At 43.9% G+C, this 52,253-nt stretch carries 48 protein-coding genes and 2 tRNA genes (1 of these 50 cut by a window edge); 34 read left to right on the top strand and 16 right to left on the bottom strand.

Going from position 1 to position 52,253, the window contains the following annotated elements; translation table 11 throughout:
* Positions 1-294 precede the first annotated feature (294 nt).
* The 3 genes from OA79_RS11825 (at position 295) to OA79_RS18090 (ending at position 2,691) form a co-directional block, all read left to right on the top strand.
* A complete protein-coding gene (locus OA79_RS11825; protein WP_063333440.1) occupies positions 295-1,578 on the top strand; it encodes a hypothetical protein in 1,284 nt (427 codons plus the stop codon).
* 120 nt (positions 1,579-1,698) lie between these two features.
* Positions 1,699-2,427, top strand: a complete 729-nt coding sequence (locus OA79_RS11820; protein WP_063333439.1) for a pentapeptide repeat-containing protein — start codon at positions 1,699-1,701, stop codon at positions 2,425-2,427.
* Positions 2,428-2,505: 78 nt separating this feature from the next.
* On the top strand, positions 2,506-2,691 hold the full coding sequence (locus OA79_RS18090) for a hypothetical protein (protein WP_231908860.1): 186 nt from the start codon (positions 2,506-2,508) through the stop codon (positions 2,689-2,691).
* Between the two features lie 73 nt (positions 2,692-2,764).
* Here the strand turns inward: OA79_RS18090 and OA79_RS11815 are convergent, their stop codons facing one another.
* The 5 genes from OA79_RS11815 to OA79_RS11795 all read right to left on the bottom strand — a co-directional run bounded on the left by OA79_RS11815 (position 2,765) and on the right by OA79_RS11795 (position 7,679).
* Positions 2,765-2,983, bottom strand: coding sequence for an addiction module protein (locus OA79_RS11815; RefSeq protein WP_063333438.1), 219 nt, complete (start codon positions 2,981-2,983; stop codon positions 2,765-2,767).
* Between the two features lie 173 nt (positions 2,984-3,156).
* Positions 3,157-3,348, bottom strand: coding sequence for a hypothetical protein (locus tag OA79_RS11810; protein WP_063333437.1), 192 nt, complete (start codon positions 3,346-3,348; stop codon positions 3,157-3,159).
* Between the two features lie 685 nt (positions 3,349-4,033).
* Positions 4,034-4,897 (bottom strand): TIR domain-containing protein, encoded by an 864-nt coding sequence (locus tag OA79_RS11805; protein ID WP_063333436.1) that lies wholly within the window; start codon positions 4,895-4,897, stop codon positions 4,034-4,036.
* Between the two features lie 1,143 nt (positions 4,898-6,040).
* Entirely contained in the window at positions 6,041-6,976 is a 936-nt protein-coding gene (locus tag OA79_RS11800) for a lysophospholipid acyltransferase family protein (protein WP_063333435.1), read from the bottom strand.
* The gene (locus OA79_RS11795) at positions 6,969-7,679 is read right to left on the bottom strand and encodes a 3-deoxy-D-manno-octulosonic acid kinase (protein ID WP_082825460.1); all 711 of its coding nucleotides are present in this window, start codon (positions 7,677-7,679) and stop codon (positions 6,969-6,971) included. The genes OA79_RS11800 and OA79_RS11795 overlap by 8 nt, the downstream gene beginning before the upstream one ends.
* A gap of 103 nt (positions 7,680-7,782) precedes the next feature.
* Here OA79_RS11795 and OA79_RS11790 point away from each other — a divergent pair, with 103 nt between their 5' ends.
* Positions 7,783-8,793: a glycosyltransferase family 9 protein gene (locus OA79_RS11790; RefSeq protein ID WP_063333434.1), complete on the top strand. Its 1,011-nt coding sequence runs from the start codon at positions 7,783-7,785 to the stop codon at positions 8,791-8,793.
* 7 nt (positions 8,794-8,800) lie between these two features.
* Here OA79_RS11790 and OA79_RS11785 read toward each other — a convergent pair whose 3' ends face one another.
* On the bottom strand, positions 8,801-9,757 hold the full coding sequence (locus OA79_RS11785) for a methylenetetrahydrofolate reductase (protein WP_063333433.1): 957 nt from the start codon (positions 9,755-9,757) through the stop codon (positions 8,801-8,803).
* Positions 9,758-9,923: 166 nt separating this feature from the next.
* On the opposite strand from OA79_RS11785, the gene OA79_RS11780 reads away from it, so the two are divergent.
* The 4 genes from OA79_RS11780 (at position 9,924) to ppnP (ending at position 13,224) form a co-directional block, all read left to right on the top strand.
* Positions 9,924-10,457 (top strand): DUF1285 domain-containing protein, encoded by a 534-nt coding sequence (locus OA79_RS11780; RefSeq protein ID WP_063333451.1) that lies wholly within the window; start codon positions 9,924-9,926, stop codon positions 10,455-10,457.
* Positions 10,458-10,544: 87 nt separating this feature from the next.
* Complete coding sequence (locus tag OA79_RS11775) at positions 10,545-11,882, top strand: DEAD/DEAH box helicase (RefSeq protein ID WP_063333432.1); 1,338 nt, start codon at positions 10,545-10,547, stop codon at positions 11,880-11,882.
* 102 nt (positions 11,883-11,984) lie between these two features.
* Positions 11,985-12,881 (top strand): transcriptional regulator GcvA, encoded by an 897-nt coding sequence (gene gcvA, locus OA79_RS11770; RefSeq protein WP_063333431.1) that lies wholly within the window; start codon positions 11,985-11,987, stop codon positions 12,879-12,881.
* A 52-nt stretch (positions 12,882-12,933) separates the two neighbouring features.
* Entirely contained in the window at positions 12,934-13,224 is a 291-nt protein-coding gene (gene ppnP, locus OA79_RS11765) for a pyrimidine/purine nucleoside phosphorylase (protein WP_063333430.1), read from the top strand.
* Between the two features lie 105 nt (positions 13,225-13,329).
* Here the strand turns inward: ppnP and OA79_RS11760 are convergent, their stop codons facing one another.
* Together OA79_RS11760 and gloB are read right to left on the bottom strand one after the other, a co-directional pair.
* Positions 13,330-15,018: a lytic transglycosylase gene (locus tag OA79_RS11760; protein ID WP_063333429.1), complete on the bottom strand. Its 1,689-nt coding sequence runs from the start codon at positions 15,016-15,018 to the stop codon at positions 13,330-13,332.
* Positions 15,019-15,073: 55 nt separating this feature from the next.
* The gene (gloB, locus tag OA79_RS11755; protein WP_063333428.1) at positions 15,074-15,847 is read right to left on the bottom strand and encodes a hydroxyacylglutathione hydrolase; all 774 of its coding nucleotides are present in this window, start codon (positions 15,845-15,847) and stop codon (positions 15,074-15,076) included.
* An 88-nt stretch (positions 15,848-15,935) separates the two neighbouring features.
* On the opposite strand from gloB, the gene OA79_RS11750 reads away from it, so the two are divergent.
* Genes OA79_RS11750 through dnaQ form a run of 3 tightly spaced genes read left to right on the top strand, consistent with a single transcriptional unit; the run spans position 15,936 to position 17,826 of the window.
* A complete protein-coding gene (locus OA79_RS11750) occupies positions 15,936-16,676 on the top strand; it encodes a class I SAM-dependent methyltransferase (protein WP_063333427.1) in 741 nt (246 codons plus the stop codon).
* Positions 16,673-17,113 carry a ribonuclease HI gene (gene rnhA / locus OA79_RS11745; RefSeq protein ID WP_063333426.1) on the top strand — a complete coding sequence of 147 codons (441 nt, stop codon included), beginning with the start codon at positions 16,673-16,675 and terminating at the stop codon, positions 17,111-17,113. The genes OA79_RS11750 and rnhA overlap by 4 nt, the downstream gene beginning before the upstream one ends.
* Complete coding sequence (gene dnaQ / locus OA79_RS11740; RefSeq protein WP_063333425.1) at positions 17,113-17,826, top strand: DNA polymerase III subunit epsilon; 714 nt, start codon at positions 17,113-17,115, stop codon at positions 17,824-17,826. The genes rnhA and dnaQ overlap by 1 nt, the downstream gene beginning before the upstream one ends.
* A 105-nt stretch (positions 17,827-17,931) precedes the next feature.
* Here the strand turns inward: dnaQ and nhaB are convergent, their stop codons facing one another.
* The gene (gene nhaB, locus OA79_RS11735) at positions 17,932-19,434 is read right to left on the bottom strand and encodes a sodium/proton antiporter NhaB (RefSeq protein WP_063333424.1); all 1,503 of its coding nucleotides are present in this window, start codon (positions 19,432-19,434) and stop codon (positions 17,932-17,934) included.
* A gap of 169 nt (positions 19,435-19,603) precedes the next feature.
* On the opposite strand from nhaB, the gene sohB reads away from it, so the two are divergent.
* From sohB to OA79_RS11700, 6 genes are all read left to right on the top strand, one after another.
* Entirely contained in the window at positions 19,604-20,647 is a 1,044-nt protein-coding gene (gene sohB, locus OA79_RS11730) for a protease SohB (RefSeq protein ID WP_442919200.1), read from the top strand.
* Between the two features lie 279 nt (positions 20,648-20,926).
* Positions 20,927-22,012, top strand: a complete 1,086-nt coding sequence (locus OA79_RS11720; RefSeq protein WP_156486262.1) for a TRAP transporter substrate-binding protein — start codon at positions 20,927-20,929, stop codon at positions 22,010-22,012.
* A 56-nt stretch (positions 22,013-22,068) separates the two neighbouring features.
* Positions 22,069-22,608, top strand: coding sequence for a TRAP transporter small permease subunit (locus tag OA79_RS11715; protein WP_063333421.1), 540 nt, complete (start codon positions 22,069-22,071; stop codon positions 22,606-22,608).
* A 33-nt stretch (positions 22,609-22,641) separates the two neighbouring features.
* On the top strand, positions 22,642-23,931 hold the full coding sequence (locus tag OA79_RS11710; RefSeq protein WP_063333420.1) for a TRAP transporter large permease: 1,290 nt from the start codon (positions 22,642-22,644) through the stop codon (positions 23,929-23,931).
* A 127-nt stretch (positions 23,932-24,058) separates the two neighbouring features.
* Positions 24,059-25,414, top strand: coding sequence for a cache domain-containing protein (locus tag OA79_RS11705; RefSeq protein WP_063333449.1), 1,356 nt, complete (start codon positions 24,059-24,061; stop codon positions 25,412-25,414).
* A 22-nt stretch (positions 25,415-25,436) separates the two neighbouring features.
* Complete coding sequence (locus OA79_RS11700; protein WP_063333419.1) at positions 25,437-26,069, top strand: response regulator transcription factor; 633 nt, start codon at positions 25,437-25,439, stop codon at positions 26,067-26,069.
* Between the two features lie 85 nt (positions 26,070-26,154).
* Here the strand turns inward: OA79_RS11700 and OA79_RS11695 are convergent, their stop codons facing one another.
* From OA79_RS11695 to folX, 3 genes are read right to left on the bottom strand one after another with little or no spacing between them, the layout of a single operon-like run.
* Positions 26,155-27,045 carry a hypothetical protein gene (locus OA79_RS11695; protein ID WP_063333418.1) on the bottom strand — a complete coding sequence of 297 codons (891 nt, stop codon included), beginning with the start codon at positions 27,043-27,045 and terminating at the stop codon, positions 26,155-26,157.
* Entirely contained in the window at positions 27,042-30,455 is a 3,414-nt protein-coding gene (mfd, locus tag OA79_RS11690) for a transcription-repair coupling factor (RefSeq protein WP_063333417.1), read from the bottom strand. Before mfd ends, OA79_RS11695 begins: the two co-directional genes overlap by 4 nt.
* A 9-nt stretch (positions 30,456-30,464) precedes the next feature.
* Complete coding sequence (gene folX / locus OA79_RS11685) at positions 30,465-30,830, bottom strand: dihydroneopterin triphosphate 2'-epimerase (RefSeq protein WP_063333416.1); 366 nt, start codon at positions 30,828-30,830, stop codon at positions 30,465-30,467.
* A 442-nt stretch (positions 30,831-31,272) separates the two neighbouring features.
* On the opposite strand from folX, the gene OA79_RS11675 reads away from it, so the two are divergent.
* The 9 genes from OA79_RS11675 (at position 31,273) to sthA (ending at position 39,902) form a co-directional block, all read left to right on the top strand.
* The gene (locus OA79_RS11675) at positions 31,273-32,610 is read left to right on the top strand and encodes a Na(+)-translocating NADH-quinone reductase subunit A (RefSeq protein ID WP_063333414.1); all 1,338 of its coding nucleotides are present in this window, start codon (positions 31,273-31,275) and stop codon (positions 32,608-32,610) included.
* Between the two features lie 3 nt (positions 32,611-32,613).
* The gene (locus tag OA79_RS11670) at positions 32,614-33,810 is read left to right on the top strand and encodes an NADH:ubiquinone reductase (Na(+)-transporting) subunit B (RefSeq protein ID WP_063333413.1); all 1,197 of its coding nucleotides are present in this window, start codon (positions 32,614-32,616) and stop codon (positions 33,808-33,810) included.
* Positions 33,803-34,603: a Na(+)-translocating NADH-quinone reductase subunit C gene (locus OA79_RS11665; protein ID WP_063333412.1), complete on the top strand. Its 801-nt coding sequence runs from the start codon at positions 33,803-33,805 to the stop codon at positions 34,601-34,603. Before OA79_RS11670 ends, OA79_RS11665 begins: the two co-directional genes overlap by 8 nt.
* Positions 34,603-35,265: an NADH:ubiquinone reductase (Na(+)-transporting) subunit D gene (locus OA79_RS11660; RefSeq protein WP_063333411.1), complete on the top strand. Its 663-nt coding sequence runs from the start codon at positions 34,603-34,605 to the stop codon at positions 35,263-35,265. The genes OA79_RS11665 and OA79_RS11660 overlap by 1 nt, the downstream gene beginning before the upstream one ends.
* Positions 35,266-35,874 (top strand): NADH:ubiquinone reductase (Na(+)-transporting) subunit E, encoded by a 609-nt coding sequence (nqrE, locus tag OA79_RS11655; RefSeq protein ID WP_063333410.1) that lies wholly within the window; start codon positions 35,266-35,268, stop codon positions 35,872-35,874.
* Positions 35,875-35,916: 42 nt separating this feature from the next.
* Entirely contained in the window at positions 35,917-37,143 is a 1,227-nt protein-coding gene (gene nqrF, locus OA79_RS11650; protein ID WP_063333409.1) for an NADH:ubiquinone reductase (Na(+)-transporting) subunit F, read from the top strand.
* A gap of 63 nt (positions 37,144-37,206) precedes the next feature.
* Positions 37,207-38,220: an FAD:protein FMN transferase gene (locus OA79_RS11645; RefSeq protein WP_063333408.1), complete on the top strand. Its 1,014-nt coding sequence runs from the start codon at positions 37,207-37,209 to the stop codon at positions 38,218-38,220.
* A gap of 33 nt (positions 38,221-38,253) precedes the next feature.
* A complete protein-coding gene (gene nqrM, locus OA79_RS11640; RefSeq protein ID WP_063333407.1) occupies positions 38,254-38,487 on the top strand; it encodes a (Na+)-NQR maturation NqrM in 234 nt (77 codons plus the stop codon).
* Positions 38,488-38,507: 20 nt separating this feature from the next.
* Entirely contained in the window at positions 38,508-39,902 is a 1,395-nt protein-coding gene (gene sthA, locus OA79_RS11635) for a Si-specific NAD(P)(+) transhydrogenase (RefSeq protein ID WP_063333406.1), read from the top strand.
* Positions 39,903-40,004: 102 nt separating this feature from the next.
* Here the strand turns inward: sthA and OA79_RS11630 are convergent, their stop codons facing one another.
* Positions 40,005-40,556 carry a hypoxanthine-guanine phosphoribosyltransferase gene (locus OA79_RS11630; protein WP_063333405.1) on the bottom strand — a complete coding sequence of 184 codons (552 nt, stop codon included), beginning with the start codon at positions 40,554-40,556 and terminating at the stop codon, positions 40,005-40,007.
* 54 nt (positions 40,557-40,610) lie between these two features.
* Positions 40,611-41,435: a YihY family inner membrane protein gene (locus OA79_RS11625; protein ID WP_063333404.1), complete on the bottom strand. Its 825-nt coding sequence runs from the start codon at positions 41,433-41,435 to the stop codon at positions 40,611-40,613.
* A 339-nt stretch (positions 41,436-41,774) separates the two neighbouring features.
* Between OA79_RS11625 and OA79_RS11620 the strand changes: the two genes are divergently transcribed.
* From OA79_RS11620 to OA79_RS11585, 8 genes are all read left to right on the top strand, one after another.
* Positions 41,775-41,851, top strand: a tRNA-Arg gene (locus OA79_RS11620).
* A 111-nt stretch (positions 41,852-41,962) separates the two neighbouring features.
* Entirely contained in the window at positions 41,963-43,288 is a 1,326-nt protein-coding gene (tig, locus tag OA79_RS11615) for a trigger factor (RefSeq protein ID WP_063333403.1), read from the top strand.
* A gap of 77 nt (positions 43,289-43,365) precedes the next feature.
* Positions 43,366-43,998, top strand: a complete 633-nt coding sequence (gene clpP / locus OA79_RS11610) for an ATP-dependent Clp endopeptidase proteolytic subunit ClpP (RefSeq protein WP_063333402.1) — start codon at positions 43,366-43,368, stop codon at positions 43,996-43,998.
* Between the two features lie 21 nt (positions 43,999-44,019).
* A complete protein-coding gene (gene clpX / locus OA79_RS11605; protein WP_063333401.1) occupies positions 44,020-45,300 on the top strand; it encodes an ATP-dependent protease ATP-binding subunit ClpX in 1,281 nt (426 codons plus the stop codon).
* Positions 45,301-45,502: 202 nt separating this feature from the next.
* Positions 45,503-47,896 (top strand): endopeptidase La, encoded by a 2,394-nt coding sequence (gene lon / locus OA79_RS11600; protein WP_063333400.1) that lies wholly within the window; start codon positions 45,503-45,505, stop codon positions 47,894-47,896.
* Between the two features lie 127 nt (positions 47,897-48,023).
* Positions 48,024-48,296 (top strand): HU family DNA-binding protein, encoded by a 273-nt coding sequence (locus OA79_RS11595; protein WP_013796597.1) that lies wholly within the window; start codon positions 48,024-48,026, stop codon positions 48,294-48,296.
* Between the two features lie 7 nt (positions 48,297-48,303).
* A tRNA-Asp gene (locus tag OA79_RS11590) sits at positions 48,304-48,380 on the top strand.
* A 78-nt stretch (positions 48,381-48,458) separates the two neighbouring features.
* The gene (locus OA79_RS11585) at positions 48,459-50,282 is read left to right on the top strand and encodes a SurA N-terminal domain-containing protein (RefSeq protein ID WP_063333399.1); all 1,824 of its coding nucleotides are present in this window, start codon (positions 48,459-48,461) and stop codon (positions 50,280-50,282) included.
* Positions 50,283-50,414: 132 nt separating this feature from the next.
* On the opposite strand, the gene OA79_RS11580 is transcribed toward OA79_RS11585, so the two are convergent.
* Positions 50,415-51,332, bottom strand: coding sequence for a Dyp-type peroxidase (locus OA79_RS11580; protein WP_063333398.1), 918 nt, complete (start codon positions 51,330-51,332; stop codon positions 50,415-50,417).
* 26 nt (positions 51,333-51,358) lie between these two features.
* Positions 51,359-52,253, bottom strand: partial view of a BatD family protein gene (locus OA79_RS11575; RefSeq protein ID WP_063333397.1) — the end only. 923 nt of this gene lie beyond the right edge of the window; the window shows 895 of its 1,818 coding nt (coding positions 924-1,818); its start codon lies off the right edge, out of view; its stop codon occupies positions 51,359-51,361.

Below are 52,253 nucleotides of genomic sequence, written 5' to 3'. Positions count from 1 at the left end.
GCGAATCGCTTCCAACTTAAACTCTTTGGTATAGGTATTATAAGGTTTACGTTTTGTTGTCATAAGAACACTCCTAAAGGACTTATTGTCCCTGATTAAAAATGTCCGTTAAACTGTAGCAGGTTCACTCTGACCCTTTTATTTTTATTAGCTTTAGACTAAATTGTTGTCATATGCCCTCCAAACTTAAAGTGCATCCATTATATAAGAGCTTATTATTACCTCTATATCTGTTGTGTTTACACTGCATATAAAATAAACATTGAATGTTATGATGACTTGAGGAGAATAATAGTGAAACTAAGTACTATACCAATCAAACTTGTTGTATTGTTATTTGTACTATCTCTTGGTGGCTGTGCTAGCAGATCATTAACCATCAATGAAACACAAGGCCTCAAAGAGGAATTTGCTAATTTAGTTGATTACAATAAAATTAAAGTTTTTAACAAAAATGCTCAAGATAACGAAGCCTTCAAAAAAGAATTACAAATACTTCAATTAAATAATCCTTCTTTGATACAAAAATCTTTGATCAATCGTCCTTTTGTTATTAATGACGATATTTACTATCCCGATGGTCAATATTTAAAAGATTTTAAAATAGCAGGTGATTTTGTTGATTGGGGAGATTTTGTTCATGAGGTTTGTCATGTCGTTTCATATCACAAAAAACTTACCTCAAAAAAACATGATAACAAGCCCTATAATTGGAAGCTTGGGTTGTTAGAACAGGTTACTGTTGATCAGACTGAACTATATAGAATTCCTGGCCCTTCTCAATTGCCGAGTAATGCAAAGCTTTCAGACTATTATTTTGAACAACAATGCGAATTTTTAAGATCTTACGCAATGTATAAAAACAACCCAGTCTTCCAGCCTTATAAAAAAATGATTGATGAGGCCTTTGTAAAGGTAGCGATGGCAAAAAATCAAGTTGATCTGGATAGTGAATTAAATATTCAAGCAAATAACACATTACAAAATGGAAATTGGTCAATCGCTCCAGGAGAAGATCGCATTTCGCTTGTAGCAAGAACACGAATCAGCGAACCTGAAACTTCCTATCTTTTTAAAATAAGTTCGACGTCTTTTGATGCATTAGATGCCACTTTTAAGTTTATTGTAGATAAGAAAAGGTATATCCACCCTTATAGAGAAGGGAGTGAGATATTTATTGAAGGGAAAAGTATCGATATTGTGATTGATTCTCCGGGGGAAATACATGAGGGAAAATGGTCTATAGTTGATACGGTGCAATCAAACTCGATTACAACCAAAACTATTATCCTTCCCGCCAAGTATCCAAATGCTAATGTGGCTGTGTTTACTAAGCCACGAGATTTTGTTGTAACAGTTGGTGGGGGAAGTATTAAGCATGACTGTCAAAAAACAGTGAAAGTCGGTTTTAATATTGATGGTGCTGATGTGATTAACGGACAAAATAAAGTTCTTTTTCTGGGGGTAGGCAGTAGTATGCTTGGGAAAGGTAAAAGTATAACAGCTGCTGTTATTTCTAGTGGGTGCCCAGCTAACTTTGAAGTCAGGATTGCAACTAAAATAGCCAAACCAATATAAGGTTTTTATAGCGCAGAATTAAGAGGGTAGAGAGTAAATTATATTTAATTTTACTCTGACCATAATTATTGAAGAAAGCCATTACGGTACAATTAAAACAATTGAATTAAAGGATGAAACATGCGCCAACATACCTCAGAATCTCCTTTTCTTAAAAGACGCCGAAAGCAATTTTATCCTCTAAAAAAGAAAGAAGTCAATAGCCGAGGTTGGCTACACAGATTTGCAGATTGGCTCAATGATTTACATGTGGTTCGGATATTTCAGGCTGCAAGTTCTTTTCTTTTAATATTGACGCTAATCGGGTTCTGGCTTGATTATCAAGGGCGTCAGCAAAGTCGAATAGTCAGTGCTTGGCAATTGATTACTAAAAAATCTCCGGGTAACAGTGGAAAAATTGAAGCGTTAGAATATTTAAATAGTATTGATCAAGTATTGATGGGGATTGATTTATCATCAGATAATGAAGACGATTCATCAGGTACATATTTATCAGAAATAAACTTAAGCAAAGCTATTTTATCAAAGTCAAAATTAATGGGGGCAAACTTATATAAGGCAAATTTTCATAGGGCAAGCTTACTGAGAGCAGACTTAAGAAAAGCATTTTTATATGATGCTGACTTAAGTTTGGCCGATTTAAGTAGAGCCGATTTAAGTAGAGCAATATTAACTAGTTCCAATTTAAGTGGCACTGTGATAAATGATGCTGATTTAAATCAGGCAAATTTAATTGATGTAACTAATCTAACATGCTCGCAGTTAACAAAAGCAAAAAACTGGCAATTTGCCTACAGAGAGAAAAAACTAGCTTGTGGTGCGGACATTCCTATTGAGCCGAAGGGTTAATAAATTAAATAAATACTTGTCTATTACGATTGTTATAATTTGAAAAAACTACCAATAAAATGGGGAAGTGAAAAACACATGGTAGAGCACATGCTGCAATACGCTGTAGTGGGATCAAAAGCCTCCGTGGCCTTTCAGTTAGAGCGCTTCATTGAGTCTACAGGCATAGACGAACTCATTATCTCCATGCCGATTCACGATGCTGATGCGAGATTGAAGTCACTGCGTTTGATGGCGGAAGTGAGAGAAGGGTTGGTGGGGTAGGTCGTTAAGGGGCAGAGTGAAATTACATTTGATTTTACTCTGGCTCTAATTAATTAAAAACAGGCAGCATCTATTAATTAAGATCCTTTTCTATTTCTTCCCAACGAATGCTTTTTACCGCGCCAGACTTTAGTTCTGCACTGCGAGCTTCAGCAACTTTTACCCACTCTGCTTCCACATCACTGTCTATTTTGGTATCCATAGCCGTTAAAAAGCAGTGGGCTGCAAGAGCTTTCTCTTTAATACTGAGTTGCGCTATATTTTCGAGGATGACTTTTAATGCATCAGACATAAAATAACTCCGATTGACTATGACTTGATATTACCACTAAAAAAGATATGTGAAACCTTGTATTAACAGATGGCGGTTAATGAGTTTCATAAAAGGCAATCATGAAAATGAGCTAGATAGCTGATCTAACGGGGGCTTCAGTTTTTGTGGCAGGAGTGATTTAAAGACGCTTGTTAACTATTCGTTTCCACCTGTTTTTTAATAGAATTTATACCATCAACTAGTTGCTTAAAATTAGATATATCTGATATCGGTACAACCAATTTTTGTTTATTTTTAATCTGAGCATAACCCCGTTTTGTTCTTAATTCATGAATATCGTTTTCTGGAGAAAAATAATAAATAATTAAAAACCCATCAATCATGAAATACCAAATTAAGCCATCAGAAGCTGAAGTTCCCTTTTCAATATTAAAGTCGAATAATATTTTTTTAATTGCACCGTCATCAAGTGCGTTGTCTTATCTACGATTCTAATGAATGATATCTTAAAAAATGATCTAATCTAATAGAAGTTTTAATTTTTATCTTGTTTTCTTTTAAAAATGTCTAATTAAATTATTAATTTCTTTACCTAAATCTATGTGTTCATATTTAGGTAAACTTGAAATAGATACTCGCCATAGGATTGAAATAAGGAATAAATAAAACTCTTTAAACCTGAATTGATTAAATATAACCGACTGTTTAGTACGTTTTATTTTATGGTGATCTTTAAATAGTCTTGTCCCATATTGTTCGAATTTTTGACTAATATATTGCTCGCACTCCCAACATAGTAATTTTTCTTTAGGATCCGAGTTTGATAGCTTACAGTTCCATCCACTGTATCTGTACTTACCAAAAATAATTGCCCACTTTTACCCTTTAGACTTCTAAAGTAAGAACGTGGGATTATATGAGAGTCTTGTAATTCACTTTTCGAATTACAGAGGTGACAATTTAACAAATCTGGCAATTGATTCTCCGTGTGAGGTAACTTAACGCAGCCATAAACGGCGCGAGTTTGCGAGCGTCCGGCGACCATCGGGAGCGAATTTAATGGCCTTGTTATACGCGCGCATCAGTTCTGAACCCATCCATATAGTAGATACTGTTGTGGCTCCATTTATCTATTCCGTAAACCTTTACTCCAGAAGCCACAATTAGTGATATAGATCCCGCTCCGTGGAGGGGCGGAACTATCACTTCACGATCCACATAGTACACACCATGATTCCCTATTTTTATTTCTTTGAGGTAACTGGCTTTTGCGCCATCTTCCCAAGCCTTTATTTCTGCCGGGGTCGCTGGCTTTGCGATTGAAAAGAAATGATGTTTTATTGACTCCAAAAGAGACTGTGACTGTTCATTCGCACGCTGTATATCATGGTTCATACTCCATATTTGCGACTGTGTACTGTGAAGTTGCTGTCTTAAAGTTTCAGTTTCACTAGTCGTTTCAGTTTTGGTTTTAGCAGCTTCTAGCTTTTTAACAGACTGTTTTATCTTTGCACAACTTCCTGTTACAGCGTCTGTTAAATCAGGTTCTTGATCATCGTAAAAACTGGCAGTTACCCCCGCAAGATCTGTGGGTAACCGAAATGTTGTTTCGGCAGATTTCGGAACCAATATGAAACATTTCTCTAACCCCAATGCGCCAATAAACATCCCAAGCTCTAGCACAACATTATCCCTTACGGAGCTATATTCCTTTTCTCTAATGAGAGTTTTGTCGTCGGGATGAAATACAAAAACGGCGTAATCAGCTTCTTTTGTCTTTCCTATTAGAGTAGTAATAGTAATAGACGACAAATCAAATGCATTTTCCCAAAGCTTAACCCTCATTTCTTGCTCAAGCTTTATATGGACAGCTTCGGCAACTGAAATGGCTTCTGATGATGAAGCAATGAATACTGTAGGTTTATCACTCATGCTTATTTCCTTGCACTTTCTTAAACGTATAACATCTATGGACACCCCGATTTTTGCAAGCAAAATCAAGATCTAACAAGAAGCGTTTTGCAGCCATCTATTCGGATTTTTTATAAAGCAATCGATGCTTTTATCCCTGATGAACTCCGCTGACTTGGTTCTAATCATTTTGACGTTTTCAACGAAACGATGTTAGTCCCAGAATTTCCAAGTCACGGTCTTACCTATCTTGTCATCTATTTTTTTACTAAGCAAAAATAGGAATGTTCTAATTGCAAATTAGGATATGAAAGTAAATTAGGTAGGAAGATTCCTTATCAATTTATCTGTACATCCCTTACTTTCAGTTCATCATAGAACAGTGTTTTGAAGTTTTCCAATAAGAAAACGAGGTTTTTGATGTTGTTCAAAAATTGATGATGCTCAGCTTATTAGCTATATAGATTGTTGTTGATGACGAGTGCGTTTAAGGCTGCCTGACTAACCCCATCCTAGCCTTCCCCTTGAAAAGGGGAAGGAACAAGAGATTTGGTTTGGCTGAAATGCTTTTAAACGTAAAAATAGGTAATGAGCAACTCAACCCTTGTCAGTTCGACGCGATCCTGATTGCGCGACCTTACGGTCTTCCCAAGTCAGTAACCGAAGACCTTTCTCCAACCATAATAACAGCTCAACACCTTACAATAGTGAACCCTGTGCAAACATTGGCAACATCCGGAAGCAATGAGCCCTTATGATTCTGAAAAAGATTTTTTGGTAACTTTTGCATCGTTTGGCAAAAGTTACCCGCTCAGCAGAGCGGAAAAATGCTCCCTAAACAAAGCCAACAAGAGGAATTCTGAATAGCCTAAGGAACAGTGAATTTGAGGTTGCTGGATTAATAACCCCATCCTAGCCTTCCTCTTGAAAACATAAGGGGAAGGGACACGAGATTTGGTTTGGTTGTAAACGGTTTTGTCTGATGGCGCTGCGCTTATCAGGCCTGCATACTGTTGTTAGTGATGAGTTCGTTTGAGGTTGCTGGATTAACCCCATCCTAGCCTTCCCCTTGAAAAGGGGAAGGAACAAGAGATTTGGTTTGGCTGCCCTTGAAAAGGGGAAGGGACGCGAGATTTTATCAGGTGTAAATAGTGATAAAACAATTTACCGTTTTTTGATCTTATAAGGCGAAGGGTCCTGTCGGTTCTTCTGCGTCTTAAATCGTCGGTGTGACCAGAAGTATTGCTCTGGTTTGGTTTCGATTTGTTTCTCTATTAACGAGTTGAGTAGGGTGGCGTCCGCCACTTCGTCGCCACTTGGGTAGTTTTCCACTTCTTGTAATGACAGGAAGTAGCCATCTGGGGTGCGTCCGTAATCGTATATGAGTATGGTGGCACCGGTAGACTTAGCTAAGCGGCTGATGTGGGAGATGGTGGCGCATTCGCGGCCATAGAAGGGCGCAAAGACGGAGTTTTTGCGTCCGTAATCTTGGTCAACGGCGAACCAGACCATTTTGTTGTTTTTCAATGAGCGAAAAATTTCTTTGGTGTTTTTGCGTTCAATGGTTTTGCTGAACACGGCTTTGCGTTGGCGTTCCATCACCCAGTTTACGACTGGGTTTCTTTGTAGCTTGTAAATGGGGTGGACATCAATAAAGCGAGCCATCTGAGTGCCACACAAGTCAATAGAGGAAAAGTGTGCGCCCACTATGATGCTGCCTTTGCCTTTTGCCTCCGCTTTTTTAACAACGTCTTGGTCGTTAAAGGTGATTTTTTGTGCGGTTTTTTCTGGATTGCGAAACCAAGCGGTGAACATTTCAAACACGCCAATGGCCATGCTTTCAAAATGGGCTCGGGCGAGTTTTTCTCGGTCGTCTGCAGGCAGCTCAGGGAAGCAGATTTGCAAGTTTGTGTGGCAAATTTTCTTTCGTCGGCTGCTCAACGCGTAGTGTAGTTTGCCAAGGCCAGTGCCCAAGGCTTTTTGGATTGTCCAAGGTAGGTAGCTGAGTAAATAGGCGATGCCCATGCCTAGCCAAGTTGGCCAATATTGTGGGGCAATGAAGTGTTTGATGCTTTGGTTTAATGTGGTTTTCTTAGCCATGGTATCCTGCCAACAGCGCCGTCCATTGTGCGTCTGTTACTGTAAATTCGGGGTATTTGGTCGCTTCTTTGTCGAATGAGCGCTTTAGTCGGTCGAGGTTGCTTTGCATCCAACTTGCGTCGGGCTTTCTCTGACGGCATTTATCAAAGTCAATCAGCCAGACTTTGCTGGCGTTGTCTATCATGATGTTGTGACAGTTTAAGTCTGAATGAAAGATGCCTGCTTTATGGAATTGGGCAATAACCCGACCTATTTCTTTCCAGTCTAGTTGATCATTTTGTTGCTGCTTGATTAGGTCAAATAAATCCGTCGCGCCTTTTATCGTCGCGGTGAGTAGTTCGGCTTGGTAAAAGCCTTTGTTTAGATGACAAATGGCCGCAATGGGTTGTGGTACCGGTAAGCCTTGATTGTACATGGTTTCGAGCAGACTAAGCTCTTGCCATGGGCGTGTACGGTGCAGTCCTGAAAATACAAAATGACGTTTGCTGAGTTTGGCAATCAAGCCACCACGGCGATAGCGACGTAAAACAAATTGGCCATATTGGCTATCGATAAACCACACATCGCCTCGGCCTGTTCCGGTTCCTTTGACAGCGTTTTGTTGTTGCCAGAAATCGGTATTAAACCAGTCTTGTGTGATGGGTAGTTGGGCGGCGCTCTGCATTAAATAGCGATGAGCGTTCGTCTTAATCAGTTGTGGCATCTTGCTCGCTTAGGGTCATTCGTACCGTGTTCAGAAATTTGGACACTTTCCAGACTGGCTATTCTATAATACTTGCCGACGTTAAGCAGCCCTAGAGGAAGAGATGCAGCAAGATAAAATTCAACACCTAGCCGTGGTTCGTTTGTCAGCGCTAGGTGACGTTTGTCATGCCATGGCCGTGGTGCAGGCGATTATGAAGCAACACCCTGAGATGCAGGTGACTTGGATAACCTCACCGCTGGAAGCCAATTTAGTGCGCTTATTGCCTGGGGTAGACGTCAAGGTATACGACAAAAAGACCGGATTTAAAGGCATTTTGGCCTTGCGTAACGCATTGGCTGGGCAGCAATTTGATGCGTTATTGCATTTACAATGGTCGTTGCGCGCCAGCTTATTGACACTGGCGGTGAAAGCCAAACGTCGCATTGGTTTTGCTTTGTCTCATTCTCGTGAAAAACAACATTGGTTTGTCAATGAATTGGCCCCTGAGCCACAGGGTGAGCATGTACTGGATTCGTTTCTTTCCATTGCCAGTGTGTTGGGAGTCACTACACCCAGTTTGCCCTGTGAGTTGACCTTGCCGGCTCATGAATTTGATTTGCCTGAACACTATGTGGTGATCAATCCTGCGGCGTCTACCGCTGTGCGTAATTGGACTTTTGAGGGCTATAAAGCGCTGCTGTTGCATCTGTTAGCCAAGGGCAAGGTTCCGGTGCTGACGGGAGGGCCTGCTGACAGTGAGCGAGAATTGGCTGGAAAATTGGTCTCGCAAACGTCTTCTGAGGTGATCAACTTGGTGGGCAAAACGCCTTTAAATGCCATGTTTTCTGTGCTTAAAGGCGCGCAATTGGTGATCAGTCCAGATACGGGGCCTGCGCACATGGCGACGTTGGTCGGTACGCCAGTATTAGGTTTGTATGCTCATTCTAACCCACAGCGCACCGGGCCTTACCGAGACTTGGACAAGGTGATCAGTGTGTATGAAGAGGGCATTGCGAAAGAATACGATAAACCTTTGGCAGAATTGCCTTGGTCGACTCGAGTGCATGACCCTGAGGCCATGCAGTCAATTGGTATCGAACGAGTATTGAAGCAAGTCGATTTGCTGATTTAGCGGCTTATTAATTAAGCCCTTGTTCGGCCAGTTTCAGATCCAAAGTGGCTTTTAGTAGGCGATACAGTTGGATAGAGGCGTCGATCTCTTCCTTACGGTTGGTCAAACTTTCAATGTTGAGTCCCAGAGGTACGCCAAGCGGTAACGCCACTTCAATAATTTGCTCTAAGGCATTACGGCAAATTTTAATGGATTCATCTAACGGTGTTTCCGAGTCCAAAATGCGATGCTTGGTGGCTTCTGGTACAGAGATGCCAAGCCATTCCATGAACTCTAGGGTCTTAGCACTACCACAAGGCGTAAAGGTTAAGATAATGCGCTTCGGCGTGTTGCCTTCTTCTCTGCAAGTACGGGCATAGCGACTGATGAGGTCGGCTGTTGCTTGTGGGTTGTAGACGGCTTGCGAAATGAAAAAATCACAACCTGCGTTGGCTTTCTTACTTAAGCGAAGGTGTTCGTCGCCTTTTTTCGCATGGCGCTCGGCGATGGTGACACCACCTAGGTTAAAGTCATGCTCGGAGGCAGCTAAGGTTTTGTAGGCTTCTGGTAAGGGCAGTTTGATGTCGCCCTCAGAAGAGGGGGAGCCTACCAAGACGAGGTCACGAATACCGTAATCTTCCCACGCTTCGGTTAACCAGCCAGAAAAGGCTTCGGCGCTGCGTGAAGAAACGGACTTGTAAGTGACAACCGGTTTGTCTGAGGCCAGATGCAGACGTTTTGACCAAGCTCTTGGGTCGTGAGTTTCCATGAAAGGGAATGGGCGTGGCTTATCGATGCGGCTGGTTTCGTCTTGGATGTCATAGACAATCAAGCCGTCCACATCGATGTCGGCTAATCGATTTAGTAACTTAGCGCTGATTTCTTGTAGTTGCTCTTCTTGCACAGAGGATTTCGGTGGTGTTGTACCGATAAAATAGACGCCTCTGCTTGCGTCCTGAAACTTTCTTGCCAATTCCGATTTCATAATGTCACACTCTTATTCTGTGAGGCGGGGTTTAGGCCTCTACCTTGATTCAATAAGGTTATTCTATCAGTGAATGATTTTCACGGCTTCCATATGAAATTGAATAATATTGAAGTTAAAGTGAGGTGGGCTAATTTGTTGGCCCCATTATGAGGGGATTGTGGTCATGATTGACTTAAAACAGTTGCCGGATAACAAGGATTTACCACCTGTACACCAATGGCAGCCGGATTTTTGTGGCGATATGGACATGTTGATTAAGGCTAACGGTGATTGGATTCATGAGGGTGGGAAAATTCATCGTCCAGCGATGGTGAAAATGTTCAGTCGGATTTTATGGCAAGAAGCGGGGGAGCATTTTTTGGTGACCCCCGTGGAGAAGGTACGTATTCAAGTTGAGGACGCGCCATTTCTGGTCACTCAGTGGCGTCATATTGAAACGGCTGCGGGGTTAGCCTATGAGTTCACCACTTTGACAGAGGATGTGTTGGTGTTAGGTGAAAACACAGACCTTTGGTTGGCGGAATTTCATGGTGAGCAGCGGCCTTACCTTGGTATGCGATATGGTATGAAGGCCTTAATGGGGCGTTCCGTATTTTATCATCTGATGGAATGCTTGGAGCCTGTCACCGTCGGAGAAGAAAGTGGCCTAGGCTTGATCAGTGCCGGGAAATCTTATCTATTAATGCAAGATGAATAAGGTATTTTTCTTTGTCTGAGTTATAATCACGACAATTAAGAAATTGACCCATTAGGGGTTATCTAGCAGACGTATTGAGGTGTTTTTTTGTTATTCGAAGATTTTGGTTTTGATAATCGTATTTTAAAGTCCATTGGTCACCTTGGTTTTGATGAGGCGACGGAAATTCAAGCACGTGCGATTCCTGAAGCCATGGCTGGTCGTGATTTATTGGCCTCTTCGAAAACCGGTTCTGGTAAGACGTTAGCTTATATTTTGCCTGCCTTGCACCGAGTATACAAAAAGAAAGCCTTGTCGCGTCGTGATCCTCGTGTGGTCATTTTGGTACCTACTCGAGAATTGGCCAAGCAAGTTTTTGGGCAGTTACGTTTGCTACTGGCGGGCAGCCGTTTAACGTCTGTGCTGATTTTGGGGGGTGAAAACTTCAATGATCAGCATAAGTCATTACAGAAAGATCCGCATTTCATTGTGGCGACACCGGGGCGATTGGTTGACCATTTAACACAGCGCCATGTGTATTTGGAAGGCTTGGAATTATTGATCCTTGATGAAGCGGATCGCATGCTGGATTTAGGGTTTGCGGACGCGATGAGAGCCATTAACAATGCCGCTAGTCACCGCCAGCGACAAACCTTGTTCTTCTCGGCGACGCTGGATAATACCGATGTCAATGAGATGGCTTCCGAGTTGCTAAAAGAGCCATCGCGGGTAGCGATTGGACAAGGTTACGATGAGCACAAAGACATCGAGCAGCACGTGCTCTTGTGTGATCATTTGGATCATAAGCAAGCCTTGCTGAAACACCTATTGTCAGAACAAAGCATTAAACAAGCCATTATTTTTACGGCCACAAAAGCCGATACCGTGCGCTTAGCTGAGTTGGTTGCTGAGTGGGGAATGACCACTCAGGCATTGAATGGTGATTTGTCGCAAAGCGCGCGTAATAAGACCATGGAGAGTTTTGCTAAAGGTCAATTTAACGTCTTGGTCAGTACGGATTTGGCTTCTCGTGGTTTAGACATTGCCAGTGTGTCGCATGTCTTTAACTTTGATTTGCCAAAACAAGCGGAAGAGTTTGTTCACCGTACGGGGCGTACGGGTCGAGCTGGCTTTAAGGGCGATGCGTATTCTTTGGTTGGACCAAAAGATTGGTTGAATTTTAAAGCGATTGAAGCCTTCCTACAAAAAACCTTCTCGCTTGAAAGCGTGGAAGGTCTGGAAGCGAAGTTTAAAGGCTTAGTGCCACCCAAACCCAAGAAGACTAATGCGGCGGTTAAAAAGGACTCTAAAGCGCCTCGTAAAGCGTCTCAAAAGAAAAAGTCATCGCCCGCGAAGAAGCGTTTTCATGAAGACCGTCAAGATGGCTTTGAGGCCTTTAAGTTGCCGGTGAAACGAACCAAATCGTCGTTGTCTGATGAAGAGTAAATGATCGCGAACGTTATTTATAATGAGTCAAAAAAATCGCATGATATTGATCTAACTGTGATCTATATTCACATTACGAATTGATTCTATGGAGAAGAGCTTATTAATCGTTTACCCCCATTAAATTCATTAAGGTGTTTTGAATCGGCTGCCCGTCATGGCAGCTTTAATAAAGCGGCCAAGGAGTTGTCCGTTACACCTTCTGCGATTAGTCACCAAATTAAAGGCCTTGAAGGCTTTTTAGGAATTGAGTTATTCCGTCGGACTAAGCGCAAAGTTATTTTAACGGAAGCTGGGGAGTCTTATCTAAAACCCATCAAGAGCATTTTTGAACAACTTGAAAGTGCCACATCCGAATTAAAGAGCCAACAGAAATCCGGCTCGTTAAGATTGGCCGTGGCTCCCGCTTTCTTGACGCGCTGGTTAATGCCGCGGATGGAAAGCTTTCAAGAAAGCTATCCAGACATTGAAATTGAAATCAGTTCTTCAACGGGATTGGTGGATTTTTCAGCGAATGACATTGATATGGCGGTGTATTTTGGTAGCGGTGAATGGGAAGGCATTGAAGCTCATTATTTACGCCCTTCAAGATTGGCGCCGGTTTGTAATCCGCGCTTGATTAAGCCTGATCGTCCGATTAACAAACCAGACGATATGCGTTTTTATCCTTTGTTACACGTGACTAAGCGAAAAGATGAGTGGAATGATTGGCTTAAGCAGCATGATCTAGACCCTAATCAATTTCGCCGAGGCTTGATGTTTTCCAGTGGTTCTTTAACGGCAGGCGCGGCGGCACAAGGGCTAGGCATTTCCTTATCTGATCCTGAATTGGTTATGCCAGAGATTGTTGATGGGACGCTTAGAGTCTTGTTTGATCAGCACTTAATAACCGATAAAGCATTCTATTTAGTGTATGAAAAGCGACGTTCCGTGACACCAGCCATGCTGGCGTTTAAGGAATGGATTATCGAGAGAATGGTGGTTTACGATGAAGAGTAAAGTGTAAGCGTACGTTCACCGTTGTTTTAGTATGTTGAGATGAGAAGAAGATATGAGTAAGGCGTTGACAGTAAACAGTTATTTTGAAAATCAAGTAAAATCGATTGCTTTGGACAACTCGGAAGGCGTGTCTACGGTTGGTGTGATGCAAATCGGTGAGTACGAGTTTGGCACTAGCCAGCGTGAGTACATGACGGTTGTGTCGGGGAGTCTGACGGTAAAATTACCTAATGAGTCGGATTGGCAAACCTTTACTAAAAACCAAACTTTCATCGTCGAAGCCAATCAAAGCTTTGGTGTTAAAGTGACGGAAGTCACCGCTTATCTTTGTCGTTACGAATAACGCTAAGTTTAACAAAGACAACAAAAAGGCGGATTCCAAATGGAATCCGCCTTTTTTCATGGCGCGCAATCGCTAGGATGTGTCTAGTTCATGGTCGCTCTTGGACTAGTTACCTGCAACGACATTGATCATTAGCGTGACACGATCACCCGGTTGGACGTATTTTTTACTGCCTACTTTGGGGTTCCAGCCGCGAATGTCATTCACAGAGACTTTAAACTTATTCGCTACTTTCGCTAAAGAATCCCCTGAACGAATGGTGTAAACCACTTTTTTCATCACACTGCGTTGTGCTGTTTGAGATTTTTTGGGTTCTAGCCAAACCACCAGTTTTTTACCTGGCATCAGAGGGTCGCCTAAGCCCATACCATTCCAGCGTGCTAAGGTTTTGCTGGTGGTGCCATACTTGTTGGCAATCAGCCACAGGCTATCGCCAGAGTTCACTGTGTAGTTGATTTTGATTTTGTTGCGATTCGGCGCTCTTGATTGCTTTGCAAGCAAACGTTGGTGAGAGCTTAAGGTGTAACTTTCAATGTCATTACCTGCCACTGGAATCATTAACTCTTGGCCGACTCGAATCAAAGACGATGAAATCTTGTTAACACTCTGTAGGACATTCACTGTCGTATTGTGTTGTTTTGCCACAAGCAATAAATTGTCACCGGCTTTTACCGTATAGCGAACCCAAGTGACACGCTCTTTATTCGGGATTTCAGCAAGCTTGGTGCGGAAGTCTTTGGCTTTGCTCACAGGAATTAGGAGACGATGCGGGCCTTCTGGTGATGTTGCCCACTGGTTGAACCCTGGATTAAGCAAGTACACTTCGTCAATGCTGATGTCTGCCATTTGAGCCGCTTGCGCAAGGTCAAGCTGACCACCTATGTTGACGACATCAAAGTAAGGCTTATTAGGGATAAAGTACGTTTCGTAATTGTACTTTTCCGGATGCTTGATGATTTTTGCTAGGGCAATCAGCTTTGGCACGTAAGCACGCGTTTCTCGTGGTAGATCCAAAGACCAGAAATCAATAGGCTTGCCTGCGCGTTTGTTCTTACGAATGGCTCGCATTACCGTGCCTTCGCCCGAATTGTAAGAGGCTAGGGCGTGTAACCAATTGCCATCAAACATTTTGTGCAGACGAGTTAAGTAGGCAATGGCCGCTTGGGTGGAACCAATGATGTCACGACGTCCGTCATACCACCAAGTTTGGTCCAAACCATACATTTGGCCTGTAGAGGGAATAAATTGCCACGGTCCAGAAGCACGTCCATGACTGTAGCCAAATGGATCAAAGCCACTTTCAACAATCGGCAGTAGGGCGATTTCGGTTGGAATGCCGGCTTTTTCTAGTTCGTCGACAATGTAGTACAGATAGCGCTCACCGCGTTTAGACACTCGATCTAAATAGCGTGGGTGTGAACTGTACCAACGCAGCTGTGAAGAAAGACGAGGACGGTCGATGTCTAAATTCAGCTGATACCCAGCACGAACGCGATCCCAAATGTCTTCTGGTTCTTTGGGCTCATTCGCCACAATGACAACGTCATCCACCGCTTCTACTTCAACGACGTCTTCGTCAGTCGCGGCGGCAAGTTCTTCTGCGGTTGCTTCATCGACATCTACTGTTGGAACGGTATCAATGATGCCAATGTGTTCAGGATTGGCTTCCACCACTTGCGCCTCTTCAGTGGCATCAAGGGTGTCGGATGCGTTGCTTGTATCGACCTTAGAGACCGTTTGGCACGCCGTTAGGAGTAGGCTTGTTAAACAAACCCATAATAATTTATATGTCATGAAGGGTCACAAAATTGAGTAAAGTTTGGCCATTTTATCGAGCTGAATATTCAGGTCAACTAAAACTGTCTTTTGCTCGCCTTACTTGGCTGAAAGCAGCGCTCGGTTGATCGGCCACTTCTTCGCTAAGTTGCTGTGCCGCTTGAACTTTTACGGACTCTATATGAGAACGTAAAAATGGATTGGTTTTTTTCTCTAAGTCCAGCTTACTGGGTAAGGTCGCTTGCTTTTGTTGGCGTAAAGTTTGGCAAGTTAGAGTCGCATCTAATAGACTTTGATTTTGTGGTTCAAGAGACACAGCAAAGCGATAATTTGCAAGAGTATATTCGTGTGTACAATAGACTAGAGTGTCATCCGGCAGCGCAGAGATTTTTTGCATCGCAGCCAGCATTTGTTCCGCTGTGCCTTCCATGATGCGCCCACAACCACCTCGGAAAAGAGTATCACCGCTGAACAGAATCGGGGTTGGCTGGTCGCTAAAATAACACAGGTGATCCAGTGTGTGCCCAGGGGTTTCTAAGACACGAAACGATCGCTCAAAAATGTTAACGTGATCGTCTTCAGCCAGTGGGTGTGTCACCAAATCCGTTAAATGAGCGGGACCAAAAACCGGACATTGGAACGTCTCTTTTAACTCAGCTACGCCGCCTGTGTGGTCTTTATGGTGATGAGTAATAATGATACCGGCTAATTGTTTATCGTCTTGTTGGCAGTAATTCAGAACGACATTGGCATCCCCAGGATCAATCGCCCAGATGAGGGAGGTATCATTGTGGCGGATTATCCAGATATAATTGTCTTGAAAGGCCGGAAGCGGAAAAATAATCATAAACTTTCTACTTTAATAAGAAGTCGATGTAAATCATGGCGTATCAAAGTTGGACTGGCGTCATGACGCGATAAAGAGATTTCATTGTATGTTGGATGATCAATCAAGACAATTGTTTCAAAACTGGTATGAAACACCGCTTGGGGTGGATTTATTACAGTGTGAGTTACAGCAGATTGAAGCGGAATTGGACCTTGCCATTGGCTATTATTTGGTGTGCCAATCGCCCTTAAAACAATTTTCCATAAAGCATGATCGATTGCGTGAAAACTTGTTAATTGCGCCAACGCTAGAGCTGGGGGCGTCGGTTAACACTGTGGTGGCAAAAGCCTCTGAATTGCCGTTTGAATCTGATGGCGTGGACGTTCATGTGTTTCATCATACGCTCGATGTGTCTTCCAGTCCCCACGATGATTTACGTGAAGCCGCACGGACCTTACTGCCAAGCGGCAAGATAGTGATTGTTGGTTTTAACCCATGGAGTTGGTGGGGGATGAGAAGAGTGTTCTCAAAGCGTGTGAAAGCGCCTTGGTGTGGACGTTTTATCCGTTATCAAAGATTGGAAGACTGGCTGAAAGTCGCGGGCTTGACCCTAGAAAGTAAGCATTTTATTTATTATGAGCCGCCACTTCAAAGTGCGAAATGGCGTAGTCGTTTTAACTGGTTAAATCGTTTGTTTAAAGCATTGAAATTGCCCTTTGGCGGGGTCTATGTGATGACCGCAACCAAGCATGTGAAACGCAATATTCCGTTAAGGCCACGTTGGTCAAGAGCGCGAGTGCGTGTTCCGCCATTAACCAAACCAACCGCAAAAGAGATGAAAGAGTGAAAGAAGTTGTAATTTATACTGATGGTGCATGTAAAGGTAACCCTGGCATAGGCGGCTGGGGCGCTTGGTTAACGTTCGCAGGCCATGAGAAACGTTTGTGTGGTGGCGAGCGCGACACGACCAATAATCGAATGGAATTAATGGGTGCCATTGAAGGCCTGAAAGCGTTAAAAGAAGCTTGTGACGTCACGCTGTATACAGACTCTTCTTATGTTCAAAAAGGCATCACGCAATGGCTAGCAGGTTGGAAAAAGAAAGGCTGGATGACGGCGTCAAAACAACCTGTCAAAAACAAAGATTTGTGGCAAGCATTAGATGAGGCTTGTCAGAAGCATCAGGTGACGTGGAAATGGGTCAAAGGTCATGCTGGCATTGAAGGAAACGAGATTGCTGATCAATTGGCGAATCAAGGCATTGATGAGTTGAGGGCGCAATAATGAGACAGGTCATACTGGATACTGAAACAACGGGTATTGATCCGAAACAGGGTCATCGAATCATCGAAATCGGTTGTGTGGAAATGGTGGGGCGCAAGCTGACCAAAAACCACTTTCACGTTTACATTAATCCAGATCGTGAAGTGGAAGAGGAAGCGTTTCGAGTTCACGGTATCAGTGATGAATTTTTGGCGGATAAGCCAAGGTTCCATCAGGTTGCACAAGAGTTTTTCGAGTTTATTAAAGGCGCTGAATTGATCATTCACAATGCGCCGTTTGACATAGGGTTCATCGACCATGAATTTGCTTTACTTGGCGCGGGTTACCCGAAAGTAGCAGAGGTGTGTGGTGTCTTCGATAGCTTGGTTTACGCTCGTAAAAAGCATCCAGGTCAAAAAAATAACCTAGATGCCCTATGTAAACGTTACGGCATTGATAATTCCCATCGTGATTTGCACGGCGCCTTGTTGGATTCGGAAATCCTAGCCGATGTGTATTTATTGATGACGGGGGGCCAAACCAGCCTTGGGTTGGCCAATAATTCAGATTCAGATTCAAGTGAAGAAGGTGATGTAGGGGAAATTCGCCGTTTATCCCCTGAACGACCTGCGTTAAAAGTGATTCGTGCCAGTGACGATGAATTACAGGCGCATGAAGAACGCTTGGACTTGATTGAAAAGAAAGCTGGTCAAGTATTGTGGCGGAATCAATAAGCTCAACGAAGAGTGAGATGACGTCATAAAAAATGCCCGCTTACTCAGGCCTAAATTCAGGTCAGGGTAAGCGGGCATTTTTGTATCAAGCGGTTGCTGATTCGATTACAGCAAGTAGCTAACGCATAGGCCACCAACGAGGCTCAATACGATGGTGTATGGCAAGGCCATCCAAACCATTTTGCCATAAGAAAGGCGCAATAATGGGGCGATTGCCGAGGTTAGCAAGAATAGAAAAGCCGCTTGTCCGTTTGGTGTTGCGACGCTAGGTAAGTTCGTACCTGTGTTAATGGCTACCGCGAGCGTATTGAAGTGCTCGCGACTGATTAAACCACTGTCTAACGCTTCTTTCACTTCACCAATGTACACGGTTGCGACGAATACGTTGTCACTGATGGCTGACAATAAACCGTTGGCGATAAAGAACATGAGAGGTTGGCTTTCCGTTGGCATGTTTAGAACCACATCGATAATCGGCTGGAACAAGTGCTGTTCATGAATTACCGACACAATGGTAAAGAAAACCACTAACAACGCGGTGAAAGGCAAGGCTTCTTCGAAAGCGTGACCGATTTGGTGCTCTTCTGTGATGCCATTAAACGCGGTGAGCAGCACGATGACCATCAGGCCGACCAAACCAACTTCAGCAACGTGAAATGCCAGAGACAGAATCAGAATTAATGCCACAATGCCTTGGATAATTAATTGTGCTTTATGTCGCGGCGTACTCTTAAGTGACTCTTCTTTTTCAAAGTTCTTTAAGATGTTTCGCACGTTTTCAGGCAAATGAGCGCCGTAGTCAAACCATTTGGTTTTTTCTAGAACAATCACGGTCAACAGACCGCATGCTAGTACTGGCATGGAAATCGGCGCTACGCGCGTGAAGAACTCTAAAAAGTCCCAGCCAGCTGTTTTAGCGATTAATAAGTTTTGCGGCTCGCCCACCAAAGTAGAAACGCCACCTAGCGCCGTACCGATGGCACCGTGCATCAACAGACTGCGTAAAAAAGAGCGGAATTCCGCTAAGTCATTTTGGTTTACCGGTAGCACCTTATCGTCGCTGTTTGGGTTGTGTTTGCCACTGCTGGTTTGATCAGACGCGACCTTGTGGTAAACGGAGTAAAAACCAACACTGACACTAATAAGGACCGCGGTTACCGTTAAAGCATCTAGAAAAGCTGACATCACGGCAGCGGCGAAGCTGAAGACTAAGGAAATAATGATCTTGGAGCGGATTTTGACCAAGAGCTTATTGAAAATAAACAACAGCATGCCTTGCATGAAGTAGATGCCCGCCACCATGAACATCAGCAGCAATATCACATCGAAGTTTTTAATGACTTCGTGATACACACCATCGCTATTGGTTAAGCCTAATAATACCGCTTCTAATGCGATTAAACCGCCTGGCTGTAATGGGTAGCATTTTAATGCCATGGCAAGGGTGAAAATAAACTCGATGATGAGTAACCAGCCGGTGATGAAAGGCCCTAATGTCACTACCGCAATAGGGTTCAGAATTAAAAAGGCAATCACTACTTGTTTGTACCAGAGAGGCGAACTGCCTAGAAAATTATTACCCAGAGCATGGGATATAGAGGTTTTCATTAAGAGCTCCTTAAACGTAACTTGCGTGCAAGTTTTTTGCTTATTTTTAGATGCGCTGAATAATAAGGGATAAACAAGCTTGTATCTACGGTGAAAATGCATAAAAACCATTGTTATTTGCGTTTTGTGCCCCATTATTACAAAGACTTATAGAATTTAGAGGAAGATGATGTTGGAATTTCTAACGGACTATGCCGGTTTTTTGTTGAAGCTGGTCAGTGTCGCTATCGTGATTGGTGTTTTGCTGGCGATGATCGCAAATGGTAAACGTAAATCTCAGCCAGGCAGTTTGTCTGTGACTAAGCTAAATGAAAACTACGATGCCATGAAGGACGATTTGGATCGTCAATTGCTTGATAAGAAAACGCTGAAAAGCCAGTTGAAAGAAAAAAAGAAGCAAGAAAAGCTGGATAAGAAAGCCAATAAGAAGGCACCGAAAGAGATAGAAGAAACGCCTAAAAAACGCCTTTATGTGTTGGACTTTGATGGCGATATTAAAGCCTCGGCAGTGACCTCGATGCGAGAAGAAATTACCGCTATATTAAGTGTCGCGACAGCAAAAGACGAAGTGGTTGTGCGTCTTGAAAGTGGTGGTGGCATGGTCCACAGTTATGGTTTAGCGGCGTCTCAATTGCAACGTATTCGTGAAGCGAATATTCCCTTGACCATTTGCGTCGACAAGGTGGCTGCCAGTGGTGGTTATATGATGGCGTGTGTTGCCAATAAAATCATTGCGGCACCTTTTGCCATTTTGGGATCGATTGGGGTGGTGGCTCAAGTACCTAACGTGCATCGTTTGTTGGATAAGAGTCTGATTGACGTGGAGCTGCATACGGCAGGCAAATACAAACGTACTTTGACTATGCTGGGTAAAAACACCGATGAAGGACGCGAGAAATTTAAACAAGATCTAGAAGATACCCATGGATTGTTTAAGCGCTTTGTATCAGAGCAGCGCCCTCAGCTTGATATTGAAGACATCGCAACGGGTGATACTTGGTATGGTCGTGAAGCGCTGGAAAATAAATTGGTTGATGACGTTATGACCAGTGATGCTTATTTGGTGGCGCAATACAAAGATTCAGAGGTCGTGCAGGTGTCTTATAAGCAACCAAAAGGCATGGCCGAACGTTTTGGGTTGTCTGTGTTCTCTGCGTTTGAGCAAAAAGCCGTTACTTGGCTTGGTAAATTGACTCAATCACGAGGCTTCTAAACGCCCTAAAAATCAAAAGCCGTCCCGTTTGTGTGGCGGCTTTTTATCCACGCTTGGTATGTATTCCTCTTCTTCTCCCTTGCCTTTTGTCCTGACTGAGTTTGATGTTGTTCAGGTCTTGTTGTGATCGTCTTTTCTAAGTAGAAATACTGAGTTTCACTACGTAGTTTTTCCTTGCGTGTCGGTATTCGTACGAATTGTTTACACTTTTTATACGAGCGATGATCCATCCTGCTTGATCCAAACAATAAAAAACAAGACAACAGGATGATAAAAACAATGAGATCCTTAAAACTAACCACCCTTGTTGCTGCGACCGCAGTCACACTAAGTGCCATTTCTCTGCCTGCTTTCGCAGCTGACAGAGTCTATAAACTGAAAATGGCTGAAACTTGGTCTTCTAACTTTCCGATTTTCGGTGATGCGCCACGTAACATGGCTCGTATTGCTGATGAAATGTCGAATGGCCGTTTGAAAATCACCATCGATTCTGCCAACAAACACAAAGCGCCTTTAGGTGTGTTTGATATGGTTCGTTCTGGTCAATATGACATGGGTCACTCTGCGTCTTATTACTGGAAAGGCAAAGTGCCTAACACCTTATATTTCACAACCATGCCATTTGGTATGATCACCCCAGAACAATACGGCTGGTTCTACTACGGCGGTGGTATGGACTTGATGCAAAAAGTCTATAAACCATTCGGTTTGTTGTCTTTCCCTGGTGGTAATACGGGCAACCAAATGGGCGGCTGGTTTCAAAAAGAAATCAATTCTTTGGATGACCTGAAAGGTCTGAAGATGCGTATTCCTGGTTTTGCTGGTGAAGTTCTAGCGAAGTTAGGCGCTAAGCCAACCAATATTGCCTCTGGCGAGCTGTACACCGCTTTAGAGCGTCGTACTATCGATGCACTTGAGTGGGTGGGGCCTTCTCTTGATTTGCGCATGGGCTTCCACAAAATTGCACCTTACTACTACACAGGTTGGCATGAGCCAGCAACAGAGCTTCAATTCCTAGTGAATGAACGTACTTGGAAGAAACTACCAGACGATCTGCGTGAAATCCTTCGTACCTCAATGAAGTTAGCCTCTTATGATATGTACATTCAGTCTTATCATGAAAGTGCTGAAAACTGGGCGACGATGAAAACGGAATACCCGAATGTTCAGGTAAAAACCTTCCCGAAAGACGTGTTGGTGGCAATGAGAAAAGCCAACCAAGAGCTGCTTGATGAAAAAGCCGCGGAAGATCCTTTGGCGAAAGAAATTCTGGATTCTCAAGCAGACTACCTGAAAAAGGTACGTGTTTGGACCAACATTTCTGATCGCGCCTACCTTGATAGTGTTGATAGCCTAGCAGAATAAAACCTCTAAGCAGGGCGGATGGTCACCATTCGCCTTGTTTTGTATAGGAGTTCGTAATGTTTTTAACCCACTTAGAACGTGGCATTACTCGTTTTTCAAATGTGCTTGGTATGGTCTCAACCATATTGTTCATTGCTTTGCTGTTCAATGTTTTTTACGACGTACTAATGCGCTATGCCTTCAATGATGTGTCCATTGCAATGCAAGAGTTAGAGTGGCATTTATACGCTGCTATTTTCTTGTTAGGCATCCCTTATGGGATACAGCATGGTGGTCATGTCCGCGTTGATTTGATCTATGAAAATTTAACCATTCGCGGTAAAGCTTGGATCGATTTGTTTGGCTGTGTGTTCTTTCTAATGCCATTCACCTTGTTGGTTGGCTATTACGGCATAAGCTTTTCTCATGAAGCTTTTTTGCTCGGTGAAACCAGTGGCGATCCTGGTGGTTTGCCTTATCGGTGGATTATTAAAGCGGTTATCCCTTTTGCCTTTTTCTCCATGGCCATTAGTGGTTTAGGCATGATTATTCGCTGCATCAATGTGCTACGGGGCGTGAGCGAAGAAGGCTTCTCACATCCGCCAATTCAGCATTAATTTTGGTCACCATTTTAAACTTGTAGGTTGTTTATGATTGGTATAATCATGTTTTTTGTTGCTCTAGTAATGCTATTACTGGGCTTTCCTGTTGCTTTTACCTTTGGTGGTATTGCTTTGATCTTTGGTGTCTTTGCCGAAGGTTTTGATATGTTTGCCTTTATGCCGTTCCGTATCCAAAGTTATATGGAAAATACGGTCATGATGGCGGTGCCTTTATTTGTTTTCATGGGCATCGTGCTGCAAAAGACACGATTGGCTGAGCAGTTATTAGAAGCCATGGGCAAACTGTTTGGTGGTGTTCGTGGCGGTTTGGCCATTTCGACTATTTTGGTTGGTGCTTTGTTAGCGGCGTCAACTGGAGTAGTCGGGGCGAGTGTGGTGGCCATGGGATTGATCTCTTTGCCGGTCATGCTCAAGTACAATTACAACAAGTCCTTAGCCTGTGGCACGATTTGCGCGTCAGGTACCTTAGGGCAAATTATTCCACCATCGATTATTTTGATCATACTCGGTGATGTATTGGGTATTCCAGTAGGCGACTTGTTTCAAGCCGCTCTCATGCCGGGTATGGTGTTGATTGGCTGTTACATCGCGTATATTTTGATTTTGACTTTTTTAAACCCTGATATGGCGCCAGCCATGCCTCAGGATTTGGATAAGGAAACTCGCGCGCAACAAATTCGCAGTGCTTTGAAAGCCATTATTCCGCCTTTGGCGTTGGTGTTAATTGTATTGGGTTCCATTTTTACGGGCATTGCGACGCCAACAGAGTCCTCTGCGTTGGGTGGTGTTGGTGCCATTGTTTTGGCGTTGATTTATCGTCAATTCAGTTGGAAAATGCTCTACGACAGTGGTCTAGAAACGGTCAAAGTCACCGCGATGGTGTTTGCTATCTTGATGGGGGCGACCGCTTTTTCCATGGCCTTCAGCTACACTGGTGGCGATTACATAGTGGAAGAGGCTTTGTTGAGCTTGCCGGGTGAGAAGTGGGGCTTCATTATCTTGGCCATGATTGCTATTTTGATATTGGGCTTCTTCATTGATTTTGTGGAAATCGCCTTTATCATCGTGCCAATTTTGGCGCCAGTCGCAGAAGCTTTGGGCATTAATATGGTGTGGTTCGCGATCTTGATCGCAATGAATTTGCAGACATCTTTCTTAACGCCACCCTTTGGATTCAGTTTATTCTATCTAAAAGGGGTCGCGCCCAGTTCGGTCAGAACAACGGACATCTATAAAGGGGTGACACCGTTTATTTTGATTCAAATTCTTGTCTTGGCCAGCATTATGGTATTCCCTGGCTGGTATGGAATGAACTAGACTTAATCTATTCGTAAAGCACGATGTGTAAGCGGGTTTTGGCCCGCTTTTTCGCATTTTTACTTAACCGATTAAATGCGTTGTGGCGGTTTGTGCAGCGCATAAAAATAACAAAAAAGGTGGTTTCGTGGGTCTAAAAAGTAAAATCATCTTACTTGCCATCGCCCCTCTGATTGTTGCGACGACGATCATTACTTATTTGGGCCTGCAATCGGCCCGTGATTTGGCTTCTCAAGAGCTGTCTATCTATGAATTCAATTTGGTCAATGCTAAAAAGCAGGCGTTAAAAAATCACGTCAATATTGCCATGTCTGCGATTCGTCCTATCTTGGAAAATGACGAATTAGACGACGCTGAAGCTCAGTATCAAGTGAAAAAAATTCTGGCGGAATTAAGTTATGAAGACGACGGCTATTTTTTTGCTTATGAAATGACGGGGGTGAATTTAGTGCATCCTACCCAGCCGGATTTTGTCGGTAAAAACTTATGGGATTTTCAGGATCGCTCAGGAAACTTCTTGATACAGGGCTTAATTCGCGCAGCACAAGCTGGTGGTGGCTATCATAGATATATTTGGGAAAAGCCACCGTTGATGATTCAGGAAGATAAAATTGGCTATGTGGTGGCGATCGATCGCTGGGATTGGATGATGGGCACTGGCTTATACTTAGACGATGTCTATGCTGAGTTGGCCAAAACCCAAGCGATTATGAATGATAACATTCAGCGCAGTTTCATTAGTGTCATTATCGTGGTCGTTATTACCGTGATTTTGGTGATTTTACTGGGATTGGCGATTAACCTTCATGAGCATAAATTAGCGGACTCACGTTTAAAGGAAGTGGCGCAGCGTTTTATGCGTTTGCAGGTCAATGAGCGCCGTGGCTTTTCTCGAGAACTGCATGATGGCATTAATCAGTTGTTGGTGAGCTGTAAATTTCGCATTGAATTGGCGGGCAATAAGCTCAAACGAGAGCATGATAAAGACATAGTGCAGCAAGAGCTCGTCAAAGCGAGTGATGTCATCGGTCAGACAATCAATGAGGTACGGCAAATTTCGCATAATTTGCGTCCGACTTTGTTGGACGATCTGGGGTTGGATACGGCATTAAAGGCGCTAATTGATCAATTTACCGAGCGAACAGGGATTGAGGTGGAATATCATTTTCAGGTGCCGACTAAGTTACCTGACGAAATTGAGATTACCCTGTATCGACTGACTCAAGAGTCGTTAACCAATATTGAAAAACACGCTCATGCGACTCTGATTGAATTGCAAGTCTGGCAATCTGATCGATATATTGTCTTTGAGTGTTTGGATAATGGTAGGGGCTTCTCCCATAAAGGGGAATTGTCTTCTGGTATCGGACTGATCAATATGCGAGAGCGGTTAGAGTTGATTGGTGGTGATTTTATATTGGAATCTCAGCGTGGCAAGGGTACTAAGGTACATGCTTCATTGCCGCTGGAGAAACCATTTTAGCAGAGCAAAAAGAGCGATAAAAATGACAAAAAAAATCCGCGTTCTCTTAGTTGATGATCATATGTTGGTGCTGGATGGGCTGCAAGCGCGTTTGGAGCTGGAAGATAATATCGACATCATAGCGACAGCTTCAAATGGTTTGGAAGCCTTAGAAAAAGCCCATGAATCAAAACCGGATTTGATCTTGATGGATGTTTCTATGCCGGTGTTAAATGGCTTAGAAGCGACGAAACGCTTTAAGGCTGAGTTGCCAAGCGTTAAAATTTTGATGCTCAGCATGCATCATGATAAAGAGTATATTTTGTCTCTGATCCAATCTGGCGCTAACGGCTACATACTCAAAGACGTGTCTTCTGAGGAGTTGGTGCAAGCGATTAACACGGTTTATCAGGGCGGAACGTATTTCAGTTCTGGTGCGTCTGATTCCTTGTTTTCACCGGCTACTGAGTCGAAGCGTTATGAAGAGTTAACGAAACGTGAAGTGGCGGTGCTAAAGGAAGTAGCCATTGGTTTGTCCAATAAAGAAATTGCCCAGTCTTTATCTATTAGCGTGAGAACAGTCGAAACTCACCGTCAGAATCTAAAGAATAAATTGGACATTCATACTTCTGCTGGGTTAATCAAATACGCTCTAGAGCACGAATTAATTGATTGAGACTTTGTGACCTTATTTGTCTTGTTGTTCTGTTACAACAAGACAAATAAGGTCTTTTTCGCTAGAGGATAAGGCGGCTGAAGCGCTATTCGCTTGGAGCAATTTGCAGTGGTGCGGTAATCGCCTGAGGTCGAGTGAGCTCATTGGTACTGTTTAACGTATCAAATGTGAGGCTTTGGCCTGTTTCAGGAGACATGGTTTGTAGCGCAATTTTTTCAACGGCTTCTTCTAATGTTAACGGTTGAAAATACAGCAGCGTCCCAATGGTCGGGTGGTCTAAGTAGTTGAGCTTTTTGCTGGCGGTCTTGTTGTGCATGTCGAGTGTTAAAACAAGAGCGGGTTCAAAGGCTTTCAAATCTTTGGTGCTCGCTTGCTCAGATTCTTGGTTAAACTCCTGATTGGAAAAGAATAGGCTGTTTTGGTTCTCTTCAATGGGGTGGGATGCATCTGGTTGGGTGAAACTATCAAATAAAAAGTGCTTGTATTGAATGTCTGATTCTAAGTAACGACCCAGTTTGATGCGAATGTCGCCAGTCAATTCTGGGTAACCGTCTTTTATTTCGTCGCTGTGAAACGATTTCTCGATGGTGTCACCGGGGCGTTTAAAGATGAGCGTCCATTGTTGATTCGATAAAATTCGAACATGCTGCCCTAATTTCGCTGCAATTTTGACCAATGGCTCAGGTAAGCCTGGTTGGCTTGTCGGTTCGGCCTCGTCATTTGCTGTGATGTTTGTGGGCGTTTCTTGTGTTATGAGCGGTGCATCAGGCGTTGTTTCCGCAAGACGAAATAGACCTTCCGTCGTGAGGATGTTCTTGTAGTCAATTTGCTCACTGGTTTGATCATCTGGCCAAATGAAGGTGACGATGTAACCTTCATAGGCTCTGGCCGTATCCGGGTCGATGGGCTCATCAATCGCTTGACTTGGACTACTGATAAAAAGCAGCGTAAAGAATGTAAGGGCTAATTTTTTCAATGTAATAATTCCAACGTTTTGGTGGTCTGTTGGAAGCGGTCTTCAGAACTGTTCATATTGGCTAGGAACTTAAGCGTATCCGAGCCAGCCAGTTTGTATGTCTCCGGCTTTTTCTGAATCAGGCTGATTAACTTCATTGGGTCAACAGGCGTTTTACTATTAAAGAAGATTTTACCTTCTTTTGCGTTTGCTTCAATTTTATTAATGCCAAGTTGTTCGGCTTTTAGCTTTATTTCCGTTTGGCGGAACAAATTTTTGGTGGCATCGGGTAATAATCCAAAGCGATCGATCATTTCGACTTGTAAGTCTTTCAGTTCTTCGCTGGTGCTGGCGTTAGCAATGCGCTTATACAAAATTAAGCGGGAATGCACGTCGCCTAGATAATCTTCTGGGATCAGTGCTGGGACGCGCAGATTAATGTCGGTTTGTGCTGGCGTTGAGATATCGACATCGGGCGATTCGCCATTTTTCAGGGACTTCACCGCGCGATCCAGCATTTCCATAAAGAGTGAGAAGCCAACATGTTCAATGTGACCGCTTTGTCCATCGCCCAATAACTCTCCTGTCCCACGAATTTCTAAATCATGGGTTGCCAAGGTAAAGCCGGCGCCCAGTGTATCGGCCAAACTAATGGCTTCGAGACGTTTTTCGGCATCTGAGGTGACTTTACGATCATTTGGCGTCAGTAGATAGGCGTAAGCCTGATGATGGGAGCGTCCCACACGACCACGTAATTGGTGTAATTGCGCTAAACCAAACTTATCGGCTCGCTCAATGATGATGGTGTTGGCATTGGGGATGTCGATGCCGGTTTCGATAATGGTTGAACAGACCAGCACATTGGCGCGTTTGTGATAGAAGTCAGACATGACCTGCTCCAGTTCTCGTTCGCGCATTTGACCATGGCCAACCATTACTCGAGCTTCTGGAATAAGAGCCTCTAATTCTTCTGCGGCTTTTTGAATGGTTTGTACTTCATTGTGTAAGTAGTAAACCTGACCTCCACGATGCAGTTCTCGTAAAATCGCTTCTTTAATTTGGTGTTCGTCTTTTTGTTTGACGAAGGTTTTAACGGACAGGCGTTTTGCGGGTGGTGTGGCAATAATAGACAGATCACGAATGCCTGACAGGGACATATTAAGGGTCCGCGGGATCGGGGTGGCGGTCAGTGTGAGGATATCGACTTCGGATCTGAGAGTCTTAAATTGCTCTTTCTGTTTGACCCCAAAGCGATGTTCTTCATCAATGATGACCAAACCTAAGTTGGCAAATTGAATGTCGCCTTGAATCAGTTTGTGTGTGCCAACCACAATGTCGGCTTTGCCATTTTCTAAGCGATCAATGGCGGCCGTGGTTTGTTTACCGGAACGAAAGCGAGACAAGAGTTCAATTTCAACTGGCCAGTCGGCAAAGCGGTCACAAAAATTCTCGTAATGTTGCTGTGCCAGTAGGGTAGTGGGGACTAACACTGCGACTTGCTTACCATCTTGGACAGCGAGAAAAGCCGCACGCATGGCGACTTCGGTTTTGCCAAAGCCCACATCACCACAGACCAATCTGTCCATGGCTTTTTTGGTTGACATGTCTTGTATGACCGCATCGATGGCCATTTGTTGATCTGGCGTTTCTTCAAACGGGAAGCCTGCTGAGAAGAGTTCATATTGGTCATCGGGTTTGGCAAAATTATGCCCTAACTTGGATTCACGCTTAGCATAAATTTCCAATAGTTCGGCCGCGGTGTCGCGGGCTTTTTCAGCGGCTTTCTGTTTGGCGACACTCCACTTATCTGTGCCCAATTTATGCAGTGGTGCGGTGTCTTCGTCGGCACCGGTATAGCGCGAAATAAGCTGCAATGAGGAAACAGGAACATAAAGCTTGGCGTCGTTTGCGTAGCCGAGTGTCAACAGTTCGGTTTCTTGGCCGTCTATTTCTAAATTGGTTAGGCCAAGGTAGCGCCCCACTCCATGGTCAATGTGAACCACGGGCGCGTTCATGCGCAGCTCCGTAAGGTTACGAATGATGGCGTCTTCACTGATGTTCTGTTGTTTGTTGCGACGTCGGTGTTGCGAAACGCGTTCGCCAAGTATGTCGCTTTCAGGAATCAGTGAGACGTCATTTAAAATGGCGAAACCTCTTCCTATTTGACCGGCCGTAATCGCGAGCGGATGATCTGTCTGTATGAAATCAGCCCAATCATTGACTTGTTTTGGCGCGATTTGGTGTTTTTTGAGCAGGTCTAGCAGAGCCTCTCGTCGCCCTGCGGATTCCGCCACGATCAACACTCGGTTCGGGGTGGTGTTTAAATAGTGTTTTAATGCCGCTAATGGGGCGTCGGCTTTTGAGTCAATTTTAACATTGTCGAGGGCTTGGTATTGAGGGTGATCCCCTTGTGCGGAAAAGATGACATTGCTGTATTGATTGAGCAGGCTGAAGACTTCGTCTTCTTTCAAGGTGACTTCATCCGGCGTCAAAATAGGGCGTTCTATGTTGTAGCTTAAAGATTCATAGCGACTGCGAAAGTCTAATTGCACACTGGCCAGTTGTTCATGGAAGACGTCAGAGCGGACGATTAAGGTGTCGGTATTCAGGTAGTCGAACAGGCTTGATGTTTGTTCGAAAAATAAGGGTAGATAATATTCGATGCCTGCTGGCATTAGACCGCTGGAGATGTCCTGGTAAATTGGGCAAGACAGAGGGTCTACGTCGAATCGTTCTCGGAACGCTTGACGAAAGAGTTGAATGCTTTGGCTGGTGGTTGGGAATTCTTTTGCCGGTAGCATGTTGATTTCAGCGACTTTATTGATACTGCGCTGGGTGTCTGGATCAAACCAACGAATAGAGTCAATGTCATTATCGAACCAGTCAATTCGGATCGGGTTCTCTGCGCCAGTCGGAAAGATGTCCATGAGCGCACCGCGAATCGCGAATTCACCATGTTCATGGACAGTGTCTACGTTTAAATAACCTGCTTTGGTTAATTTATCGGCCAGTGTTTCCACTGGCAGTTGTTGTCCTTCTTTCAGGTGAAAGCGTTCTCTATCAAGGTGTTGCTTCGGACATAGGCGAGTCATACAGGAGGCCACAGTGGCCAGTATGATCGGATTGTTGCTCTCGCTTATGTTGGCGAGCGTCTCTAGTCGTTGCGAAATGATGTCTTGGTGAGGAGAGAAGGCATCGTACGGCAAGGTTTCCCAGTCACTGAATCTAAGTACTTGTTGCTCTGATGTTTTTAGAAAATGAATTTCATCTTCTAACTCATTGAGCTCAGCAACCGTATTCACCATATATAGGATTGGAGCGTTGTATTGTGCCGATATAGCGAGAAGTTGCAGCGCTTTACGGCTGCCTTCTAGACCTTGAATGTGGTTTTTGAATCCCGGTTTTAGAGTAATGGACATGTTGTGTGTCATTGGGGCTTATTATTCTCGAGTGGCGGAGAGGGTTAAAGAAACAGAGTCGGCAAATCTTAACGCGTGTGGCTTAGCCACTTCTACCTTGGCAAACGTGACATGACTGGGTGACATGCAAATCTCCAACAAGTCAGCGGTGAGCTTTTCCAGTAATAAAAAGCGATTGTTTTCAGTGTGGGCTATCATTTGTTTACAGAGGGTTCGGTAGTTAACTGCGTTTTCAACATCGTCAGTATTATAAGCTTGATCGGCAGGGTAGTGAATCCACGCGTTGATGACGACATCTTGTTTGTTGGTTTTTTCGGATTCATTGAATCCAATAAAGGTTCGTAGGCGTAAATTACTAATATGAATCTGAGCGTCAGGTTTGATCATAAAATTTGCTTCCGTGTTTATGGGCCCACTGTTTATAAGTGAGCAATATTGTGGCGGTTTCGTTCTGCTATATCAACTTAGCAATCAGAATGCTTTTTTCTATACTGAAAAAAGTCGTCTTTGGATTGCTTTGTTTATGGATAACAGTCGGTGGCCAGATTTTTTGTTGTGATAAACCAACAAAAAAGGCCTATTTTTTGTACGGAAAATAGACGAATGAGAAAAAACTCGTAGTTTTCGATCAAACTTGCTGCTCAAAGGCGGTGCGATACGCTGGTCAATGTCGACAATGATCATTATAATACGTCGGTTTTTAGGTGAAGTGAGTTTGTGTTTTTAGCTATCTTTACGTTAGCTAAACGCTTGTACATGCTTTCCCGGAGGGGGGTGCAAGCAATGACACATTACGCTTTTGTGTTCAATTTATTGTTGGGCAGAACATATGTATAAAATTACAAAAGGCCTTGATCTTCCGATCTCTGGTGCTCCCAAGCAAGTGATTGAGAGTACGCTAGCAGCAAAAACAGTTGCTTTAGTCGGTCCTGACTATCATGGAATGAAACCGACCATGCTGGTTCAGGAAGGGGATAAGGTAAAGAAAGGGCAAGTTATCTTTACGGATAAAAAAACGGAAGGTGTAAAGTATACTGCCCCAGCCTCTGGTACCATCGCTGCGATTAATCGTGGTGAGCGTCGTGTATTTCAATCTGTCGTGATTAATGTAGAAGGTGACGAGTCCGAAACCTTTGCCGCTTATTCTGGATCAGAATTAAAATCGTTAGAGCGTCGTAAAGTTGTTGATAATCTTGTTGATTCCGGATTATGGACGGCATTCCGTACACGTCCTTTCTCAAAAGTGCCTGGTATCGAAACGACACCAAGTTCTATCTTCGTTACGGCAATGGACACCAACCCATTGGCGGCGAACCCGGAAGTTGTCTTAGCTGAGCAGGCAGAAGCGTTTGCCGACGGTTTGACAGTGCTGACGCGTTTGACTGAAGGTAAGGTGTTTGTTTGTAAAGCACCAGGTGCAAAGGTTCCAACAACGTCCGATGTGACGGTTGAAGAGTTTGCAGGCGTGCATCCTGCGGGTCTAGCAGGAACACACATTCACTTCCTTGATCCTGTTAATGACAAGAAAACGGTTTGGTCTGTTAATTACCAAGACGTGATTGCCATCGGTAAATTGTTTGTTACTGGTGAGCTCAGTGTTGAGCGCGTGGTGGCATTAGCTGGACCACAGGTGAAAAACCCTCGTTTAATCCGTACTCAACTCGGTGCAAGTCTAGAGCAACTCATCACTGGCGAATTATCTGATGATGATAATCGCGTAGTTTCTGGCTCTGTATTGTCTGGACGTAATGCATTTGGTCCTTTCGCTTTCTTAGGTCGTTACCACCAACAAGTATCTGTATTGCGTGAAGGTCGTGAGCGTCAAATGATGCACTATCTTCGTGCTGGTGTAGAAAAACACTCTCTAATGAACGTGTTTATTTCTAAACTAACAGGTAAGAAGTCGTTTGAAATGTCAACGACGACAAATGGTAGTGACCGTACTATGTTGCCACTTGGTAACTTTGAGCGCTTGATTCCGATGGATATTTTACCGACTCAATTGCTGCGTGCATTAGTGGTAAATGACACAGAGCAAGCTCAAAAGCTGGGTGCGCTTGAGTTAGATGATGAAGATTTGGCACTTTGTACTTACAGCTGTTCAGGTAAGTTTGAGTACGGTCCTATTCTTCGCAGTTGCCTAACTCTAATTGAGAAAGAGGGTTAATTCATGGGACTTAGAAAAGTACTTGATAAAATGGAGCCTGAATTCCATTCAGGTGGTAAATACGAAAAGTGGTACGCGCTTTACGAAGCCGTTGATACCATTTTCTACCGTCCAAGCTCTGTAACGAAAAATGGTTCCCATGTTCGTGATGCGGTTGATATGAAACGTATCATGATTCTAGTTTGGATGTGTACTTTCCCAGCGATGTTCTTTGGCATGTACAACATTGGCTTGCAAGCCAATACAGCCATGGAAGCGATGGGTGTAACTGCTGCAGATTCATGGCGTCACGCCGTGATTGGTGGTTTAACAAATTATGACCCGAGTAGCATTTGGGACAACATGATTTACGGTGCGATGCATTTCTTACCGGTTTATCTTGTGACCTTTATTGTCGGTGGTTTCTGGGAAGTTTTGTTTGCAGCGGTGCGTAAGCATGAAGTAAACGAAGGTTTCTTCGTTACGTCTATCCTATTCTCTCTTTCTCTTCCTGCGACTGTGCCGCTATGGCAAGTTGCCTTGGGTATCACCTTTGGTGTGGTGCTGGCGAAAGAAGTATTTGGTGGTACTGGTAAAAACTTCTTGAACCCAGCGCTTGCTGGTCGTGCTTTCTTGTTCTTTGCTTACCCAGCGTCTATGTCAGGTGATGCGGTTTGGACCGCAGTTGATGGTTTCTCAGGCGCAACGGCGCTAAGTCAATTGGCGGCAAGTGGTGTACCTGGTGTAACGGTTGCTTGGTCCGATGCTTTCTTTGGCTTCATTCAAGGTTCAATGGGTGAAACATCAACATTGGCTATCCTGATTGGTGGCGGTGCTTTATTGATCATGCGAATTGCGGCATGGCGTATCGTGGCTGGTGTCATGCTGGGTATGGTTGGCATGTCATTGCTGTTTAACGTGATTGGTTCTGACACCAACCCTATGTTTGCTACCCCATGGTACTGGCATTTGGTATTGGGTGGTTTCGCGTTTGGTATGATGTACATGGCAACTGACCCAGTGTCTGCTTCTATGACGAACCGAGGAAAGTGGTTCTATGGTGCGCTGATTGGTCTAATGGTTGTCTTGATTCGTGTTGTTAACCCGGCTTACCCAGAGGGTATGATGTTGGCAATCTTATTTGCGAATTTGTTCTCGCCATTTATTGACCACTTTGTTGTTCAGGCGAACATTAAACGGAGGATTGCACGCAATGGCTAGTAGTAACGATAGCATTAAAAAGACCATTATTGTCGCGTTATCTTTGTGTCTTGTGTGTTCTATTTTTGTCGCAGCAGCGGCAGTTGGCCTAAAGCCGATTCAGAACGCTAACAAAGATGAAGACCGTAAACGTAATATTTTGTCTGCAGCGGGTATGCTTCAAGATGGTAAGTCGGTAGATGAGATCTTTGCTTCCGTAGAGACTCGCATCGTCGATTTGCAAACAGGTGAATTCGCGTCGGCTGAGGCGTTGAAAGCTGAGGGCATTAACCCTGAGACGTTTGATCAAAAAGCCGCAGCGAAAAATCCTAGCTTGTCGATTACTTTGTCAGGTGAAGACGATCCTGCCGGTATCAAACGCCGTTCAAACTATGCCTCTGTTTACTTGGTAATGTCGGGCGACGATATTGAACGTATTATTTTGCCAGTTCATGGTTACGGCCTGTGGTCGACTATGTACGGTTTTATGGCGTTAGAGAGCGACTACAATACAGTGATCGGTTTTGGTTTTTATGACCAAGCAGAAACACCTGGATTGGGTGGTGAAGTTGATAATCCTAACTGGAAAGCGCTTTGGAAAGGTAAAGAAGTTTACAACGATCAAGGTCAAGCGGTTATTGCGCTGGCTAAAGGTGGTGTAGACAGTTCTGATCCAAATGCTTCTCATAAGGTGGATGGCCTGTCTGGTGCAACATTGACTAGCCGTGGTGTGACTCACCTTGTTCAATACTGGTTGGGTAAAGAAGGTTTTGGTCCTTTCTTGTCTCATCTTCGTAGCGAAGGAGTTCAATAATGTCTGATGTCAAAAACGTCCTTTTTGGACCAATTCTGTCTAATAACCCGATTGCTTTGCAGATCTTGGGTATTTGTTCTGCATTGGCAGTAACAAGTAGTTTGAGTGTGTCTTTGGTTATGGCGATTGCCTTAACCTTGGTAACGGCATTCTCTAACTTTTTTATTGCAATTATTCGAAACCATATCCCAAACAGCATTCGTATCATTGTACAGATGATCATTATTGCTTCTTTGGTAATTGTGGTAGATCAGATTTTGAAAGCGTTTGCTTTTGAGATCAGTAAGCAATTGTCTGTATTTGTCGGTTTGATCATTACTAACTGTATCGTAATGGGTCGTGCTGAAGCCTTCGCTATGAAGAATGGCCCAGGCATGAGTTTCCTAGACGGTATTGGTAACGGTCTTGGCTACAGTGTGATGTTGATCATTGTTGCCTTCTTCCGTGAATTGTTGGGTGCTGGTAAATTGTTCGGTGTTGAAATTTTCGCCACTGTACAAAATGGCGGCTGGTATCAGCCAAACGGCTTAATGCTGCTGCCACCTAGTGCATTCTTCGTAATCGGTTTGGTTATCTGGGCGCTACGTGCTTATAAGAAAGAGCAGGTGGAAGAGCCAGAATTCAAGATTGCTGCTAATTCACGTGCGCAGGAGGCCCTATAAATGGAACACTTAATCAGTCTTTTTGTTAAGGCGGTATTTGTTGAGAACATGGCGCTAGCCTTCTTCCTTGGTATGTGTACTTTCTTGGCGTTGTCCAAAAAAGTAGAAACAGCCATTGGTTTGGGTATTGCGGTTATTGTGGTCTTGGCGATTACGGTTCCCTTGAACAATGTATTGTATAAAAACCTATTGGCTGACGGCGCACTTGAATGGGCGGGTTATGGCAATGTGGATCTGAGCTTCTTGGGTCTATTGAGTTACATTGGCGTTATTGCCGCGGTGGTTCAAATCCTTGAGATGACTCTCGATAAATACATGCCGGCGTTGTACAACGCTCTAGGGGTGTTCTTACCGCTGATCACTGTAAACTGTGCCATCATGGGTGCGTCCCTGTTCATGGTAGAGCGTGACTACAACTTCAGTGAAAGTTTGGTTTACGGTGTGGGCGCTGGTGTTGGTTGGGCGCTTGCAATTGCTGCCCTTGCTGGTATTCGCGAGAAACTTAAGTATTCAGATGTGCCTGCTGGTCTACGTGGCTTGGGTATTACCTTCATTACTGTCGGTCTGATGAGCTTAGGTTTTATGTCATTCTCTGGTGTACAGCTTTAATTAGCGGTGCATTTGGACAACGAAGAATAGGGTTTAACTAACATGGTCAACTTAGAAATTATTCTAGGTGTGGTAATGTTCACCGCCATCGTGTTGGCGCTGGTAGCAATCATTCTTGCTGCTCGTGCCCGCTTGGTGAGTACGGGTGACGTTACAATCCGCATCAATGGTGAAAAAGAAGTGACGGCACCGGCAGGTGGCAAATTACTTCAAACATTAGCAAACAGTGGTATTTTCTTGTCTTCTGCCTGTGGTGGCGGTGGTACTTGTGCCCAGTGTAAATGTAAAGTGACGAATGGCGGTGGTTCAATGCTGTCTACTGAGCAATCACATTTTACACGTCGTGAAGAAAAAGAAGGTTTTCGTCTTTCTTGTCAGGTATCTGTTAAGCAAGATATGGATGTTGAAGTACCTGAAGAGGTGTTTGGTGTTAAGGCTTGGGAATGTACTGTTGAGTCCAATCCAAACGTAGCCACTTTCATCAAAGAGCTTACTTTGAAATTGCCTGAAGGTGAAAACGTTGACTTCCGTGCCGGTGGTTATGTTCAGCTTGAAGCGCCAGCTCATACTGTTCACTACAAAGACTTCGATATCGAAGAAGAGTACCGTGGTGACTGGGATAAATTTAACTTGTGGAAATTCACCTCTAAAGTGGATGAAACCGTTATCCGTGCTTACTCTATGGCGAACTACCCAGAAGAGAAAGGCTTGGTTAAATTTAATATCCGTATCGCTTCTCCACCTCCGGGTAAAGATGATTTGCCGCCAGGTCAAATGTCATCTTATGTGTTTAGCTTGAAGCCAGGTGACAAGATCAAAGTATACGGTCCTTTCGGTGAATTCTTCGCGAAAGATACTGATGCAGAAATGGTCTTTGTTGGTGGTGGTGCTGGTATGGCGCCAATGCGTTCGCATATCTTTGATCAGCTTAAGCGTTTAGAGTCTAAGCGTAAGATCTCTTTCTGGTATGGTGCACGTAGTATGCGTGAAGCTTTCTACATGGATGAATACGACAAGTTGCAAGAAGAAAACGATAACTTCGAGTGGCACTTGGCGCTGTCTGATCCTCAGCCAGAAGATAACTGGGAAGGGAAAACAGGGTTTATTCATAACGTCTTGTATGAAAACTACCTGAAAGATCACCCAGCTCCTGAAGATTGTGAGTTCTACATGTGTGGGCCTCCAATGATGAACGCATCTGTCATTAAGATGCTGGAAGATTTAGGTGTCGAGAAAGAAAACATCTTGTTGGATGATTTCGGTGGCTAATGCCTAAATAAAGACCCACCACTTGGTGGGTCTTTATTTTGTTGCTAACTAAAAAGATGTGTTATGCGTAAAAAAATATTATTGTCGGCGTTTGTCGTTATTCTGTTAGCGGTGGTTTATCGCTGCTCTTCTTTTACTCCCGAGCTTGTTAGCTTCTCTGGCCCGACCATGGGTACTACCTATACGGTAAAATTTTATACCACGAGTGATATTTCAAATCCTTGGTCATTAAAAGAGAATGTAGACGCTGCTTTGGTTCGAGTTAATGAGCTGATGTCGACCTATGATCCGAGCTCTGAATTGTCTGGCTTTAATAAAATGCCTGCGGGCTCGTCTCTGGTGATCAGTGATCAAATGGCTTATGTCATCGATAAGGCTTTGTTGATTAGCCAGATGACAAAGGGTGAATATGATGTCACCGTGGGGCCACTTGTTAATTTGTGGGGATTTGGTCCAGGAAATCGAGAGGACAGAGTACCAAGTGATTCTGAAATCGAAACCGCCAAATCTAAAGTGGATTATCAAAGCCTGATATTAGAGGGGAATAAGCTCTCTAAACAAAAAGACTTGTATGTCGATTTGTCTTCGATTGCAAAAGGTTATGGTGTCGATGCGGTTGCCCAGGTCTTAGAAGACAATGGTATTGAAAGTTTCTTAGTGGAAGTGGGCGGTGAAATTGCGTCCAAAGGTGAAAAGCCTGATGGCGCAATGTGGCGAATTGCGATTGAAAGTCCAGCCGGTGGCCATGAAATAGCAGAGCGAGTGATTGAGTTAGATAACATGGCTGTGGCGACGTCAGGGGATTATCGAAATTATTTTGAGAAAAATGGCGTGCGCTATTCTCATACGATTAATCCTTTAACGGGCAAGCCCATTACTCATCGCTTGGTTTCTGTTACTGTTATAGACAAAACGACCACCATGGCAGACGGTTTGGCTACGGCCATTACTGTATTAGGTCCTGAAAAAGGGCTCGAGTTTGCAGAGCAAAATGGTATTGCGGCTTACTTATTGGTGAAAACAGATTTCGGTTTTGAAGAGCGTCCATCGGATGCGTTTAAGCCTTACTTGAACTAGGCTTAGTAGAATTATTTTGCTTTAGGAGGCGTTATGTTAACGGCTATTATCGTGTTTGCTGCGATGTTGTTGGTAGTAACTGCAATGTCGGTTGGTGTGTTAATGGGGCGTAAGCCTATTTCTGGATCCTGTGGCGGCATGAGTGCGCTTGGAATGGAAGTGGCTTGTGATATTTGTGGTGGCGATAAAGGTAAATGTGAAAAAGAAACGAAAAAAGCCGCGGCCGCGAAAGTCTCAGATGGTGCATTTTACGACGCATCTAAATAATTGAACGAATAGAGGGTGTTATGACAACGAGACATTATGATGTTGTGGTTCTAGGTACAGGACCTGCAGGTGAAGGTGCTGCCATGAGTGCGGCGAAAGCAGGTAAGAGAGTCGCTGTCATTGAAGCCAGTTCACAAGTGGGTGGTAGTTGTACGCATTTGGGAACCATCCCTTCTAAAGCCTTGCGTCATGCGGTAAAAGAAATTATTGCCTTTAATACGAATACCATGTTTCGTGATATTGGTGAGCCGCGTTGGTTCTCTTTCCCTAAAGTATTGGACAGAGCAAATAAGGTTATTGATAAACAGGTTGTTGGTCGTACTGAATACTACGCACGTAACCGTATCGATATTTACTTTGGGCGTGGCAAATTCAAAGATGCTAACACCATAGAAGTAAACACTTATGAGCGTGGTCCCGAGTTGTTGGTTGCCAAGCAGGTGGTCATTGCGACAGGCTCACGTCCGTATCGTCCGGCTAATATCGATTTTTCTCATCCTCGTATTTATTGTTCTGACACGATTTTAAGTCTGAATCATACGCCTCGTTCATTGATCATTTATGGCGCAGGGGTAATTGGTTGTGAGTACGCTTCTATCTTCTGTGGCCTAGGGGTGCGTGTTGAATTAATCAATCCTGGTAAGAAGCTGTTAAGTTTCTTGGATGATGAAATTACCGATGCCTTGAGCTACCACCTGCGTGATGGTGGTGTGTTGATTCGCCACAATGAAACGTATGAGTCGGTTGAGACAACGGAGCGTGGCGTTGTGATGCATATGGCATCTGGTAAGAAACTGCGTGCGGATGCTTTGTTGTTCTGTAATGGTCGTTCGGGTAATACGGATAGCTTGGGCCTAGATGCGATTGGTTTGGAAGCAAATGGTCGCGGTCAGTTGGCTGTTAACGACACTTATCAGACGCAGGTAGAAAATGTTTATGCGGCTGGTGATGTGATTGGTTGGCCAAGTTTGGCAAGTGCTGCCTACGATCAAGGTCGTGCGGCCGCAGCCAATATGTTTAACATGCCCGGTGGAGAGTTTATCAGTGAGGTGCCGACAGGTATCTATACCATTCCAGAAATCAGTTCTGTCGGTAAAACAGAAGCGGAATTGACGGCTGAGAAAGTGCCATATGAAGTGGGTCGTGCTTTCTTTAAAAATACCGCACGAGCTCAGATTACTGGTGAAGCGGTCGGTATGCTGAAGATTTTGTTCCATCGTGAATCGTTAGAGTTGTTGGGGATTCACTGTTTTGGTGACCAAGCATCTGAGATCGTTCACATAGGTCAGGCCATCATGAAGCAGCCTGGTGAGCAAAACACCTTGAAGTATTTCTTAAATACCACCTTCAACTATCCTACGATGGCGGAAGCGTATCGTGTGGCAGCCTTGAATGGTTTTAACCGAGTTTTTTAAGTGGCATGCTTAAATAACGGTATTTAAAAAGGCGCCTTGCAATGCAAGGCGCCTTTTTTGTCGCTGTCAGCCCATGCTGACATAGATGGGAGAAGGCTTTATTTAGCTGTCTTTAACCGCGTAAATGCCTTTTAAGTTTCGGAAGTAGCCTTTGTAATCCATGCCGTAGCCAAACAAGAATCGATCGACAACATCCGTACCTATGTAATCAGGCGTCATGTCGGTTTTACGGTCATGTAGTTTATTGATTACCGTGGCAGTATACACAGCGCTGCTTTCTTGTTCTTCAAGCCATTTACTAATGGCTTGCAGGGTATGGCCTTGGTCGAATATATCGTCAACCACTAAGATATGGCGACCCTTTAAGCTTGTTTGTGGGTAGCTTAACCAGTTTAGGGAAGCGCCTTCTGTTTCCATGCCATAGCGTGTGGCATGAATGTAATCTAACTCAAGTGGAAAGTTTAAACGCTCAATAAGTGCTGCTGTCGGGATTAAGCCACCATTCATAACGCACAAAACAAGAGGGAGTTTGTCACCTAGGTCTGCGGTTATTTGCTGTGCCATTTTATCCAGCGCGGCATCAATTTGATGTTCGTCTACAAGGCAGTCAGCTTCGTCTAAAATTTGGTTGAGTTGCTCGATCGTGTTAGTCATTTTAGGCTCTGTTTTTAAAAATAGGCGCGATTCTACATCAAACTTGACCAGATGCTAAGTCTTAATCTTATGTAGTGTGGCGCACAAACAAATTGAAGTAAGAATGATGAGCCACGACAGCTGTAGCCAGATTAAAAAAATCGGCAAAGCGGCAAAGGCGCCATACACGATTTGGTAGTTGGTGAAAAATTGCGCAAAGGAACTAAAGATGTAATTAAGGGTGACCAAGCCTATGCTGCCAAATAGAGCCGCGATACTGGCTAGCTTAATGGAGACTTCGGCATTGGGTGTGAGGTAATTTAGTGTCAGTAGCATTAAGAAATAAAGCAACATACTTCCCAACTCTAGTAGATTGTTCAGCCATGAGCTTGTGTCATCCTGTTGAAACTCAAGTGAGATTAAGGTGCCATAAAGACTAAGCGTTGTCGCGAATAGGATTGGGCCAAGGGTTAAAATAGCCCAATAGGTAAGTAGGCGCTCTCTGATTTTTCGGCGTTGCTGGATTTGCCAGATAGACTGAACACTGGATTCAAAGCTGTTTAATAATAATAGTGCGGTTAGAAAGAGCGCGATGATCCCTGCAATGGGTAATTTCTTAGACTGCTCAGAGAATTGGATTAAATACGGCAAAACTTGTTCGCTTGATCCTGGAGCCAAATGCAACTCTATGAAGTTGAGTAATTGCGCTTGCATGGTTTGCAGGGTGGGAGTGAAGCTCAAAATACCAAGAATAATGGTAATGATAGGAACGGCCGCTAATAAGCTGGACAATGTCAGCTGAGCGGCTTTTTGTGATAAAGCGCTTGTCTTAAAGTGGTTTAGCGTCAGTAATCCATATCGTTTAAAAACAGTGATTAAGTACAAAATGCGTTCGGCCATTATATTCGCTTGTTTTGCTCGCTAAGAAACAGGGTTATTACCATAGCATAGGCCGACGGACTAGGTAATAGAGTGTGGATTTATGCACAATGCACAAGAAGAGTGCAACGTGCTTTTTAATGGCGCATTCAGGTTGTTTTTGTGGGGCGTCGGTAGTATTATTTGTCTTGTTCCTTTTGTGATATTTGTGCTGTGGAGTAGTAGAGTTTAACTATTCTCGGTTCCTTAGTAACAAATAGTCATTTTTAGCCCAGTTTAACTGGGCTTTTTTATGTCTATTGGTTGACGATTGCTATTCCATCCCTATAATAGCCCACCACAAGAAATGTAATGAGTATTGCGCCTGTAGCTCAGTCGGATAGAGCATCCGCCTTCTAAGCGGACGGTCAGGGGTTCGAATCCCTTCAGGCGCGCCATTTCAGCCCATTACTTTAATAAGTTTAGGTTTTGTTGGCTGTATTACATGAGTGACCTTTCAGGTCAGATTGAAACCAACAAATTAAAGCAAGTTCCCGAGAGGAAATTTTATGCAAGTTTCTGTAGAGACAACGTCTCCAATTGAGCGCGTACTGAATATCACTGTTCCAGCAGCTCGTGTAGACGAGAAAGTAAATACTGAAGTGGCGAAAACAGCCAAAACTATCCGTATGGATGGTTTCCGTAAAGGTAAAGTGCCAGTTAGTGTTGTTAAAAAACGTTATGGCCAAGGTATTCGTATTGATGCTGTAGAGCAAATCATGCGTGATGCGTATGTTGAAGCGATTCAAAAAGAAGACATTCAACCTGCCGGTATGCCAGCAATCGAACCTAAGAACTTTGCTGAAGGCGCTGATCTTGAGTTTGTTGTTAAAGTTGAAGTATACCCAGAAGTTGAGTTGGCTGATAATGCTGCAATCAAAGTTGATCGCGTTCTTTCTGAAGTGACCGATGCAGACGTTGACACTATGCTAGAAACATTGCGCAAGCAAAATGCAGAGTGGAATGCAGTTGAGCGTGAAGCGGCTGACGGCGATCAAGTGACCATCGATTTTGTTGGCTACCTAGGCGATGAAGCCTTTGAAGGTGGTGCAGCGGAAGGACATAAATTGGTCCTAGGTTCTAACACTATGATTCCTGGTTTCGAGACTGGCATTCTTGGTGCGAAAGCGGGCGAAGAGCGTTCTATCGAAGTTACCTTCCCTGAAGATTACCAAGCTGAAAACCTAAAAGGTAAAGAAGCGACGTTCAAGATCACTGTTTCTGAAGTGGCTGAGCAAGTATTGCCTGAGCTTGACGATGCTTTCGTTGAGAAGTTTGGTCTAGAAGAAGCCACACTTGATGCTTTACGTGCTGAAGTACGTAAAAACATGGAGCGTGAGCTGAACCAAGCGGTTAAAGCTAAGCTGAAAACGGCTTTGTTTGACGGTCTTTCTTCTATCAATGAAGTGGAAGTGCCTTCTGCATTGGTTGATCAAGAAGTGGATGCGCTTCGTAAACAAGCTGCTCAACAATTTGGTGGTGAAGGCTTTGATGCTTCTCAGCTTCCTGCAGAATTGTTCCAAGATGAAGCGAAAAAACGCGCTAAGCTTGGTTTGTTGATTTCTGAAGTAATCAAGAAAGATGACATCAAAGTAGACGATGATCGTGTACGTGCTTTCTTGGAAGACATGGCTCAAGCATACCAAGAGCCACAGCAAGTTATTGATTTCTACTTGAAGAACAAAGAGCAGTTAGCTCAAGTTCAATCTGCTGTACTTGAAGAGCAGGTTGTTGATAAACTGTTGGAATCCGCTCAAGTAACTGAAGTAACTTTGGGCTATGAAGACGCTATCAAGCCAAACGCTCAAGCTGAAGAAGCTGGAGAAGAAGCATAAGACTTCCGTCTTATCTTTTTTGAATAAGGTCGACATAGCTTAGGTTATGTCGACTTTTTTGTTTTAAGGAATGCGATATGAATTTGACGAACCCAACAACTGGTCCCGTAGCAATTACAAGTAATGGCCTTGTTCCTATGGTCATTGAGCAAACCGCTCGTGGCGAAAGGTCTTTCGATATTTATTCTCGCTTGCTGAAGGAGCGAGTTATCTTTTTGGTTGGTCAGGTCGAAGATCACATGGCGAATCTGGTGGTGGCTCAGCTGTTGTTTTTAGAATCTGAGAACCCAGATAAAGACATTCATTTGTATATCAACTCGCCTGGTGGCTCTGTCACAGCGGGCATGTCTATTTATGATACAATGCAGTTCATTAAGCCAGATGTGAGCACTATGTGTATTGGTCAGGCGGCGAGTATGGGGGCACTTCTGTTGACGGCAGGTGCTGCTGGTAAGCGTTATTGTCTACCTAATTCTCGTGTCATGATTCACCAGCCGCTTGGTGGTTATCAGGGGCAGGCATCAGATATTGAGATCCATACACGTGAAATCTTGAGTATTAAGCATAAGCTTAATGAAATTATCTCATTCCATACTGGTAAGCCAATAGATCAGGTTGCTGTTGATACGGATCGGGATAATTTTATGAATCCTGAAACGGCAAAAGAGTACGGGTTGATTGATGATATTTTACAAAAACGTACAGTTTAATTTTTTTTAAGGGTGGAATAAATGTCGGATGATAATTTTAGCCGTGGCGACCACTCCGATCGGTTATTGTATTGCTCTTTCTGTGGCAAAAGCCAAGATGAAGTTAAGAAGCTTATAGCCGGTCCATCGGTTTATATTTGCAATGAGTGTGTCGATTTATGTAATAACATCATCACGCAAGAGTTGTCGCAAGTGGATGGTGAGTCTGCTTCAGAAGATGAGTTGCCAACGCCAATGAAATTGAGCACGGCGCTTGACGATTACGTTATTGGTCAAGATCGTGCGAAACGTGTGTTAGCGGTGGCGGTTTATAATCACTACAAGCGTCTGCGTCATCAAGGTAAATCGGATACTGGTGTTGAGTTGGGTAAGAGTAACATCTTGCTAATCGGCCCCACAGGTAGTGGTAAAACCTTGTTAGCACAAACCTTAGCGCGTGTGTTGGATGTGCCGTTTACGATTGCGGATGCGACGACCTTAACGGAAGCGGGTTATGTTGGTGAAGATGTTGAAAACATCATTCAAAAGCTTCTGCAGAACTGTGACTACGATGTTGAGAAAGCGCAGCGTGGTATTGTTTACATTGATGAGATTGATAAGATTTCTAGAAAATCAGACAATCCATCGATCACTCGTGATGTATCCGGTGAAGGTGTTCAGCAAGCGTTATTGAAATTGATTGAAGGCACGGTCGCATCGGTGCCACCGCAAGGTGGTCGTAAGCATCCGCAACAAGAGTTTTTGCAAGTTGATACCTCTAATATCTTGTTTATATGTGGTGGTGCATTTGCAGGTCTTGAGCGTGTGATTGGTGAGCGTACAGAGAAAAGTAGTATTGGCTTCTCTGCTAAAGTAAAAAGTAAAGACGAAGGTCGCTCTTTCTCTGAAACCGTTCATAATGTAGAAACGGAAGATTTAGTGAAATTCGGTCTGATTCCAGAGTTTGTGGGTCGATTGCCTGTCGTGGCAACCTTGTCTGAATTGGATAAAGAAGCACTTGTTACTATTCTGAGTGAGCCAAAAAATGCTTTGGTCAAACAATATCAGCATTTGTTTGAGTTAGAGGGTGTGGCCTTAGAATTTACACCTGAATCTTTGTTGGAAGCTGCCTCGTTAGCGCTAGAGCGTAAAACGGGAGCGCGTGGCTTGCGTAGTATCTTGGAATCCGCTTTGTTGGATTGCATGTATGATCTGCCAACACGACAAGATGTGGTTAAAGTGGTGATGGATGCGCCATCTATTCGTGGTGAATCTGCGCCATTAATGGTAATAGAGAAAGAAGACGTGGCGAAAAACGCCTAGTCTCTTAGCCTGTTTTAAAAAGCCGAGTTTAAGTTCTTCTTAATCTCGGCTTTTTTGTTTTTCGCTTTTCATGTCGATCTAAGCTAAATTGAATGTATATAGGTGCTTGTATTTTTCTGCTTTGCCCTTATCTCTTTCTTAATCCTCAATTTAATAGATAGTAAGTGCGCCTTTTGTTATTGCGCCCAAGTTGGAAATTTATATGTCAGATTCTTTGCTTCTTCCAATGTTGCCGTTACGTGATGTAGTGGTTTATCCCCATATGGTATTGCCGTTATTTGTTGGTCGCGCTAAATCCATTGCCGCGCTTGAGTCTGCCATGGAAGGGGATAAGCATGTTTTTCTAGTGGCTCAGCAAGATGCCTCAAAAGATGACCCTACAACAGAAGACTTATATTCAATTGGTACGACTGCGAAAATAATGCAGTTACTGCGTCTTCCTGATGGTACGGTCAAAGTGTTGGTTGAAGGGGTTAAGCGGGCGCGTCTTGAGTCCATGAAAGATGAGCCTGAGTTTGTTCTTGGTGAAGTCACCGAGTTAGAGCAGATAGAGGAAGATCAAGCTGAGTTCGATGTGATTCGAAGTGCTTTATTGAAGCAATTGGATGAATACGTGGCGGGGAGTAAGCGTATCCCGTCCGAAGTGGTGGCATCCCTCAAGTCCATTGATGACTTATCTAAATTGATTGATAACATCACCGGCCATATGAGCTTGAAGTTAGAAGACAAGCAGAAAGTGCTTGAAGTGGATTCTTTAGTAGGCCGTGGTGAGTATCTGATCGGTTTAATGGATGGAGAGCTGGACATTGCTCATCTCGAAAAAAACATCCGCAGTCGTGTTAAGAAACAAATGGAGAAAAGTCAGCGAGAATACTATTTGAATGAGCAAATGAAGGCCATTCAAAAAGAACTTGGTGATATGGAAGACGGTAGCAACGAGTTGGATTTGCTGCAGGAGAAAATTGCCGAAGTCGGTATGACGGAAGAGGCGAAAGACAAAGCCGAGGCGGAGCTGAAAAAGTTGCGTATGATGTCGCCTATGTCTGCCGAAGCAACCGTAGTACGTGGCTACATTGATTGGTTGGTATCACTGCCTTGGAAACAGCGTAGTAAGGTTCGTAATGATTTGGCTTATGCGGAAAAAGTATTGAATCAAGATCATTACGGCTTGCAGGATGTAAAAGAGCGCATCTTGGAATTTTTAGCGGTTCAGCAGCGAGTGAAGAAAGTAAAAGGTCCTGTGCTGTGTTTGGTTGGGCCACCGGGTGTGGGTAAAACGTCATTGGGTCAATCAATTGCGAAAGCCGTCAATCGAAAATACGTTCGTATGGCATTGGGTGGGGTGCGAGATGAGGCTGAGATTCGCGGCCACCGTCGTACTTACATTGGTTCTATGCCAGGTAAGTTGTTGCAGAAGTTAACCAAGGTGAAGGTGAAAAACCCACTTTTCCTATTGGATGAAATCGATAAAATGGGCATGGATCAGCGTGGTGATCCGGCCTCTGCTTTGCTAGAGGTGCTTGATCCAGAGCAGAATCACACTTTCAATGATCACTATCTTGAAGTGGATTATGATTTGTCTGATGTGATGTTTATTTGTACCTCTAACAGTATGAACATTCCGGGACCTTTGCTGGATCGTATGGAAGTGATTCGTATACCAGGCTATACCGAAGACGAAAAACTCAACATTGCTAAGCGTTATTTGTTGCCAAAACAAGTCAAATTAGCGGGTTTGAAAGCCAATGAAATTGACATTACGGATGACGCTTTGATGGATGTGATCCGTTATTACACCAAAGAAGCTGGCGTGCGTGGTTTAGAGCGTGAAATTAGTAAAATTTGTCGCCGTGTGGTGAAAAAGCAAGCTTTAGCGAAAGCGAAAAAGCCAGCCGCAGTTGCGGTGACCAGTGAGAATTTGGAAGATTTTTCTGGTGTTCACAAGTTTAGTTACGGCAAAGCGGAAGAAAAAAATCAAATCGGTCAGGTGACTGGTTTGGCTTGGACATCGGTTGGTGGTGAATTATTGACCATTGAAGCGGCTGGCGTGGCAGGTAAAGGTCGCCATGTGAAAACCGGTTCTCTTGGTGATGTGATGCAAGAATCCATTCAGGCGGCTTTAACTGTGGTGCGAAGTCGAGCGTCTGGGCTGGGAATTGATGAAGATTTTCATGAAAAAATTGACTTGCATTTGCATGTGCCAGAAGGCGCTACGCCGAAGGATGGGCCGAGTGCAGGTGTTGCTATGTGTACAGCAATTGTGTCGGTGCTTGCAAAGGTGCCTGTTAAAGCCTCTGTGGCAATGACAGGGGAGATTACGCTGCGTGGAGAGGTGCTACCTATAGGTGGTTTGAAAGAGAAGCTTCTGGCCGCTCACAGAGGTGGTATTAAAACCGTTATTATTCCGCAAGAGAACAGTCGCGATTTGAAAGAGATTCCAGACAACATCAAAGCTGATATTGAGGTTATCCCAGTAAAATGGATTGATGAAGTGCTGGATATTGCTTTAGAGTATATTCCTTCACCAAAAAAGGTAGAAACATTACCTTCGAGTGAAAAAACTGTTGATGAACAAGAGTCTGTAAGTCATCATTAGATCCATCCTGTGTTGACAGGGAGTAGGTTTGGCTTGTATAACTGCTCGCTCGGCCTTGTCGGTTGGCATATATATATTGCGCCGAAATTAAAACTAAGGAACCACGAAAATACTGAAGGGGTACAACGTGAACAAATCTGAATTGATTGATGCTATTGCAGCGTCTGCTGATTTATCTAAAGCTTCTGCGAGCAATGCTCTTGACGCTACTTTAAAAGCAATTGAAACGGCTTTGGCAAAAGGTGACCAGGTAACACTTGTAGGTTTTGGTACTTTTGCTGTTAAAGAACGTGCCGCACGTACTGGCCGCAACCCTCAAACTGGTGCGGAAATCCAAATTAAAGCCGCTAAGGTTCCTGGCTTTAAAGCCGGCAAAGGTCTAAAAGACGCTGTAAACTAATGCATTTGGAGCAGTAGTTCAGTTGGTTAGAATACCTGCCTGTCACGCAGGGGGTCGCGGGTTCGAGTCCCGTCTGTTCCGCCATTAGATACAAAAAGGTGTATTCCAAGCGGAATACACCTTTTTTATTAGGTAATTTATTAATTTCATGTGGAGGCAGTAATGCTCCAAGATATCAGAGATAAGTCACAAGGCATTGTTGTCAAGATCATTGTTGGTTTTATCGTCGTGACTTTTGCTCTATTTGGCGTTGACGCCTTGGTGACGAGTTTTAACTCTTCAGATAAAGTGGCCGAAGTAGACGGCGTTGAAATTACTCGTACGCAAATGTTGCAAGGTGCGGAAACTCAACGTCGTCAGCTGATTTCCATGATGGGAAGTCAGATTAATCCAGCTTTATTGGAAGACAATTTATTACAACGTCGCGCCTTGGACGAACTCATTCAGCGTGCCGTGTTAGCCAATCAGGCGGATGTGCTTGGGTTGGGTGTGTCAGATGAGCAGGTGAACGCGTATCTGTTGCAGGCTGAACAATTTCAGACTAATGGTCAGTTTGATCAAACTAAGTATCTAAACTTTTTGCGTTCTTTAGGGTTTACGCCTTTGGCATTTAAAGAGCGCATTAAACAGGATGTTTTAATTCAGCAGCCGCGTAATGCCATTGCGGGTTCTGAGTTTGTATTACCTTATCAAACGGATGTGGTAACCAGCTTACAGTCCCAAGTTCGTAGCTATGACTATGTGTCTTTTTCTTTGGCGGATGAGTCTGAGCAAACCAGCGCCACAGATGCAGAACTAAAAGCATACTATGATGAGCATAAAGACGGCTTTAAAACACCTGAACAGGTGAAAGTGGATTATGTTGTGGTATCCAGTAATGATTTTGCTGGTAAAGTGCAAGTGACAGACGCTGAGTTGCAAAATGCCTATCAGGCGTTGGTTGCTGAAACTGCGCCAGAAGAGCGTTCGGCTTCCCATATACTGATTGAAACTTCTGATCGCTCGCAAGAAGAGGCGCAAGCCATTGCGACCGAAGTGGAAGATAAGCTGGCGGCGGGCGCAAGTTTTGCAAGCTTAGCTGCAGAATATTCAGACGATATTGGCTCTAAAAATGATGGCGGCTACTTGGGCTTCATTGAGAAGGGGTCAATGGATGAAGCGTTTGAGAATGTATTGTTCTCTATGCAGCAGGGCGATGTAAAAGAGGCGAAAACAGATTACGGTATTCATTTAATCCAATTAGACGAAGTGTCTAAAGTGGATGTGCCTAGTTTTGAGTCTGAAAAAGCGCAACTCACCGAATCCTTAATGGCAGACAAGACACGTGATGCGTTACTGACGGCTCATGAGGACATTACCGATTTGGCTTATGCCAGTGATAACCTAGAAGGTATTGCTAAAGAATACGGTGTTGATGTGTTGCAGAGTGCCTACTTTGGTCGCCAAGGTGGCACGGATGATGTCACTGCTAATGCCGCTGTGATTGCGGCAGCCTTTGGAAACTCAGTATTAGAAGACGGTCAAAACAGTGATTTGATTGAATTGAATGACGATGAGGTGGTTGTGATTCATCTCAATGATCATCAGCCGGAATCTGTACAAAGTTTCGACGCTGTGAAAGATCAAGTGGCGTCCATTGTTATTCAGGATAAAGCATTGGCATCCTTGAAAGAAAAAGCGTTGGCTGCCAAAGGTTCTTCTTCAACACAGTGGACGAGCGTTGAAAGTGCTAAGCGTGGGCAAGATGAAATCGCTTCATTGGCTTTTTCTTTGCCACACCCAGAGCAAGCTCCCGTTACTGACATTAAAAACATGTCGAACGGCGATATTGCTTTGATTCGCTTGAATCAAGTTGCTGTTGGTACGGAGCCTGTCTCTGAGGAGCAGCAGCAAGCTTACCAGCGTTATTTGAGTCAGAATCAAGCGAGTTTGAGTACACAGTCTCAACAGGCTTACCTGACGAATCAGGCTGATATTGAGCGTTAATTAGCTATTAAACGATGTGTTATAAAAAGCCACTTCAATTGAAGTGGCTTTTTTGGTTTATCTGTCCCGACCTGAAAGTGACCCGTCCTGAAATGCCTTGTTTGGCGGTATTCAGTCTTTATGTTACGTTTGTTATGACTGGAATTTATTGAACCAGGCATTGGCTGGTATAAAGAAAGCTTGGGCCGTTTTGGCTGTGGTGTATTTCATTAGGTGATCAGTGTGACCTTCTTCGTCCCCTAAGATCATGCTTTCTAGCATAAGATTAAAGTGGCTAGCGCTCTTGCCGTAACTTGCAAACATTAGTCCCTGGTCCATTAGGTTGCCATATGGCATGCTTTGGCGAAGAATTTCAATGGATTTGCCATGTTCGTCTTTTAATGAGGTGCGTTTAGTGTGGGCGTGAGGGGGTTTTTCTGCAGACGGATATTCTTCGTTGTCTTCTTTGGTGCGACCGTAGGTGTCTTCTTGTGTTTTTAAGTCTTCAGTTTGCCACTTGGTTAGGTTGTGTGAAAAGCGCATCAAGTTGAAATAAGAGCCATGACGGTACTGTGCATCCTCATCGCCAACTAAGGCAACCGCTTTGCGTTGTTCCCCCTGCGGGTTTTCTGTGCCATCAACAAAGCCTGTTAGATCGCGGCTGTCTTTGTAAAGAAAGCACGGCACTTCTTCGACCAGTTCAACGCAACCACCGAATAGAGCGAACAGGCTTTGAGTGAGTTGAAAGCTGGCGTCATGACGCATTGCGCGTATATGTAAAACCAAGTCGACATCCGTTGGTGTGATGTCAGTTTCTGGGCCCTTAAGGGCTGGAAATAGATCGAGTTCTTGTGGTTGTTCGTTGTCTAATTCTGACCAAATGAGTTTGCTGAATCCAATGGCGGCATGTAATTCGGCATTCGGAAATTCGGCTTGGGTTTGGCTGACTAGGTCTGGAATTCTGGCTAAAGATTGTTTGAATTCTGCCATGTGTGAGCGTTTGACATTGAGAGTGACAAAACACGCATCACTAGAAGGTTCTGCGATGATGCCAGATTGATATGGTGTCATGTCTTTATTCCTTTGAAGGTCTAACTTTAAAAATTCGGATATAAGGCTTTTAGCTGACTCGCTTGCGATGGCTTTGCTTGGCCACTTGAGTACTCTTCAAGTGCGTTAGCAAGTGGATTGCCTTGCCATTCGTGCATCGGATTATTGGAATACATCATTAACTCGGCTTCCATTAATAACTGCGTCACCTGTACGGACGTTAAGCGTTTAATGTCATCTAGTGTCCGAATTTCATGGTCTCCCCAGCGATGGCGAGCCCATTCTAGCAGGTTTGCACGTAACTCAGAAAGTTGATTTTGTCGGCAGCACTGAATCAAAATGTTGAAGGCACTTGCTTCATCAGGCGTCGATAAAGGGGCAAATTCTTGCAAAGTGGGTACGCTGGCTTCCACGGGGAGGTCCGTTGCTGGTTTTTTGAAGCGCTTATACAGACCAGCGATCAAAAGTAGGCTAGCGGCCGTTAAAAGGGCATAGATAACCCAGTCACGAAGTGACGGTGAATGGCTTTCTTGTTGTTTCGGTGGTGTCGAAATGCTTGCCTTACCAGTTGGTGTTTCTTCTTCTACCTGTTGAGGTTTCTTCACTAAGGATATAGGGGCAGTAGAACTGGGCTGAGCCGGCAGGGGCGAGGTATCTATGTCGGGTTTTGTCGGTGTGATTTGTCCTGTCGGCAAGGCCGCAATGGTCACGCCTTGTGTCTTGGCTTTGGCATGAGCGATTTGTCGCGTTTTGGTATTCCAATAGGCAATATCAATGTCCGGCAGAATGAGTTCGCCTTCAGCGGTTGGCACGACTTCAACCTGTATGTTTTGTTCTCCTGTGACGCCAATGACGGTTTTTTGGTTGCTAAATTTCGGCGGTTGAGGATACAGCTTATATTGACGGGTGCTATTGAAATCCAAGGTTGGAATTTGTTCTGGT

The organism is Marinomonas sp. TW1 (assembly GCF_001625355.1).
In the GTDB taxonomy this organism is placed as follows: Bacteria; Pseudomonadota; Gammaproteobacteria; order Pseudomonadales; family Marinomonadaceae; genus Marinomonas.
Note: the sequence above shows the minus strand (reverse complement) of the source record. Positions and strands in the feature narration are given on the sequence as shown.

What these genes read in the sequence shown, in the direction of transcription:
- OA79_RS11805 (WP_063333436.1), bottom strand. Translation starts at nt 4,897, where the DNA reads ATGAGTGATAAACCTACAGTATTCATTGCTTCATCATCAGAAGCCATT.
- OA79_RS11675 (WP_063333414.1), top strand. Translation starts at nt 31,273, where the DNA reads ATGTATAAAATTACAAAAGGCCTTGATCTTCCGATCTCTGGTGCTCCC.
- dnaQ (WP_063333425.1), top strand. Translation starts at nt 17,113, where the DNA reads ATGAGACAGGTCATACTGGATACTGAAACAACGGGTATTGATCCGAAA.
- OA79_RS11800 (WP_063333435.1), bottom strand. Translation starts at nt 6,976, where the DNA reads ATGGCTAAGAAAACCACATTAAACCAAAGCATCAAACACTTCATTGCC.
- lon (WP_063333400.1), top strand. Translation starts at nt 45,503, where the DNA reads ATGTCAGATTCTTTGCTTCTTCCAATGTTGCCGTTACGTGATGTAGTG.
- sthA (WP_063333406.1), top strand. Translation starts at nt 38,508, where the DNA reads ATGACAACGAGACATTATGATGTTGTGGTTCTAGGTACAGGACCTGCA.
- OA79_RS11815 (WP_063333438.1), bottom strand. Translation starts at nt 2,983, where the DNA reads ATGTCTGATGCATTAAAAGTCATCCTCGAAAATATAGCGCAACTCAGT.
- nqrM (WP_063333407.1), top strand. Translation starts at nt 38,254, where the DNA reads ATGTTAACGGCTATTATCGTGTTTGCTGCGATGTTGTTGGTAGTAACT.
- OA79_RS11660 (WP_063333411.1), top strand. Translation starts at nt 34,603, where the DNA reads ATGTCTGATGTCAAAAACGTCCTTTTTGGACCAATTCTGTCTAATAAC.
- OA79_RS11780 (WP_063333451.1), top strand. Translation starts at nt 9,924, where the DNA reads ATGATTGACTTAAAACAGTTGCCGGATAACAAGGATTTACCACCTGTA.
- OA79_RS11790 (WP_063333434.1), top strand. Translation starts at nt 7,783, where the DNA reads ATGCAGCAAGATAAAATTCAACACCTAGCCGTGGTTCGTTTGTCAGCG.
- OA79_RS11720 (WP_156486262.1), top strand. Translation starts at nt 20,927, where the DNA reads ATGAGATCCTTAAAACTAACCACCCTTGTTGCTGCGACCGCAGTCACA.
- OA79_RS11820 (WP_063333439.1), top strand. Translation starts at nt 1,699, where the DNA reads ATGCGCCAACATACCTCAGAATCTCCTTTTCTTAAAAGACGCCGAAAG.
- OA79_RS11585 (WP_063333399.1), top strand. Translation starts at nt 48,459, where the DNA reads ATGCTCCAAGATATCAGAGATAAGTCACAAGGCATTGTTGTCAAGATC.
- OA79_RS11645 (WP_063333408.1), top strand. Translation starts at nt 37,207, where the DNA reads ATGCGTAAAAAAATATTATTGTCGGCGTTTGTCGTTATTCTGTTAGCG.
- OA79_RS11665 (WP_063333412.1), top strand. Translation starts at nt 33,803, where the DNA reads ATGGCTAGTAGTAACGATAGCATTAAAAAGACCATTATTGTCGCGTTA.
- ppnP (WP_063333430.1), top strand. Translation starts at nt 12,934, where the DNA reads ATGAGTAAGGCGTTGACAGTAAACAGTTATTTTGAAAATCAAGTAAAA.
- mfd (WP_063333417.1), bottom strand. Translation starts at nt 30,455, where the DNA reads ATGACACACAACATGTCCATTACTCTAAAACCGGGATTCAAAAACCAC.
- OA79_RS11710 (WP_063333420.1), top strand. Translation starts at nt 22,642, where the DNA reads ATGATTGGTATAATCATGTTTTTTGTTGCTCTAGTAATGCTATTACTG.
- OA79_RS11750 (WP_063333427.1), top strand. Translation starts at nt 15,936, where the DNA reads ATGTTGGATGATCAATCAAGACAATTGTTTCAAAACTGGTATGAAACA.
- OA79_RS11580 (WP_063333398.1), bottom strand. Translation starts at nt 51,332, where the DNA reads ATGACACCATATCAATCTGGCATCATCGCAGAACCTTCTAGTGATGCG.
- clpP (WP_063333402.1), top strand. Translation starts at nt 43,366, where the DNA reads ATGAATTTGACGAACCCAACAACTGGTCCCGTAGCAATTACAAGTAAT.
- OA79_RS11785 (WP_063333433.1), bottom strand. Translation starts at nt 9,757, where the DNA reads ATGAAATCGGAATTGGCAAGAAAGTTTCAGGACGCAAGCAGAGGCGTC.
- nqrE (WP_063333410.1), top strand. Translation starts at nt 35,266, where the DNA reads ATGGAACACTTAATCAGTCTTTTTGTTAAGGCGGTATTTGTTGAGAAC.
- gloB (WP_063333428.1), bottom strand. Translation starts at nt 15,847, where the DNA reads ATGATTATTTTTCCGCTTCCGGCCTTTCAAGACAATTATATCTGGATA.
- sohB (WP_442919200.1), top strand. Translation starts at nt 19,604, where the DNA reads ATGTTGGAATTTCTAACGGACTATGCCGGTTTTTTGTTGAAGCTGGTC.
- OA79_RS11795 (WP_082825460.1), bottom strand. Translation starts at nt 7,679, where the DNA reads ATGCCACAACTGATTAAGACGAACGCTCATCGCTATTTAATGCAGAGC.
- OA79_RS11715 (WP_063333421.1), top strand. Translation starts at nt 22,069, where the DNA reads ATGTTTTTAACCCACTTAGAACGTGGCATTACTCGTTTTTCAAATGTG.
- OA79_RS11700 (WP_063333419.1), top strand. Translation starts at nt 25,437, where the DNA reads ATGACAAAAAAAATCCGCGTTCTCTTAGTTGATGATCATATGTTGGTG.
- OA79_RS11670 (WP_063333413.1), top strand. Translation starts at nt 32,614, where the DNA reads ATGGGACTTAGAAAAGTACTTGATAAAATGGAGCCTGAATTCCATTCA.
- OA79_RS11630 (WP_063333405.1), bottom strand. Translation starts at nt 40,556, where the DNA reads ATGACTAACACGATCGAGCAACTCAACCAAATTTTAGACGAAGCTGAC.
- tig (WP_063333403.1), top strand. Translation starts at nt 41,963, where the DNA reads ATGCAAGTTTCTGTAGAGACAACGTCTCCAATTGAGCGCGTACTGAAT.
- clpX (WP_063333401.1), top strand. Translation starts at nt 44,020, where the DNA reads ATGTCGGATGATAATTTTAGCCGTGGCGACCACTCCGATCGGTTATTG.
- nhaB (WP_063333424.1), bottom strand. Translation starts at nt 19,434, where the DNA reads ATGAAAACCTCTATATCCCATGCTCTGGGTAATAATTTTCTAGGCAGT.
- OA79_RS18090 (WP_231908860.1), top strand. Translation starts at nt 2,506, where the DNA reads ATGGTAGAGCACATGCTGCAATACGCTGTAGTGGGATCAAAAGCCTCC.
- OA79_RS11760 (WP_063333429.1), bottom strand. Translation starts at nt 15,018, where the DNA reads ATGACATATAAATTATTATGGGTTTGTTTAACAAGCCTACTCCTAACG.
- OA79_RS11625 (WP_063333404.1), bottom strand. Translation starts at nt 41,435, where the DNA reads ATGGCCGAACGCATTTTGTACTTAATCACTGTTTTTAAACGATATGGA.
- nqrF (WP_063333409.1), top strand. Translation starts at nt 35,917, where the DNA reads ATGGTCAACTTAGAAATTATTCTAGGTGTGGTAATGTTCACCGCCATC.
- folX (WP_063333416.1), bottom strand. Translation starts at nt 30,830, where the DNA reads ATGATCAAACCTGACGCTCAGATTCATATTAGTAATTTACGCCTACGA.
- OA79_RS11810 (WP_063333437.1), bottom strand. Translation starts at nt 3,348, where the DNA reads ATGATTGATGGGTTTTTAATTATTTATTATTTTTCTCCAGAAAACGAT.